General features: G+C 23.9%; 58 protein-coding genes, 1 tRNA gene and 1 riboswitch (1 of these 60 running past the window's edge). Of the genes, 2 read left to right on the top strand and 57 right to left on the bottom strand.

Annotation, left to right across the window (positions count from 1 at the left end):
* From uvrA to AYC60_RS00815, 57 genes are all read right to left on the bottom strand, one after another.
* Positions 1-1,077: the 5' end (the start) of an excinuclease ABC subunit UvrA gene (gene uvrA, locus AYC60_RS01095; RefSeq protein ID WP_067320230.1), read on the bottom strand. The gene continues 1,740 nt to the left of window position 1, outside the view; 1,077 of the gene's 2,817 nt are visible here — the first part of the coding sequence; it begins with the start codon at positions 1,075-1,077; its stop codon lies off the left edge, out of view.
* An 11-nt stretch (positions 1,078-1,088) separates the two neighbouring features.
* Positions 1,089-1,994, bottom strand: a complete 906-nt coding sequence (locus tag AYC60_RS01090) for a DMT family transporter (protein WP_067320227.1) — start codon at positions 1,992-1,994, stop codon at positions 1,089-1,091.
* 8 nt (positions 1,995-2,002) lie between these two features.
* Positions 2,003-2,605, bottom strand: a complete 603-nt coding sequence (gene ruvA / locus AYC60_RS01085) for a Holliday junction branch migration protein RuvA (protein WP_067320224.1) — start codon at positions 2,603-2,605, stop codon at positions 2,003-2,005.
* 1 nt (position 2,606) lies between these two features.
* On the bottom strand, positions 2,607-3,377 hold the full coding sequence (murI, locus tag AYC60_RS01080) for a glutamate racemase (RefSeq protein ID WP_082762529.1): 771 nt from the start codon (positions 3,375-3,377) through the stop codon (positions 2,607-2,609).
* 17 nt (positions 3,378-3,394) lie between these two features.
* Positions 3,395-4,279 (bottom strand): hypothetical protein, encoded by an 885-nt coding sequence (locus AYC60_RS01075; RefSeq protein WP_067320223.1) that lies wholly within the window; start codon positions 4,277-4,279, stop codon positions 3,395-3,397.
* A gap of 1 nt (position 4,280) precedes the next feature.
* Positions 4,281-5,324, bottom strand: a complete 1,044-nt coding sequence (gene mreB, locus AYC60_RS01070; RefSeq protein ID WP_067320221.1) for a rod shape-determining protein — start codon at positions 5,322-5,324, stop codon at positions 4,281-4,283.
* Positions 5,325-6,704 carry a cysteine--tRNA ligase gene (gene cysS, locus AYC60_RS01065; RefSeq protein WP_197416918.1) on the bottom strand — a complete coding sequence of 460 codons (1,380 nt, stop codon included), beginning with the start codon at positions 6,702-6,704 and terminating at the stop codon, positions 5,325-5,327.
* Positions 6,705-6,711: 7 nt separating this feature from the next.
* Complete coding sequence (locus AYC60_RS01060; RefSeq protein ID WP_067320216.1) at positions 6,712-9,051, bottom strand: endonuclease MutS2; 2,340 nt, start codon at positions 9,049-9,051, stop codon at positions 6,712-6,714.
* A gap of 124 nt (positions 9,052-9,175) precedes the next feature.
* Positions 9,176-10,030, bottom strand: coding sequence for a M48 family metalloprotease (locus tag AYC60_RS01055; RefSeq protein WP_067320213.1), 855 nt, complete (start codon positions 10,028-10,030; stop codon positions 9,176-9,178).
* Between the two features lie 47 nt (positions 10,031-10,077).
* Positions 10,078-10,269, bottom strand: a complete 192-nt coding sequence (gene rpmF, locus AYC60_RS01050; protein ID WP_067320210.1) for a 50S ribosomal protein L32 — start codon at positions 10,267-10,269, stop codon at positions 10,078-10,080.
* A gap of 115 nt (positions 10,270-10,384) precedes the next feature.
* Positions 10,385-12,439: an ATP-dependent zinc metalloprotease FtsH gene (gene ftsH, locus AYC60_RS01045; RefSeq protein ID WP_067320207.1), complete on the bottom strand. Its 2,055-nt coding sequence runs from the start codon at positions 12,437-12,439 to the stop codon at positions 10,385-10,387.
* Entirely contained in the window at positions 12,429-13,622 is a 1,194-nt protein-coding gene (tilS, locus tag AYC60_RS01040; protein WP_067320204.1) for a tRNA lysidine(34) synthetase TilS, read from the bottom strand. Before tilS ends, ftsH begins: the two co-directional genes overlap by 11 nt.
* A 1-nt stretch (position 13,623) precedes the next feature.
* A complete protein-coding gene (locus tag AYC60_RS01035) occupies positions 13,624-14,769 on the bottom strand; it encodes a SpoIID/LytB domain-containing protein (protein ID WP_067320201.1) in 1,146 nt (381 codons plus the stop codon).
* Positions 14,766-15,698: an endolytic transglycosylase MltG gene (gene mltG, locus AYC60_RS01030; RefSeq protein ID WP_067320198.1), complete on the bottom strand. Its 933-nt coding sequence runs from the start codon at positions 15,696-15,698 to the stop codon at positions 14,766-14,768. Before mltG ends, AYC60_RS01035 begins: the two co-directional genes overlap by 4 nt.
* A gap of 18 nt (positions 15,699-15,716) precedes the next feature.
* Positions 15,717-16,820, bottom strand: coding sequence for a sporulation integral membrane protein YtvI (gene ytvI, locus AYC60_RS01025; protein ID WP_067320196.1), 1,104 nt, complete (start codon positions 16,818-16,820; stop codon positions 15,717-15,719).
* Positions 16,821-16,929: 109 nt separating this feature from the next.
* On the bottom strand, positions 16,930-17,760 hold the full coding sequence (locus AYC60_RS01020) for an alpha/beta hydrolase family protein (RefSeq protein ID WP_067320194.1): 831 nt from the start codon (positions 17,758-17,760) through the stop codon (positions 16,930-16,932).
* Between the two features lie 47 nt (positions 17,761-17,807).
* On the bottom strand, positions 17,808-18,602 hold the full coding sequence (locus tag AYC60_RS01015) for a MetQ/NlpA family ABC transporter substrate-binding protein (protein ID WP_067320192.1): 795 nt from the start codon (positions 18,600-18,602) through the stop codon (positions 17,808-17,810).
* Positions 18,603-19,247 carry a methionine ABC transporter permease gene (locus tag AYC60_RS01010; protein WP_067320190.1) on the bottom strand — a complete coding sequence of 215 codons (645 nt, stop codon included), beginning with the start codon at positions 19,245-19,247 and terminating at the stop codon, positions 18,603-18,605.
* Positions 19,247-20,224 carry a methionine ABC transporter ATP-binding protein gene (locus tag AYC60_RS01005; RefSeq protein WP_067320187.1) on the bottom strand — a complete coding sequence of 326 codons (978 nt, stop codon included), beginning with the start codon at positions 20,222-20,224 and terminating at the stop codon, positions 19,247-19,249. The genes AYC60_RS01010 and AYC60_RS01005 overlap by 1 nt, the downstream gene beginning before the upstream one ends.
* Before the next feature lie 225 nt (positions 20,225-20,449).
* The gene (locus tag AYC60_RS01000; protein ID WP_067320184.1) at positions 20,450-21,067 is read right to left on the bottom strand and encodes a hypothetical protein; all 618 of its coding nucleotides are present in this window, start codon (positions 21,065-21,067) and stop codon (positions 20,450-20,452) included.
* Between the two features lie 53 nt (positions 21,068-21,120).
* On the bottom strand, positions 21,121-23,721 hold the full coding sequence (gene secA, locus AYC60_RS00995) for a preprotein translocase subunit SecA (protein WP_067320181.1): 2,601 nt from the start codon (positions 23,719-23,721) through the stop codon (positions 21,121-21,123).
* 42 nt (positions 23,722-23,763) lie between these two features.
* A complete protein-coding gene (locus AYC60_RS00990; RefSeq protein WP_067320179.1) occupies positions 23,764-24,057 on the bottom strand; it encodes a hypothetical protein in 294 nt (97 codons plus the stop codon).
* Position 24,058: 1 nt separating this feature from the next.
* Complete coding sequence (locus tag AYC60_RS00985) at positions 24,059-24,808, bottom strand: polyphenol oxidase family protein (RefSeq protein ID WP_067320177.1); 750 nt, start codon at positions 24,806-24,808, stop codon at positions 24,059-24,061.
* Positions 24,808-25,656: a polyprenyl synthetase family protein gene (locus AYC60_RS00980; RefSeq protein WP_067320174.1), complete on the bottom strand. Its 849-nt coding sequence runs from the start codon at positions 25,654-25,656 to the stop codon at positions 24,808-24,810. Before AYC60_RS00980 ends, AYC60_RS00985 begins: the two co-directional genes overlap by 1 nt.
* A gap of 3 nt (positions 25,657-25,659) precedes the next feature.
* Positions 25,660-25,857 carry an exodeoxyribonuclease VII small subunit gene (gene xseB / locus AYC60_RS00975; RefSeq protein WP_067320171.1) on the bottom strand — a complete coding sequence of 66 codons (198 nt, stop codon included), beginning with the start codon at positions 25,855-25,857 and terminating at the stop codon, positions 25,660-25,662.
* A gap of 8 nt (positions 25,858-25,865) precedes the next feature.
* Positions 25,866-26,417, bottom strand: coding sequence for a 16S rRNA (guanine(966)-N(2))-methyltransferase RsmD (gene rsmD, locus AYC60_RS00970; RefSeq protein WP_067320169.1), 552 nt, complete (start codon positions 26,415-26,417; stop codon positions 25,866-25,868).
* A complete protein-coding gene (queA, locus tag AYC60_RS00965; protein ID WP_067320167.1) occupies positions 26,414-27,442 on the bottom strand; it encodes a tRNA preQ1(34) S-adenosylmethionine ribosyltransferase-isomerase QueA in 1,029 nt (342 codons plus the stop codon). The genes rsmD and queA overlap by 4 nt, the downstream gene beginning before the upstream one ends.
* A 2-nt stretch (positions 27,443-27,444) precedes the next feature.
* Positions 27,445-28,521, bottom strand: coding sequence for a peptide chain release factor N(5)-glutamine methyltransferase (gene prmC, locus AYC60_RS00960; protein WP_067320165.1), 1,077 nt, complete (start codon positions 28,519-28,521; stop codon positions 27,445-27,447).
* A gap of 1 nt (position 28,522) precedes the next feature.
* Positions 28,523-29,599, bottom strand: coding sequence for a peptide chain release factor 1 (gene prfA / locus AYC60_RS00955; protein WP_067320162.1), 1,077 nt, complete (start codon positions 29,597-29,599; stop codon positions 28,523-28,525).
* Positions 29,600-29,745: 146 nt separating this feature from the next.
* The gene (locus tag AYC60_RS00950; RefSeq protein ID WP_067320159.1) at positions 29,746-30,312 is read right to left on the bottom strand and encodes a septal ring lytic transglycosylase RlpA family protein; all 567 of its coding nucleotides are present in this window, start codon (positions 30,310-30,312) and stop codon (positions 29,746-29,748) included.
* Positions 30,313-30,363: 51 nt separating this feature from the next.
* Positions 30,364-32,418: a transcriptional regulator gene (locus AYC60_RS00945; protein WP_067320156.1), complete on the bottom strand. Its 2,055-nt coding sequence runs from the start codon at positions 32,416-32,418 to the stop codon at positions 30,364-30,366.
* The gene (locus AYC60_RS00940) at positions 32,405-33,079 is read right to left on the bottom strand and encodes a protein kinase domain-containing protein (protein WP_067320154.1); all 675 of its coding nucleotides are present in this window, start codon (positions 33,077-33,079) and stop codon (positions 32,405-32,407) included. Before AYC60_RS00940 ends, AYC60_RS00945 begins: the two co-directional genes overlap by 14 nt.
* On the bottom strand, positions 33,070-34,836 hold the full coding sequence (locus AYC60_RS00935) for a ligand-binding sensor domain-containing protein (protein WP_067320151.1): 1,767 nt from the start codon (positions 34,834-34,836) through the stop codon (positions 33,070-33,072). The genes AYC60_RS00940 and AYC60_RS00935 overlap by 10 nt, the downstream gene beginning before the upstream one ends.
* A complete protein-coding gene (locus AYC60_RS00930; protein ID WP_067320149.1) occupies positions 34,836-35,345 on the bottom strand; it encodes an FHA domain-containing protein in 510 nt (169 codons plus the stop codon). Before AYC60_RS00930 ends, AYC60_RS00935 begins: the two co-directional genes overlap by 1 nt.
* Positions 35,346-35,354: 9 nt before the next feature.
* Positions 35,355-36,035 carry an FHA domain-containing protein gene (locus AYC60_RS00925; RefSeq protein WP_067320146.1) on the bottom strand — a complete coding sequence of 227 codons (681 nt, stop codon included), beginning with the start codon at positions 36,033-36,035 and terminating at the stop codon, positions 35,355-35,357.
* A gap of 1 nt (position 36,036) precedes the next feature.
* Positions 36,037-36,783, bottom strand: a complete 747-nt coding sequence (locus tag AYC60_RS00920) for a hypothetical protein (protein WP_067320143.1) — start codon at positions 36,781-36,783, stop codon at positions 36,037-36,039.
* 8 nt (positions 36,784-36,791) lie between these two features.
* Positions 36,792-37,223: a hypothetical protein gene (locus tag AYC60_RS00915; RefSeq protein WP_067320140.1), complete on the bottom strand. Its 432-nt coding sequence runs from the start codon at positions 37,221-37,223 to the stop codon at positions 36,792-36,794.
* 14 nt (positions 37,224-37,237) lie between these two features.
* Positions 37,238-39,376, bottom strand: coding sequence for a transcriptional regulator (locus AYC60_RS00910; RefSeq protein WP_067320137.1), 2,139 nt, complete (start codon positions 39,374-39,376; stop codon positions 37,238-37,240).
* Positions 39,377-39,518: 142 nt separating this feature from the next.
* Positions 39,519-40,214 (bottom strand): tRNA (guanosine(46)-N7)-methyltransferase TrmB, encoded by a 696-nt coding sequence (gene trmB, locus AYC60_RS00905; protein WP_067320135.1) that lies wholly within the window; start codon positions 40,212-40,214, stop codon positions 39,519-39,521.
* Positions 40,215-40,219: 5 nt separating this feature from the next.
* Positions 40,220-41,002: a hypothetical protein gene (locus tag AYC60_RS00900; RefSeq protein ID WP_067320132.1), complete on the bottom strand. Its 783-nt coding sequence runs from the start codon at positions 41,000-41,002 to the stop codon at positions 40,220-40,222.
* A 22-nt stretch (positions 41,003-41,024) separates the two neighbouring features.
* Positions 41,025-41,107 (bottom strand) — tRNA-Leu (locus AYC60_RS00895).
* Positions 41,108-41,164: 57 nt separating this feature from the next.
* Positions 41,165-41,890 (bottom strand): amino acid ABC transporter ATP-binding protein, encoded by a 726-nt coding sequence (locus AYC60_RS00890; RefSeq protein ID WP_156447623.1) that lies wholly within the window; start codon positions 41,888-41,890, stop codon positions 41,165-41,167.
* Between the two features lie 8 nt (positions 41,891-41,898).
* Complete coding sequence (locus AYC60_RS00885) at positions 41,899-43,431, bottom strand: ABC transporter substrate-binding protein/permease (RefSeq protein ID WP_067320127.1); 1,533 nt, start codon at positions 43,429-43,431, stop codon at positions 41,899-41,901.
* An 80-nt stretch (positions 43,432-43,511) separates the two neighbouring features.
* Positions 43,512-43,684: riboswitch (Lysine riboswitch) on the bottom strand.
* Between the two features lie 84 nt (positions 43,685-43,768).
* Complete coding sequence (locus AYC60_RS00880) at positions 43,769-45,766, bottom strand: transglycosylase domain-containing protein (protein WP_067320125.1); 1,998 nt, start codon at positions 45,764-45,766, stop codon at positions 43,769-43,771.
* On the bottom strand, positions 45,750-46,811 hold the full coding sequence (gene rlmN, locus AYC60_RS00875; RefSeq protein WP_067320122.1) for a dual-specificity RNA methyltransferase RlmN: 1,062 nt from the start codon (positions 46,809-46,811) through the stop codon (positions 45,750-45,752). The genes AYC60_RS00880 and rlmN overlap by 17 nt, the downstream gene beginning before the upstream one ends.
* Positions 46,812-46,818: 7 nt before the next feature.
* Positions 46,819-47,514, bottom strand: a complete 696-nt coding sequence (rph, locus tag AYC60_RS00870) for a ribonuclease PH (protein ID WP_067320120.1) — start codon at positions 47,512-47,514, stop codon at positions 46,819-46,821.
* A gap of 65 nt (positions 47,515-47,579) precedes the next feature.
* Positions 47,580-48,641 carry a hypothetical protein gene (locus AYC60_RS00865; protein WP_067320118.1) on the bottom strand — a complete coding sequence of 354 codons (1,062 nt, stop codon included), beginning with the start codon at positions 48,639-48,641 and terminating at the stop codon, positions 47,580-47,582.
* A 1-nt stretch (position 48,642) separates the two neighbouring features.
* Entirely contained in the window at positions 48,643-50,046 is a 1,404-nt protein-coding gene (locus tag AYC60_RS00860; RefSeq protein ID WP_067320115.1) for a hypothetical protein, read from the bottom strand.
* A 45-nt stretch (positions 50,047-50,091) separates the two neighbouring features.
* Positions 50,092-51,012 (bottom strand): phosphatidate cytidylyltransferase, encoded by a 921-nt coding sequence (locus AYC60_RS00855; RefSeq protein ID WP_067320112.1) that lies wholly within the window; start codon positions 51,010-51,012, stop codon positions 50,092-50,094.
* Entirely contained in the window at positions 51,006-51,728 is a 723-nt protein-coding gene (gene uppS, locus AYC60_RS00850) for a polyprenyl diphosphate synthase (RefSeq protein ID WP_414162572.1), read from the bottom strand. The genes AYC60_RS00855 and uppS overlap by 7 nt, the downstream gene beginning before the upstream one ends.
* Positions 51,685-52,398, bottom strand: coding sequence for a tRNA1(Val) (adenine(37)-N6)-methyltransferase (locus AYC60_RS00845; protein WP_067320110.1), 714 nt, complete (start codon positions 52,396-52,398; stop codon positions 51,685-51,687). Before AYC60_RS00845 ends, uppS begins: the two co-directional genes overlap by 44 nt.
* 47 nt (positions 52,399-52,445) lie before the next feature.
* Positions 52,446-52,883, bottom strand: coding sequence for a dUTP diphosphatase (gene dut, locus AYC60_RS00840; protein WP_067320107.1), 438 nt, complete (start codon positions 52,881-52,883; stop codon positions 52,446-52,448).
* The gene (locus AYC60_RS00835) at positions 52,855-53,262 is read right to left on the bottom strand and encodes a hypothetical protein (RefSeq protein ID WP_067320104.1); all 408 of its coding nucleotides are present in this window, start codon (positions 53,260-53,262) and stop codon (positions 52,855-52,857) included. Before AYC60_RS00835 ends, dut begins: the two co-directional genes overlap by 29 nt.
* An 8-nt stretch (positions 53,263-53,270) precedes the next feature.
* Positions 53,271-53,978 carry a class I SAM-dependent DNA methyltransferase gene (locus AYC60_RS00830; RefSeq protein ID WP_067320101.1) on the bottom strand — a complete coding sequence of 236 codons (708 nt, stop codon included), beginning with the start codon at positions 53,976-53,978 and terminating at the stop codon, positions 53,271-53,273.
* Positions 53,975-55,336, bottom strand: a complete 1,362-nt coding sequence (glmM, locus tag AYC60_RS00825; RefSeq protein ID WP_067320098.1) for a phosphoglucosamine mutase — start codon at positions 55,334-55,336, stop codon at positions 53,975-53,977. The genes AYC60_RS00830 and glmM overlap by 4 nt, the downstream gene beginning before the upstream one ends.
* Complete coding sequence (locus AYC60_RS00820) at positions 55,329-55,961, bottom strand: helix-turn-helix transcriptional regulator (protein ID WP_067320095.1); 633 nt, start codon at positions 55,959-55,961, stop codon at positions 55,329-55,331. Before AYC60_RS00820 ends, glmM begins: the two co-directional genes overlap by 8 nt.
* A 4-nt stretch (positions 55,962-55,965) precedes the next feature.
* Complete coding sequence (locus AYC60_RS00815) at positions 55,966-56,169, bottom strand: DUF1858 domain-containing protein (RefSeq protein ID WP_067320335.1); 204 nt, start codon at positions 56,167-56,169, stop codon at positions 55,966-55,968.
* Positions 56,170-56,317: 148 nt separating this feature from the next.
* Between AYC60_RS00815 and AYC60_RS00810 the strand changes: the two genes are divergently transcribed.
* Both AYC60_RS00810 and AYC60_RS00805 read left to right on the top strand, forming a co-directional pair.
* Entirely contained in the window at positions 56,318-57,043 is a 726-nt protein-coding gene (locus AYC60_RS00810) for an HAD family hydrolase (protein ID WP_067320093.1), read from the top strand.
* 15 nt (positions 57,044-57,058) lie between these two features.
* On the top strand, positions 57,059-57,544 hold the full coding sequence (locus AYC60_RS00805) for a hypothetical protein (protein WP_067320091.1): 486 nt from the start codon (positions 57,059-57,061) through the stop codon (positions 57,542-57,544).
* Positions 57,545-57,671: the final 127 nt, after the last annotated feature.

Genomic DNA, 57,671 nt, shown 5'->3' with positions numbered 1-57,671 from the left:
TATAGCAAAATGATATTCTTTATCACTACCATAAAAAATTAAATTTTTTTCGTAATCTTTAAGATTTTTAAAAGGAATATTTGGGTCTATATTATGTCCTTCTAAAAAAGCCATAAAAAGTTTCCATGTCCATGAAGTTGGAGAACTTCCTCCAACTATAGATAATGCACCTTCGTTTATCGATAATTCATCATTTATTAATATTGCATCCATATTAACTTCAAGAGATGAACCTAGTCCATTACATTCTTCACATGCTCCATAAGGTGCATTAAATGAAAAAAGTCTAGGATTAATCTCAGGGAAAGAAATTTCCGGATGATTACTACAAACAAAATTCTCACTGTATTTATGATCTACACCATTAATATTAACAATTAAATTTCCCTCAGATAATTTAGTTGCATTTACAATTGCTTCATTTATTCTTGAAATATTTTCTTCTTTAAAAACTATTCTATCTGTTATTAATTCTATACTATGTCTTTTATTTTTATCAAGTTCTATAGTATCATCTAATTCATAAATAACTCCATCAACTCTTGCTCTTAAATATCCTTGTCTAGATAGATTAATAAATAGGTTTTTAAAACTTCCTTTTTTGTCAACAACTAAAGGTGAAAGAAACATTAATTTATCTTTTTCACTACATCTTGAAAAAACTTCATTTGTAATTTCTTCTATACTTTGTTTCTTTACCAAAGTATTACATATTGGGCAATGAGCATTACCTATATGACCCCATAATAATCTCATATAGTCATAAATTTCAGTCATAGTACCTACTGTAGATCTAGGATTTTTTGATACTGATTTTTGTTCTATAGAAATAGCTGGTGATAATCCTTCTATACTATCTAACTCTGGTTTTTTCATTTGACCTATAAATTGTCTTGCATAAACAGACAAGCTCTCAACATATCTTCTTTGTCCCTCAGAATATATTGTTTCAAAAGCAAGTGAAGATTTTCCGCTTCCACTAACTCCTGTAATTACAACAAACTTATTCTTTGGTATATCTATATCAATATTTTTAAGATTATGTTCTCTAGCTCCTCTTATTTTAATATATTCCATTTTTATACTCCTTATTGATTGCTTGTATTTAAATAAACAATACTAATTAATAAAACTAAACCAGCTGTAATTCTTATTGGATCTAAATAATTTCCTAATAGAAACATATCAATAAATACTGATGTTAATGGAAAGGCTAATTCACAAATAGTTGAATAAATTGCCTTAGTTTTTTGTAGTCCTTTATAGTATAACTTTGCAGCTATCATACCCCACACTGATATTATCAATGCAAGTATTAATATTTGCTTATTTTGTGCAATATATATGATATCAGTTTTAGTTTGTGTAAAGTTTTTTAACAATAATATTAAAGTAATTATTGATGTAAACATAAATCTAATAAAAGTAGATAAATTTGCGTTAAATTTAACAGCAACCTTCCTACTAAAAGTAGTAGATAATCCAAAAGATATTGCAGCAATTAACGAATATAAAGCTGGATATATAGATTTCAGCTCTATGTTCAATGGACTATTCAGTCCAAAAGTTAAAAAATATAATGATAATAATGAAATCACAAATATTATTTTAAATTTTTTAGTTATCTTTTCTTTTAACAATATATAAGCTGATAATATCGCAAAAATTGGTTGAGATTTTTGGATTAATATTACTAAACTATATGGATTAAATTCACTTAATTGTAATGCCTTTACTATAGATAATGTACCTATAGTTCCTCCAAATAAAGCTATTAATATAAAATAAAATATATCTAATGGTTTAATTTTTTTTATATCTTGTGTATATTTTCTATTTGTAATCAACATATAGATAAAAGGCAATAAATGTGCAATAAATACTATTAATAGCACATTATATATCCCATATTGAAAATAACGTGGTGTTAATAATACTCCATCTATACCCCACATCATAGCTCCAATTATTATCAATATCCATGATAAATTCATAATTTCACCTACTTTTTCTTTTTATTAATATTCAATAATGCAAGTTTTATTAATTCTTGCATATTTAATTCTTTTATCATGCTATCTTCAATTAAATTACTTACATTTACTTTCTCATATCCTAAAGATTCTAGAGCTAATTTTAAATTCTCTTTTTTATTGTACATTTCAAGCATTTCTTGACTTGTTGCAGTTTTAGATATTCTTAAACCTTCTAATTTATCAGATAAATCCACCATAATTTTCTCAGCTTTTTTCATTCCTATACCAGGAACTTTAGCTAATTCCTTAAAGTTTTTTGAAGAAGCTATAGCTGCTAGTTCTTCAAATTCAAAATTTGATAAAATTGCTATTGCTTTTTTGGCACCTATTCCATTTATTGCAATACATTCTAGAAATATGCTTCTTTCAAGTTCATCTTTAAATCCAAAAAAAGATATATCATCTTCTTTAACTATAGTATGTATAAAAAGTTTATCTTTTTTACCTATCGAATTTAATTTATCATAAGTTTTTATTGAAGTATATATTTTATATCCTACTCCATTTATATCTATAACAACATAATTTAAGTTTTTAATTGTTATTACCCCTTCAAAATATTCATACATTTTATTCTCCTTTTATCTCAAAAATATTATCGGTCTCTATTGAAAATATTTTTTTAAGATTATTTTTAAATTGTTGCTTTTCTCCAGAAACATAATAATTAGTACTCGAATTTTCATGTTTATTTTTTATTAAATTTCTTTTTTCTATTATATTTATAATCTCAACAGAAGGATCCACAATATTTAAATTATTATAGATATTTTTTATTGAAGATTTTATTATAGAATAATGTGTGCATCCTAATATTAAAGTATCTATATTTTTACTTATATTATTCACATACTGATTTATTAATTTATCAATATTTTCCCCTTTTATTTCACCACTTTCTATCGTTGTAACAAATAAGGGGCAAGGTTGTGTATATAAAGAAATATTTTCATCAATATTTTTTAACACTTTTTCATATTTATTAGATTTTACAGTAGCTGTGGTTGCAATTAATCCAACATTTTTACTTTTTAAATTTATTACACCATTTACTCCCGCTTCTATTACACCTATAATGTTTGTATCAATTTTATTTTTTATTTCATCTAATGCTAATGAAGTTGCAGTGTTACATGCAATAACAATCAATTCAACATTTTTCTTTAATAAAAATTCTACTATTTCTTCCGAATATCTTAGTATTTCTTCTTTAGTCTTTTCTCCATAAGGTAGTCTAGCTGTATCTGCATAAAAATGTATATCAATTTCTGGATATTTTTTCCTTATTTCATTTAATACAGTTATTCCACCCATACCCGAGTCAAATATTCCTATAGACATTTTTGTCACCATTTTCTTTAAATTTTTGATAAAGTATGTATGAATAAAAACATTAATAATTTTATATTAACATTGTTATCAATAGCTAGTTTATATTCAATAAGTTTGTCAAGATATCTTGCGTTTTTTAACTTAGAATATTTGTTAATACATGTATTCATAAACATTTTTATTCTTTCTCTAGTCTTCTTGTTATCATTGTTTACTAAAAGTATTGACATAAGTCTTTCTTTAACCATCAACACATCTAATTTTTTCATAAATTTAATATTTTCTATTAAATATCTAATTGCACATTGATATGCAGTTATAGAATATATATTTTTATCATCAAATATATTTTTAATTGAACTAAAAATTTCATCTATTTCTTCTATTTCATATATATTAATATCAATTTTATCAACATTATCTAAATATAGGTTTAAATAATCTAAATTATTTTCATAAAAATCAAAAACAGACAAATTATTTTTAACTATATCAGTATTTATAGATAAATTTAAATTTAAAATAATAGATCTTGACTTTATAGTTTCAAGTATTTCAAGTCTTCTTGTCAAAAGAATAAAATATACATTTTTAGGAGGCTCTTCAATTACTTTTAGTAGTGCATTTAAAGGCTCTTTTTTAGAATTTTCTATTGAATTTATAATATATATTTTTTTATTAGAAATATATGGACTTTCAACAGAACTAATAATAATATCTCTTACATCACTTATTTTTATATCAGAATAATATGATACATCTGGATGATTTAATATATCATTACTGTTTTCAACTATTAATAAATTAGCAAATTCTTTTGCCTTATCTAATAAAGAAATTCTATTATCTGCATAAAGTAAAAAAGTAGCGCTTTTTTTTAAATTTAATATTTCATTTTCAAATACATTCATATTAATTCTCTCTCATTTGTAATGTTTTTAATAAATTTTTATTATCAAAAGCTCTTCCTCCGCCAAGTACTACAGAATCAAGTGGATGTTCTGATAAATATACTTTTACTTTAACTTCTTTTTCAACTAAAGTAGTAAAATCTTTAATCATAGATCCTCCACCTGTCATTACTATTCCATTATCCAGTATATCTGCTGCTAATTCAGGTGGTGATTTTTCTAAAACCTCTTTCGTAGCATTTATAATAGAATAAAGAGATGACTTAATAGCTTCATATACTTCATTAGAGTTAATTTCTAATGATACTGGTGTTTGTATTTCTAATTGTCTACCTTTAATAGTCATTACTCTTGGTTTTTCTTCATATAAAGCTGTACCTAATTCTTTTTTTATTAATTCAGCAGTTCTATCACCTATTAATAAATTATATTTATTTCTAACATATCTAACTATATCTTCATCAAATTTATTTCCAGCTATTCTTATTGATTTAGAAGCAATTACTTCATCTAAAGATAATATAGCAACGTCAGTAGATCCTCCACCTATATCTATAACCATATTCCCTGCAGGTTTAGAAATATCAATACCTGAACCAATAATTGCAGCTCTACCTTCTTCAATTATATATATTTTTTTTGCCCCACTTACTGAATCAAATAGTGCTTTCCTTTCAACAGGTGTAACTTCTAAAGGTACACAAATCATTACTTCTGGTTTAAAAATAGAGCTACCATAAATTTTATACATAAAATGTGATAACATTTCTCTAGTAGCATCTAAATCAGCTATAACTCCATCTTTTAAAGGTTTAATAGCTTCAATACTATCTGGTGTTTTACCAAGCATTTCTCTAGCATCTTTCCCTACAGCTATTACTTTCCCAGTTTTTTTATCTCTAGCTAATACTGAAGGTTCATTTAATACTATTTTATCTTCTTGTTTATCATAAATTAAAATATTGGCTGTACCTAAATCTATTGATATACTTTTATTTATTCTCAGTGATCTAATAATTCTTTTTATAAAATTCTTTTTAAACATTTATTTTACCTTTCTATCAGATGTTTTTATACCTAATTTTAGTAATTCATCACGTATTTTATCAGATAATGCATAATTTTTATTAAATCTTGCTTCATCTCTTATACTATTTAATAATTCTATTAATTTTTCAGTTATCTCATCATTTTTTTCTATTTCCATCTCTATTCCTAACACATTTTTTATATATTTTTCCAAAATATTAATTACATATTCTAATTCTTTAAAACTATTTTCACTTAATTTTTTATTTACTTTTCTAATTAAATCGTGTATTTGTGAAATAGCAAGTGGGGTATTTAAATCATCATCTAATGCTGAATTAAAATTATTTTCAAATTCTCTTATATAATCTTTTATATCATCATCATTTTTTGAATTAATTATGTCTATTTTTTTGTATCTAGAAATATTCTCAATAATTGACTGCAAAGTCTTTTTTGAAATTTCTAAATTTTCTATAGAATAATTAATAGGTTTTCTATAATGAGTAGATAACATAAAAAATCTAACTATATCTCCAGAATAATTTTTTAATACATCTTTTAGAGTAATAAAGTTACCTAAAGATTTACTCATTTTTTCTCCGTTAATCTCTAAAAATCCATTATGCATCCAATATCTAGCAAATGTTGATTTTTCATTACAAGAACAAATACTTTGTGCTCTTTCATTTTCATGATGAGGAAATAATAAATCTATACCCCCAGCATGTATATCAAAATTATCACCTAAAAATTCTTTGCTCATCGCTGAACATTCTATATGCCATCCCGGTCTTCCTTTTGAAAAAGGAGAATCCCAAAATGGTTCGTTGTCCTTCTTCTCTTTCCAAAGTACAAAATCTAAGGGGTTTTCTTTTTTTTCATTCTTATCTATTCTAACAGCAACACTTAAATCTTCTATTTTTTGATTAGATAATTTCCCGTAATCTGAATAATTATTTACTCTAAATAATACATCTCCACCAGAAACATAAGCATAACCATTATCTATTAAATTTTCTATCATTTTTATTATTTGAGGAATATATTCACTAACCCTTGGTCTTTTAACAATGTTTAATATATTTAATTTTTGAATATCATTCATAAATTCTTTTATGTATTTTTCAGAAACTTCTTCAAAGGATAAATTTTCTTCTATACTTCTTTTAATAATTTTATCATCAATATCTGTAAAATTTTGAACAAAATTTACTTCATACCCTTTATTAATAAAATGTCTTGCTAAAGTATCAAATACTATTACAGGACGAGAATTTCCAAAATGTATAAAGTTATAAACAGTTGGCCCACAAACATATATTCCAACTTTATTTTTTTCTATTGGTATAAACTCTTCTAATTTATTATTTAAACTATTATATATTTTCATTATTACTCCTCTATTTTAAAGTTACAATAGTTATTCCTAACCCACCCTCACTTGGATGACCATCCTTAAATTCTTTAACATAAACTGATTTTTTTAAATATTCATGGATTTTTTTTCTAAGTACCATGGTACCTTTACCATGAATAATTGCTACAGTTGTAAATCCATTTAAAATTGCTCTATTAAAGTATGTTTCTATTTCCTCTATAGATTCTTCAGCATTTTTACCTCTAACATCTATTTCACCTTTAACTAATGTTACTTTTGCATTAACAACATTAGTTTGACGTGTATTTTTTTTCTTTGGTATTTTAGCTACATCATCAACAGAAACCATTATTTTTAATATACCTGCTTGAACTTGTAATGAATTTTTTTCTGGTATTACTCTCATAACCTTACCAACTTGATTTAAAGTTTTTACTAATACTTCTTCATTAACTTCAAAATTAATATCTGACTTAGTATATTTTTTTACAACTACATTTTCTTTTTTACTATCTTCAATATATTGCTTTATCATATTCATATTCTTTTGTAAAATTTTAGCTTCTTCTTTTTTTACATTATCAGAATTAATCTTATCTACTAGAGCTTTTGCTTTATTTTGCATATCTTTAATATAGTTTTCTGCTTTATCATAAGCTTCTTTTAATACATTATTCTTTTCTTTTTCAAATTCAGCTATCTTGTATTCATAATTAGCTTTTTCATTAGCTAATTCTTCCTTAAGTTTGTTAACCTCCAAGTTCATTGCTTCTAATGTATCATTTTTTTCTTTTATAGAAGATAACATTTTTTCAACTTCTCTATTATCTTCACTAATATATGATTTTGCATTATCAATAATATCTTTACTTATTCCATATTTAGAAGCAATAATTAAAGCATTTGATTCCCCAGGTATACCTACAAGTAACCTATAAGTAGGAGATAGAGTTTCTGCATTAAATTCCATAGAAGCCGATTTAATTCCTTCATGAGTATATGCATGTGCTTTTACTTGACTATAGTGTGTTGTAATTAAAGATTTTATTTTTCTTTCTAAAATATGATCAATAATTGCCATTGCAAAAGCAGAACCTTCACTTGGATCTGTACCAGAACCTAGCTCATCTAATAGAATTAACGATTTAGAGGTAGCTTGATTTAAAATTTCTGATATAGATCTAACATGAGATGAAAAAGATGAAAGACTCTGCTCTATACTTTGTTCATCACCAATATCAGAAAGTACATTATCAAACATACCAATTATTGATTTTTCACTTGCTGGTATTGCAAGTCCTGAAAGTGCCATTAAAGTAAATAAACCTGCTACTTTTAATGAAACTGTTTTTCCTCCAGTATTAGGACCTGTAATCAACATTATTTTATCATGTTCATCTAAATCAAAACTTAAAGGTACAACCTTATCTTTAGATATAAAAGGGTGTCTTGCATCCACTAAATGTATTTTAGTATTATTTATTATTTTAGGTATATTAGATTTTGTATCTATAGCATATTCAACTTTAGCATTTAAGAAATCTATTCTTTCTAATATATCTTGAACTAATTCTAAATCTTCTAATTTACCTCTTAATATTTCAGTTATTCTTAGTAATATTTTTCTAATTTCTTCTTTTTCCCTTGCTTCATATTCTCTTAGTTTATTATTTAAAGAAACAACGTTTAAAGGTTCAATAAATGAAGTAGAACCCGTTGATGATCTATCATGTTCTATACCCCTTACCAATCCTTTAAAATCTGTTTTAATTGCAATTACATATCTTTCATTTCTTTTAGTAATAATCTTATCTTGAATAGCTCTTTGTGTATCCTTATTATTAATTAAAGCATCAAATTTCTCTTTAATATTATTAAATATAATAGTTTTTTGCTTTCTAATATCAACCAAAGTTAAACTTGCATTATCTTTAATATTACCATTATCATCTACAACCTCATCTATGAAGTTTTCTAAATCTTTTAAATCATTAACATCTTTAAATATATTCCATATTTGTTTATATTTATCTCTTACATTTTTAGCTCTAGATTTAGATACTCTATAAACTATCAAGTTTTTTCTTAGTTCATCTAAATCCTCTGATTCAAGATAATTACCAAAAATAGAAATAGGTTTTAAAAATCTTCTTATATTTGATAATTGTTCTAAGTCAAATCCACCATCATATTTATAAAAATCTAATAAATCTTGTAATATTGAAAATTCTTTATCCAATTCGCTTTTTTCTGTATATATTTTTAAGTCAATAAATTTTTCTTTTGTAATTTCTAATTTTGATTTATCTATTAAATTATTTAGTATTTTATGATATTCTAATACTTCATATTTTTTGTTCATTTTATTACCCCTTATAAAAATCTATTCTTATAAATTATATCATATTTTAGACTTTTTGTGAATAATTAAAGGTTGTATAAATATTTGTAAATACAATAAAAAAAGGTGATTAAAATCACCTAAATTATACTTCTCTTAATTTTTCTATTCTTTCTCCTGCACTAGGGTGTGATGACATTAAAGTTTGAGCCAAACTATGTTTCCCTACATTACCTTGATTTAAGATATATAATACATTTGCAAGTGTTTCACCATAGCCTAATTTTTTAGCATATCCATCTGCTACAAACTCTTGATTTCTACTTGATGATAAAACTAACATTACTCCTAATTTAGTCCAAATTTGAAATACACCTGAAATTAGTAAATCTATCATTATTCTAGAACGTGCATATGAATATCCTTTTTCTTTTGACATATTTACAGCAAATATATGAGCAAAACTTCTAGCAATTATTAAAATAAAGTTCATTATCATATTACTTACCATTATTATCAACAATAAATCTGTATCTTTATGTAATATATGAGAAAACTCATGTGCTAAAACTGCTTCTATTTGTTCATCATTTAGATTTTCATATAAACCTCTTGTAACACAAATTGTTTTACGACCAGTAGCAAAAGCATTCATATACATATCATTAGTCATAAATATCTCTATATCATCTGCTAATTCTGGATTAGATATATTAGCTTTATTATATACCTCATAAAATATTCTATCCAACCTATTTTTAACAACAGGATCAGTAATTTGCTTACAACCAAGTTGCCATCTTATTATTCTTTCACCAATAGGCGATAATGCTATATATAAAGAAAAAAGATATAATAAAATTGCATATATAAAATTAAAAGAACTTGTTCCAGCTAAACTAAATAAAAAATATATAAACATTATATTAATAAAGAAAAATATTAATATACCCGTATTTTTTTTATGAAACAAATTCCTAAAAAAATGTAATAAATACATACCATTTACCTCCTTAAAAAAAAATACATCTAAAAGATGTATTTTATCTATTCAACTATTTCTTCTGCTGATGCTTTTAGTACTTTTCTTCCTCTATATTCACCTGTTTCAAGATTTAATCTGTGAGGTCTTCTTACACTACCATTTGCTTCAACAACGAATTGCGGAGCATTTATTGAATCATGTGCTCTTCTCATATTTCTTTTCGCTTTTGACGTTCTTTTCTTAGGTACTGCCATTTTGAGCTCCTTTCTACATAATTTAATTGTAATTATGTCATTACATGTAATTTCGTATTAATACACTCTATTCTACAAAATTTTTTGGATTTTGTCAAGGTGTTATATCATATATTTAATAATATTTTTCTAAATCTTCATCATTTAAGTTTAATACTTCGTCTACAGATAAACCAGATACTATAGCTCTTATTTCAGAACCAGTTACTGTTTCTTTTTCTTTAAGTAGTTTAGCTATATTTTCTAATTTATCTTTATTATCTCTTAAAAGATTTAAAGTTTCAGAATATTTTTCCTTAAGTAATTTTCTTACTTCTAAATCAATTTCTCTGGCTGTTTCATTACTCATATCTGATGAAAGCATAAATCCATTATCAGAATGCTCATAATTAATAGGTCCTAATTCACTCATACCTACACTACTAATCAATAGTTTAGCAAGTTCTGTAGCCCTTTTAATATCAGAATATGCTCCAGTTGCAATATCATCCATCATCAATTCTTCTGCGGCTCTTCCAGCAAATAATACCTTAATTTCTGCTAAAATTTGTTCTCTTGTTTTACCTAAAGTTTCTTCTGGTAAAGGCATCATATATCCACCTGCATCACCACGAGGTATTATAGTAACTTTATGAACCTTACTTGCAAAAGGAATTAATGAAGCAACAAGAGCATGTCCACCTTCATGATATGCTAACATTTCCTTATCTCTCTTAGAAATAATTTTACTTTTTTGTCCAAGACCCATACCTACTTTATCCACTGCTTCATCTAAATCTTCCATTGTAATAACTTCATTATTTTTTCTAGCAGCTAATATAGCAGCTTCATTTAATAGATTTTCTAAATCAGCTCCTACAAATCCTGGTGTAATTTTTGCAATATCTTCTAATTTTACATCATTTGATAACTTTTTATTTCTACTATGAACTTTTAATATTTCTATTCTACCTTTAACATCAGGTCTTGAAACTTCAATTCTTCTATCAAATCTACCACCTCTTAATAAAGCCGGATCTAATACATCAGCTCTATTAGTTGCAGCCATAACTATAATTCTTTGATCAGTTTCAAATCCATCCATTTCAACTAACAATTGGTTAAGTGTTTGTTCTCTTTCTTCATTACCTCCACCACCATTTTTATTCTGTCCTCTCTTACGTCCAACAGCATCTATTTCGTCTATAAATATTATAGCAGGAGATTCTTTCTTAGCATCTTTAAATAATTCTCTAACACGAGATGCACCTACCCCCACATAAAGTTCTATAAATTCAGAACCTGAGATAGGGAAAAATGCTGCTTCTGATTCACCTGCAACAGCTTTTGCAAGTAAAGTTTTACCAGTACCTGGCTCACCTAAAAGTAAAACGCCTTTAGGAACTCTTGCTCCTGCTTTTTCAAATCTTGAAGGATTTTTAAGAAATTCAACTATTTCTCTTAACTCTTCTTTTTCTTCTGTTAAACCAGCAACATCTGAAAATTTAACATTAGGTCTTTCACTTAATTTACCTTTACCTTTACCTATATTAAATGGATTACCCATTCCACCTCCGGAACCACCCATCATCCTTTTATTAATAAAATACATTAAAAATAAAAGCATAAGTATAGGGGCAAAACTAAACAATGCACGAGTTAAAACTGTTGAAATAGGAGTCCCTAAAACTATAACATTTACATTTTTATCTCTAACTACATCCATTAAATTAGTATCTTGTCCTAATCTATTAGTTAATTTATTTGTTTCAAAAACTTCAACTTTTCCTGCAACTTTTTTTATACCAGTTAAAGTTTCATCTCCTTCTCTAATTTCAGTAATTTCACCTTGTTTAACTTTATTTACAAATTGAGTATAACTAACTTCACGTTTTTCTTCAAAAAGAGTAGCTTTATTCCCATATAAGTAATAAAGTAATGAAATCATGACCAATATTATAAAGAAAAATATTGATGGCTTAATTCTAAAAACTACATTATTATTTTTATTTTTTAAACTATCTATTCTTCTTTTTATTTCTTCTGCATTTTCATCATCAGAAATATATACCTTCTTTTTGGGTTTTTTAGGAATTTCTTCCTTTTTATCTTTCTCTTTTTCTTGATGTTCTTCTTGATTTTGATTTTCATCATCAATTAGTTCATCATCTTTAATATTTTTATCTTCCATCATTTCTCCTAATATATAAATAATATTTATTTATAGAACTTTTATTTTTAACTTTAAATAAATCACCTACCATAACTATTTCATCATTATAACTTATTATAGGCATTCTATCTCTTTCAAGTTTATCAATTTTATTATCTATAAATAATTTTTTCAATTTTTTATTACCTATTCTATCTCCATCATTTCTAGTTCTAATATCAAAAATAGAATCTTCATTAAAAGTATCTAAACTAAGTATATTATACATTTTATTTGATATTTTTTCAAGTCTAACACCACTTGTATACCCTATAACATATCCATTATAAATTACTTCATTATCAATGGTTAAAGTATCATTAATACATTTATCATCTAATTCATTTTTGGTAATAATTTTATTTACATCATACGATTTATACCAATAATATCCATTACCTAAATTTATTATTTTACTTTCTTCTTTATTTAATATTTTATATATTTGTTCTATTTTATTACTATTCAATTCAATATCAAATTCTTTTAATTTATTAATAATATAGTTATAATTTTCATCATAATTATTAGTTATATTTTTATATAATTTAGTAATATTATCAATTGATTTATTATTAATTTCATTTAGTATTGGAAAAACTAAATTTCTAATTTTATTTCTACTGTAATCATTTTCTAAATTTGTACTATCTACAATATAATCATTAAATACTTGTTTTAAAATATCTGATTTTTTAATATATAATATAGGCCTAATAATATTATCTCTTTTAACACTAATTCCTTTTAAACCATCTAGTCCACAACCCCTGATTATATTAAAAATAATAGTTTCAGCATTATCACTTTTATTGTGTCCTGTAGCTATTTTATCATAACCTATTTCTATCATTAAATCATTTAAAACTTTATATCTATATTCCCTTGCTTTTTCCTCAGAAAATCTTTCTAAATGTATATCAAGTATTTTATATCCTAAATTATATTTATCAGCAATATTTTTAACAAGAGTAATATCTTTATATACATCATCTCTAAAATTATGATTTACATAACCTAAAAATATTTCAAGATTATATTCATTTTTTATTTCAAGTAATCTTTCTAATAAATAAACTGAATCAGGACCTCCAGAAAATGCAATTAGTATTTTATCATTTTTTTCTATTAAATTATGTTCTGTAATAAAATTTCTGAACATTTTATTCACCTTTCTTTAAAACACTTACATCCTTATAGAAATATTTTATAATATCAATATAGTTCATATTATGATCTATGGCCATAGTCTTAGAACTCCATTGTGAAAAACCAACACCATGTCCATATCCCGAACCAACAACTTTCATACCTTCATCATTTAAATTTATAGTAAAAGATGTTGATTTAATTTTTGATAAAGAGAACATTTTTCTAAAACTATTGCCAGTAAAAATATATTCTTTAGTATGATCTTCGTTGTATAATATTAAACTTGTTACTCTTTTACTTTCAGAATATTTAATATCAAAATCTATAGGTATAAATCCAATTTTCTCATTCAATGTATTTTTATCAATGTTAAATTCCCATGTTAGTACTGAAGAATGTACACCTTTAGAAAAATTATCTTCTACAGCTTGTAAATACGGAACATCATTCCCCCATACTTCTTTACCACTAGCTGTATAACCACCACTATATGAATGAAATACTGCATCTATAATATTATTGTTATATACAATTACTTCACCTTTAGTTTCATTAATTGCTCTTTTTACATTATCTACACTATTATTAGGTATTCCTTGATAAACTTGAGATATAGTTCCATCATATAGATCAAAATCTTTTTTATTTCTCAAAATATTTCTATATGCATAACTTCTTGCAATTACAGTTTGTGCTTTTAATGCTTCCAAAGGAAATGATGCAGGCATTTCAAAAGGGATTACTCCTAATAAATATTTCTCCATATTTAATTTATTTATTAATATCAATTTAGAATCAAGTGCTTTTATTTCAATATCTCCATAAAAATAATATTTCCCGATTTTAATAATACTATTTTCATTAGTAATATATATTTTGTCAAAACTTTCTCCATCTATATATATAGTATTATCAACAGCTTCAACTTTAATATATAAATTATTTGGAGTTACTCCATTAATAAGCATGTTTTGATCTAAAATAATATCCAATTTATTTTTCTCCAAATTACTTAGTCTAACTCTAACATCATCTCTTAAAACTTTATTCTGATTATTGTATATTACTTGCTTTTCAATGTTTTTATTAGCTCTATTTTCAATATTAGTACATGAAAATAGTAGACTTAAAACACAAATATATTTCAAATATTTCATTTTATTGATCTTCTCTTTCTTAAATGTTCTTCATGTGTTTCTGAATAGTAAGTTTTACCACCATCCATAAAGAAAAATAAATACTTATCTTCTTCAGCATTTATAGTTTCTACAATAGTTTCTTTAGAAGGGCTACAGATAGGGGTTGGAGGTAAACCTTTATGTTTATATGTATTATATAAAGATTCACTTTCCATTAATTCTTTTTTATAAGCCATTCTACCTAATTCATATTTTAAAGTTGCATCAGATTGTAACAACATATTTATTCTTAGTCTTTTTTTAAATACTCCTGCTACCTTTGATTTGTGCTCTAATTCTCCTGTTTCAAACTCTACTATAGATGCCAATTTAATATCATCATAAAATTTCTTTTTATCATTATAATTTTCAGGTGGAAATTGTTTTGAAAATTCTCCAAGAATTATTTCAGCAATTTTTTTAGCTTCAGTCCCTCTAGGTATTAAATATGTTTCAGGGTATAAATATCCATCAAAGTTATCTTTTTCATGATAAAAAGGAAAATCTATAGAATTAAGTGCCTCTAACATTTCTTCTTCAATTGCCAACCCTAAACTTTCTATTCTTTTTAATAATTTTTTTTGTGTAAACCCTTCTGGTATTGTTAAAGTAATGTTATCTATATATGGTTCTTGTAATCCCTTTAATAATTGTATTTTAGATATTTTTCCTATATTAAATTTATACATACCTTCTTTAATATTTGCAAGTTTTGGATTAATTTTCAAAAATATTTTATCAACTATACCATATTTAAAATTAAATTTACTATATATTTTTTTTATTGTGTCTCCTTTTTCAACATATACAATTTCCTGATTAATATTTTTTTTACTAATAGACATATCCATATATGAATATGATAAAGGTAATAAAGCAATTAACAAGATTATTAATTTTCTTTTCATTTTTCTCCTTTAATTTTTTTATTCTACAAATTCTCCAGCTAATATTTTAAAGAAGCCTTTATTGATTTCTTCTTTAAATAAAATAGTCATTATTGTCAATAATATAGGACCAAATAAAAATCCTACAACACCAAATATCTTAAATCCAACAAATAATGAAAGTAATGATAAAAGTGGATTAACACTTAAATTTTTACTTAAAATACGAGGTTCTAAAGTCATACGTGTAACTGTAATGTATACATAAAGAATTAAAATTGATAGACCTAAAATATATTTACCTGTTGAGAAACAATAAATAGTCCAAGGTATTAAAATACCTCCAGCTCCTAATATTGGTAAAGCATCAAATAAAGCAATGGCAATAGAAACAATAAATACATAATTAATAGGACTTACAAAAATGTTTATTATACTTAGACCTATTACCAATTCTATAAAACATAATGAAATCAATATTAATTGAGCCTTCAAATATTTAAATGCAACATCTACAACATCAACTCTAATTTGTTTGAACTTTTCTATCCAACTTTTAGGAAATTGTTTTTCAAAAAAATTATTAACCATTTCTAAATCAGCAGCCATTAAGAATGTCGCACTAATAGTGATTACAACATATACAAATATTACAGGCAATTTCAATGTAACAGATAGTAAGTAATTGGCAATAATGAATCCTAAATTAGTTATTTTCCCTATTAAAGTTCCTAATAGATTTTTTATAGAAGTAATTGCAACTGGCGGCAATACTTTTTCAAAAATATTAAATTTCTCTGTTAAGTGTGCTGTGATATCTTTAAAAGTATCTACATTTTTAATTAACCAATTAGAAAAATTATATATTTCGTTATATGATCTAATAATTAGCAATACTAATATTATTGGTATTATTAAGTAAAATAACAATATTACTATAGCATTTGCAATTTTAACATTAAAATTTAATTTATTAACAAGATAATGCACAGGCTTTCTAGTAACTGTAACAACAATTAGTGAAATTACAAAAGGAAATAAATACATTGAAACTTTAAAAGAAATTAAAGCTATCAGAAGTACTGTTATCATATAAATTAAAGGTAAAAACCTTTTTAAACTAAATTCATTTTTATTATCCATATTTTCTCTCTTTCTACTTCTATTTATATATATTAATTATACTAAACAAAAAAGACTAAGTCAATTTAAATTGCCTTAGTCTAAACATATTTAATGCTATAAATAAATACTATTTAAGTGTTTCTATGAACCAATTGGTTGTTTTTTGAATTAATATATCTATTTTTGACTTTATAGGATCAAAAGTATAAAAAATATGATCTGCATTTTCTATTTTCTCAACACGTGATAATGTATTTTTAGATGTTTTTACAATAAAGTCTGCATCACTAGGATTTACAACATCATCATCTAAGCCCGATACTGCATAAATTGGCGCTTTTATCTCTTTTATTTCTGAAACTATATCTAGATTTTTAACTTCACTATACCATTGATGTGAAAATTTAAGTGGACTTCTCCATGAAAATTCATTAATAAAATATCCATTTTCTTTAGATTCTTCATATTCTTTAATTCTATTTTCATTAAACATATTAAGAGCACCCGCCCAAGTAGAAATTGAATTTATATTTTGGTCATCTCCACTTAATAGAGCTATAGTTCCACCTTGTGACCAACCTAATAACCCTAATTTACCTGTAGTTAATTTTTTAGAAAATTCTATAACTTTTTTTACATCACTTGTAGCTGAAGTAAGTGTATAGTGTAAATAATTTACTTTCGAATCTCCTGTACCATTAAAATCAAATCTTATACTAGATATATTATTTTTAGCTAATGAATCTGCCATTTTAATATAGGTACCATTTACTTCATCTTTATTAGATGCTGTTCCATGTATCATTATTACTAAGGGTGAATTTTTAGAATCAGTATTATATGTATATATTGCAGGTATAGTATAGTACCCATTTTTTATTTCAATTTTATCGCTTTTAATTTCAGCAAAAGTTATTGCTGAAATAATTAACGTGAATAATAAAATAATTCTTTTCATTACTTTTCCTCCTTTTAAAAAAAACTGCATCATTTGATGCAGTCTAATTAGAATCCAACTTCTACTTCTCCATTATATTTTTCAGCTATAAATTGTTTAACTTTATCGCTTTGTAATACTTTAACTAATTTTTGTACTCTTTCATCATTTTCGTTACCTTTTAATACAGTTATTATATTTACATATGGAGAGTCTTTTCCTTCAACTATTACTGCTTTTTCTTTTGTAACACCAGCTGCTAATGCATTATTAGTATTAATAACTGCTAAAGCAACTTCTGATAATCTTGGAGCTATTTGCTCAGAATTTAAACTTGTAATTACTAAGTTTTTAGAATTTTCAACTATATCAGATACATCAGCATCTAATTTATCTCTACTTGATAATTTAATTAATCCTACCTCATCTAATAATAATAAAGCTCTCCCTCTATTTGTAGGATCATTAGGTATTAATACTCCTGAACCATCTTGTATTTCGTTTATATCTTTAATAGATTCTGAATATGCTTTTAATGGCTCTAAATGTATTCCACCAGCACTTACCATTTCTATGTTATTTTCTTTACCAAATGATTCCATATATGGTACATGTTGGAAATAGTTAGCATCTATACTTCCATCTTTTAATGAGATATTTGGTTGAACATAGTCATTAAATACAACTATTTCTAAATCTATCCCTTCATCTTTTAAATCTTCTTTTACAAATTCCACGATTTCTTGATGTGGAATAGGAGAAACTCCTAATACTAATTTTTGTGTTTCTGCATCAGTACTTTTACCTCCAGTACATGAAATTGCAACAAATGTTAAAAATAAAAATAATAATTTTTTAAACATCTACCTACCTCTTTTCTTTTCAATAAATTTTACTATTTTTGTTCCAATAAATTGTATTATTTGAACAATAATTATCAATATAAATGTTGATAAATACATTAACTTATAATTACCTCTTTGGAATCCTTCTATAACAGCTAGGTTCCCTAACCCTCCTCCACCAATAATTCCTGCAATAGCTGAAAAACCAACTAAAGATATTAGTGTAAGTGTAAGACCATTAATAATAGAAGGTATTGATTCAGGTATTAATACCTTAAATACAATATCTTTATTAGTTGCTCCCATTGAAATAGCAGCTTCTATTAAACCATAACTTACTTCATTTAATGAATTTTCTATTATTCTTGCTACAAATGGAGCAGTACCAATAGAAAGTGGAATAATAAAAGCAGTAGTTCCATATGATTTTCCAACAATAAATCTAGATAATGGTATTAATAAAACTATAAGTATTACAAAAGGTATTGATCTTGTAATATTAACAATAAATAAATCAAGAATTTTATTTAATGTTTTATTTTCAGATATAGAACCTTCTTTTGTTATAGAAAGTAATATACCTAATGGTAAACCAATGATACTTGCTATAATTATAGAAATAAATATCATATATAGTGTTTCTAATATTGCTTTAATTATCATTATTTAACCACCTCAACTTTAATACCTTCTTTTTCTAACCATGAAATTACTTCTTCAATATTATCTGTTTCAATTCCAACATTTAAGTGTCCTACTTTTACTCCACTTGCTAAAGTATCTATAGATCCACCAAAAATATTAATATCTATATTAAATTCTCTTGTTAATTCAGAAACATATGGTTTATCAGCTTGGTCACCATCAAAAAATAAATTTAAAGTATTTGCTTTACCAGTTTGAACTTCAATTTTTAAATCACTAATTAATTCTTTAGAAAATTTAGTTTTAGGATTTAAGAATAAATCCTTTACAGTTGAAACTTCAATAACTTCTCCATCCTTCATTACTGCAACTCTATCACAAATTTTCTTAATTACTTCCATTTGGTGTGTAATTAAAATTATTGTAATACCCAACTTAACATTTATATCTTTTAATAATTCTAATATAGAATTTGAAGTAATGGGATCTAAACTAGAAGTTGACTCATCTGAAAGTAAAATCTCAGGGTCTGTAGAAAGTGCTCTTGCAATTGCAACTCTTTGTTTTTGACCTCCACTTAAATTATTAACATATTCATTTTTAAATTTATCAAGACCAACTAAAGATAAAAGTTGATTTACTTTTTCATTTATTTCACTTTTTGATACTTTAGAAATTTCTAAAGGTAAAGATACATTTTCAAAAACCGTTCTTGAAGATAATAAATTAAAGCTTTGAAAAATCATTGATGTTTTCTTTCTATATTCTCTAGTTTCCTTATCATTTAATAGAAAAATATCCTTATCTTCATGTTTAATTGTACCAGTTGTTGGTTTATCTAATTTATTAATCATTCTTATTAAAGTAGACTTTCCAGCACCTGATAAACCTATAATACCAAATATTTCACCTTTTGATATTTCTAAATTTACAGAATTTACTGCAATTTTTTCATCAAATTTTTTGGTCAATTTTTCTATACTTAAGTATGGCATATTTCCTCCTTAAAATAAAAAGCCAGGCTTTAGTGCCTGACTTATGTAGTTACATTAGAGGCACAAACACAAATTGCTTGTACCCAAAGATACAAGCTTTTAATACATGTGCATCATCTTTTTTTTTAATATAACTACAATATTTATCATTTTTTTCCTCCAAAAATATTTATTAAGTTATAATAACATAATTTAAGATAAATTACAAGTAATTTTTACATTTTTCTAATTATTTGTAACTATTCTTATGATATTATTTTTATCAATAACTTCAAAATAATATTTTATTTTTGTAGTAGCACTTTCATCATTTTCAACATTTTCAAGTTCAACATTAATGGCAAAAATTTTATCAGACATTACATAAGAAATATACTCATTTTTTTCATTTATCGTTATATCGTTATTAATTATTATCTTCATTCTTAATTCTTCTTCTACTTTAGATGAATTTAATGGACAACCTTTTTCACATATTAAGTGATTTTGTAAATTTGATAATACATCAGAATGTATAATAATATTTTTATAATCAAACATGTTTTCTTTATTTAATTCATTTGTTGCCTTTGTAATTTCTAATCTAGATAATGTATCTACATTATACGTCATGTTTTTATTTTCATTATCAAAGCTTTTTTTAATTTTTATAAACTGTAAATTATAAAAATATTTTTTCATTTCAAATTTTATTTTTGCTAATTTCTTTAATTTTAAAGATTTGTCTTCAAATATTGTATTAAATATTTTTTCATTATTTAAAATCAATTCTTCGTTTTTTATATATAGATTATCATAAAGTACTTCAAATATATCCTCTATTTTTACTATTTTATTTAACATAATTCACATCCTTAAGTAAAAAGAGAATTTATAAAAAATTCTCTTTTTAATTTTTATTCATTTTCTTCCATTCTTTCTCTTCTACTTACAAATTCAGTTTCTTCATCAACTGTCTCAATAACTTCTTCATTTACAGTAGTTAATTCTTCAGGAACATTTAATTTTAATTTCATTAAGAAAGATGTAGTTTCTCTGTTTATTCCATCTATCATATCATTATAAACATCTGTACTTGCAATTTTATATTCATTTACTGGATTTTTTTGCCCATATGATTGTAAATTTATACCTTCTCTTAATTCAGTTAAATCTTTAAGATTTTGTCTCCATTTTTGATCTAGAACTTCAAGCATAATATATCTTTCAATTTTAGAAAATTGTTCTTCTCCTATTTCTAAAACTTTATCATCATATTTTTCTTTAACACTGTTGTATAAGATATCATAAATTTCTTCAATTTTATTAGCACTTTTTACTGATTCTGGTAATTCTACACCATAAATTTCATAAATTTTAGAACTTAAATTTTCAAAATCCCATTCATTTTTATTTGGAGATAAAGTTTCGTTTACAGTTGAAACTACAGTATTATCTATCATATCATATATTAACTCTCTTAATTCCTCATTGTATAAAACTTGGTCTCTTTGTTTATATATAACTTCTCTTTGTTTATTATTTACATCATCATATTCTATTAAACTTTTTCTTATAGAGAAGTTTCTACTTTCTATTCTCTTTTGTGCATTTTCAACAGCTTTAGATATTCTCTTATGTCTAATGTCTTCTTCTTCAGGTATATTTAAAGCCTTCATCATTGATTTTAATCTATCTCCACCAAATAATCTCATAAGATCATCTTCTAATGAAAGATAAAATTCTGATACTCCTGGATCTCCTTGACGACCAGCTCTTCCTCTTAACTGATTATCAATTCTACGGCTTTCATGTCTTTCAGTACCTAAGATAAATAATCCTCCAGCTTCAAGAACTTTCTTTTTATTTTCTAAACATTCTTTTTCATATGTTTTGAATGCTTCATAATATTCTGGTGTACCACGTTCAGCAACTTTAACAGCTAATGAATCTGGATCTCCTCCTAATTTAATATCTGTTCCACGTCCTGCCATATTAGTAGCTATCGTAACTGTTTTATATCTTCCAGCTTGTGCAACAATATCCGCTTCTCTTTCATGATATTTAGCATTTAAAACTTCATGAGGTATTCTAGCTTTAGTTAAATAAGAAGATAATAATTCAGAATGTTCTATTGATGCAGTACCAACAAGAACTGGTTGACCTTTTTCAAATAATTCAATAATTTTATTAACTATTGCTCTATATTTAGCTCTAGTAGTTTGATATATAACATCTGGTAAATCTTTTCTTTGTACAGGTCTATTTGTAGGTACTACTACTACACCTAATTTATAAATTTGTTTAAATTCTTCTTCTTCTGTTTTTGCTGTACCAGTCATCCCTGATAATTTTTCATACATTCTAAAGTAATTTTGTAATGTTATAGTTGCAAGAGTTTGATTTTCACCAGCAACTTTTAAATGTTCTTTAGCTTCTATAGCTTGATGTAATCCATCAGAATATCTTCTTCCATCCATTAATCTTCCTGTAAATTCATCAACTATAATTACTTCATCTTTTTCATTTATAATATAATCTCTATCTTTCTTGAATAACTCTTTAGCTTTTAAAGCCTGTGATAAATAATGTGTTAATTCAACGTATTGAGGTGAATAAAGATTATCTATTTTTAGTATTTTTTCAACATTTTTTATACCTTTATCAGTAATTGTAACTGTTTTAGCTTTTTCATCTACTTCATAATCTTCCCAATTTTCATCAGGTATTACAGTATTCTTTTTATCTTTAATTTCTTCAGTTTTAAAACTTCTTTTTAATTGTAAAACAACATTTGCAAATACATCATATAAATGTGTAGTTTCTTCTGCAGGACCTGAAATAATTAAAGGTGTTCTTGCTTCATCTATTAAAATTGAATCTATTTCATCAACTATAGCATAATTATGTTCTCTTTGAACTTTTTCACTAGGATCATGTACCATGTTATCTCTTAAATAATCAAATCCAAACTCATTATTAGTACCATATGTAATATCACAGTTATATTGAGCTCTTCTTGTTTCATTATCTAAATTTGCAATTATAACACCTGATGTAAGACCTAAAAAGTCATATATGTGTGCCATAGTGTCTCTATCCCTTTTTGCAAGATAATCATTAACTGTAACAACGTGAACTCCTTTTCCTGTAAGTGCATTCAAATAAATTGCAAGAGTTGACATCAGTGTTTTACCTTCTCCAGTTTTCATTTCTGCTATTCTACCACTATGTATTATCATAGAACCTATTAATTGAACATCATATACTCTCATTCCTGTTAACCTTTTTGCTGTTTCCCTAACTACTGCAAAAGCTTCGACCAATAGGTCATCTAATGTTTCTCCGTTTGCTAATCTGTCTTTAAATTCTTGAGTTTTTGCACTCAATTGTTCATTAGTTAGTGCCTCCATAGATGGCTCTAATGCATTTATTTTCTCTACTTGTTTTCTCATTTTTTTGATAACTTTTTCGTCTGAAGTTCCAAAAATTTTATTAATTAAATCTACTATTTTCATATTCTCTCCTTATTTTTTTTATTTACTTAAATAAGAAAAATTTTATTCTAGATATTTCAAATTATTCCTTCCATTTAACTTATCAAAAGTAAAAATTAATTTACAAAAAAATAATTTGATTTCTTGTCTTCTCTCTTTTTTAAAATAAAGAAAAAACTTATTTTTATTATTTTCTATATTTACATCTTCATTTTTTTCTTTTTCTATTTTTATGACGCTTGTAATTATTTTATTAAATTGAAATGAATTGCTAGTATTATTAACTATTTTATTATTCATCATAATTAATAAAAATGAAAGCATAAAAATAGAAACTAATTTATTTCTTTGTTGCATTTTACTCCTTCATTGATATTATAGCAGCAGATCTACCAACATTTTCTTTGTCTAAACGATGTGAAAATGTATTTGCTTTTTTAACACCTCTATTATCTACAATAATATTTGTTTTTAAAATACCATAATCTAATGCTAATAACTCGTTTAAATATGTATTATTAAAATATATCTTTCCATTATTTTTTTCAAAACATTTTTCATAATATTTTGGGAATAATTTTTGAAAATTTTCATAGAATTCCAATCCAACTTCATAATCTTGAGCATCTATACCTATTCCCAAGCCTATTAATAAATTTTCTTTTTTAGAAGAAAATTTATTTATCATTTCATCTATAAGCTTATATATTATTAATTTTGTTGTCCCTACCCAACCAGAATGAGCAGATCCAAAAGCACCATTTTCTTTATCTAAAATGAAAATAGGTAAACAATCCGCATAAAAAGTAAAAATTGCAACATCTTTTCTCTTAGTAACAAATCCATCAACATTATCAATATTAACAAATTTAGATATATCATCATTTTGATCAATATATATAATATTGTTTGTATGTTTTTGCATAGCAAATACTATTTTTTTATTTTCTAAACCCAATTCTAATAAACTATTTTCTCTATTTATTTTAGAATTTTCGTTAGAAATATAGTCTGCCATATTACCTAAACTTTTTTTCGTAAATGCAGCTACACAATTAAATTGTAAGAACTCATCAATTATATATAGATTTTTCTCTTCTCTAAACATTAATACTCCCTATATAATAAATAGTCTGCAAAATCAATAAGCATTTGATTACCAGCAACTATTTCTTTAGCAATACTTGTAAATTTTTCTAAATATTTTTTTGATTCTTCTAACCCAAGAATTTTTGGAAAAGTTGATTTATCATTATTTAAATCAGTATTCTTCTTACCAATTTTTTCAAAATCTGATTCATATTCTAAAATATCATCTTGTATTTGATATGCTATACCTAAATAAAGAATAAATTTACGTAGAGCATTCCTTACTTCATTGTTTAATGACAAACTAATAGAAGCAATCTCAACTGTTGCCATAAGTAGCATAGCTGTTTTATTTAAATGAATTTCAAATAATTCTCTCAAACTAATATCATCATTTTCTACATTTAATATATCCAAATATTGACCTAATATCATACCTTTATGTCCAGAATAGTACGAAAGTGCAATAATACTATTTTTATTTGAATATTCAGATTCAGCCAATACTGAAAAAGCAAGAGTAAGAAGTGCATCACCAATTAATACTGCATTAGCTTCTCCAAATTTTTTATGAACTGTTAAGCTCCCTCTTCTATATTCATCATTATCCATACACGGTAAATCATCATGAACTAAAGAATATGCATGTATTAATTCAATTGCTACAGCTTCATTTTCAATCATTTTATAATCTTTTTTATATATTTCAGCTAAAATATACATGATAGATGGTCTTATTCTTTTTCCACCCAATAAAACTGAATACTCTAACATCTCATCTATTTCTTTGATTGACTTATGTTTTTTTAATATTTTTCTTATACTTTTATCAACTTTTTTTCTTATTTTTAATAAATATTTTTCCATATTTTATTCTTTCTCAACATTTATTTTTATAACTTCTAATTTACCCTCTACTTCTCTTAATTTTTTTTCAGCTTCTTTGATTAATTTTACAGCATTTTCATATTCTGATATTGACTCTTCTAATGTAATATCAAAACTTTCTAATTTTGAAATACTATCTTTAATTTCATCTAAAATCTGTTCAAAATTCTTCTTAGCCATAAACACTCCTATTTCTTTTTATAAAAAGTTACAATTTTTTTATTATATTCTCTTTCATCAAATTTGATGAAATTTCCTATTTCGTTATTTAATTTTTCATATCTACCATGCTCACAAATTATTATTCCATCATTTGAAAGTATATCATGTTGTGATAATTTAATTAATGTTTTTTCAGTTAAATTTTCTTTATATGGAGGGTCCATAAATATTATATCAAAAGTTTCATTCTTATTTTCTAATATTTCTATAGCTCTAAGAACATCATTTTTATATGCTCTACAACTATTTTCAAGATTAAGATTATTAACATTTTCTATAATAACTCTCAATGCTTCTTTATCAGCCTCTATCATAACTGCTCTTTTAGCACCTCTACTCATTGCCTCAAATGACATATTTCCTGTACCTGAAAAAAGGTCTAAAAATATTGCATCTTCAACTTTATCAGATATAATGCTGTATATTGCTTCTTTAACTCTTTCTAATGTAGGTCTTGTTTCTTTACCTACTCTACTTAAAATAACTCTATTTTTTAAATATCCAGATGTAATTCTCATAATTCTCCTTGTATAAACATTGAATCACCAAAACTAAAAAATCTATAATTATTTTCAATTGCATGTCTATATGCATTCATAACGTAATCTTTGCCCGCAAAAGATGATACTAACATAATTAGTGTTGATTTAGGTAAGTGAAAATTTGTAATTAATGCATCAACCATTTTAAACTTATATTCACCATATATAAATATACTTGTTTCTGATTTTTGTGGAATTAAATTACCACTTTCATCAATGGATGATTCTAAAGTTCTAACTGAAGTTGTACCTACAGCAACTATTCTTTTCCCATTTTTTTTACCTTCATTTATGATTTTGGCTGTTTCTTGAGGTATTTCAAATTCTTCACTATGCATAATATGATCTTTAACATCATCTACTTGAACAGGTCTAAAAGTACCTAATCCTACAGTTAGAAATACCTCAGCTATAGTAACACCTTTTTTTTGAATTTTTTCCAATAATTCATTAGTAAAATGTAACCCTGCTGTAGGTGCTGCTACAGATTCTCCAGATTTAGCATATACTGTTTGATATCTATTTTTATCTTCTAACTTTTCTGTAATATATGGAGGAAGTGGCATTTCAGCAAGTTCATCTAAAATTTCTTCAAATACTCCATCAAACTCAAATTCAACTATTCTATTTCCATCATCTTTAATTTTTAATAATTTTGCAGATAATTTATCAGAAAATATCAATTTATCATTAATTTTTAATTTTTTAGCAGGTCTTAATAATACTTCCCATTTTTTTAAATCTATTCTTTTAAGTAAAAAGCATTCCATTACTACTCCATTTATTTTTTTACCAAATAATCTTGCAGGAATAACTTTAGTTCTATTAATTACAAGAATATCATTAGGAGTTAGATAATCAATAATATTATAAAACATTTTATCTTCAATTCTACCATTATTTTTATTTAATACCAATAATTTTGAATGATCTCTTGGATCTACTGCATGTTGTGCAATTGATTCTAAAGGTAAATCAAAATCAAAATCTTCAACTCTCATTATTATCCTTTCTTTTTACCATAAACAAATCTATCATTTCCAGTTAAGTCTTTCCCTATACAAACATCTTGATAATTAAAGCTTTCTAAAATTTCTTTTACCTTTTTACCTTGCATATATCCAATTTCAAAAAGTAAATATCCTCCATCTTTTAAATAGTTAAGAGCATTTTTAGAAATTTCATAATAGAAATATAATCCACCTAAATCTGCAAATAAAGCATTCTCAGGTTCATGTAATAAAACGTCTTCTCCCATTACACCTACTTCATCTTTTGAAATGTAAGGTGGATTTGAAACTATTAAATCAAAATCTCTATATGTTACATTTAAAAATAAATCTGAGTGTAGGAATTTAACATTTGATACTTTTAATATTTCTGAATTTTTTTTTGCAACTTTTAAAGCATTTTCAGAAATGTCCACAGCTAATATTTTTGAACTTGGATTTTCAAGACCTATAGTTAATGCAATTGCTCCACTACCAGTACCCATATCCAAAACTTTTGGATTATTTATTTTATCAATTAATTCTAAAGATTTTTCAACAACTACTTCAGTATCAATTCTAGGTATTAAAACATTTTTATCAACATAAAAAGAATAACCATAAAATACTTGTTCATTAAAAATATACTGTATAGGTATTTTTTTATCTACAAATTTCTTTAATATTTCTCTTAATTTAGATTTTTTTTCTTCATCTAAAATAGTACTATACTTTGTAAAAAGTAAGCTTAAATCAGTATTTAATAAATTAGAAAAAATAATATTTGTAATAATATTACTTTCAGATATTCCTTTTTTATCAAGATATAACTTTGTTTTTTCATAATAATCTCTTACTGTATCTAATACTATTTCTTCTTTTTTATTTTCATTATAACTCAATAACTTCTGTTTTAATAATTCTTTTTCTTCATTACTAACTATTCTTTCAAAATTTGAGTATAAAGAAATTCTATCAAGCACTAAAATTTCTGACATTATTTTTTCAACTACAAATCTTGCTTTTGGGAAACCTTTATTTTCTAAATACTTAACTGATTTATTTAGTAAAGTTAATAAAGTGTCATCCATACTAATTTTCACCTGAATTTTTTAATAATTCAGCTTGATTAAATGCTATTAAAGCATCAATAATTTCATCTAAAGCTCCATCTAATATTGCATCTAATCTATGTAAAGTTAACTTAATTCTATGATCAGTTACTCTTCCTTGAGGATAATTATATGTTCTTATTTTTTCAGATCTATCTCCTGTACCTACTTGGCTTCTTCTTTCAGCTTCAACAGAACTTCTTTGTTTTTCAACTTCTATTTCATATAACTTAGAGGCCAATACTTTCATTGCAGCTTCTTTATTTTTTATTTGTGATCTACCATCTTGAGATGTAACAACTATACCTGTAGGTTTATGTGTAATTCTTACAGCAGAATCCGTAGTATTTACATGCTGTCCTCCAGCTCCACTTGATCTATAAGTATCAATTTGTAAATCCGATGGATTTATTTCAACTTGTTCAACATCATCAATTTCTGGTAATACAGCAACAGTTATAGTTGATGTATGTATTCTTCCTGATGCCTCAGTGTCAGGAACTCTTTGTACCCTATGTACTCCACTTTCAAATTTTAATCTTGAATATGCACCTTTACCACTAATTAAGAAAGTTATTTCTTTTAGCCCACCTACTCCTATCTCATTTTTATCTATAATTTCAGTTTTCCATCTATTTCTTTCAGCATATCTTGTAAACATACGGAATATATCAGAAACAAATAATGCAGCTTCGTCTCCTCCAGCACCAGCTCTTAATTCAACAATAACATTCTTTTCATCATTTGGATCTTTAGGTAATAATAATATTTTTAATTCTTCTTCTAATTGTGGAATTGATTCTTCTATAGAATCTATTTCCATATTTAACATTTCTATCATTTCTTCATCTTTTTCAGTTTTTAAATCTGATTTATATTGATCCAACGCCTCTTTTTTTGATTTATATGCTAGATATTTTTCAACTATTTCAGACATTTGACTTAAACTTTTATTATATTCCATTAATTTTTTAGGATCTGATAAGACTTCCGGTGTCATCAGCAATCTATTAATTTCATCATATTTTTCAACTACTTCATCTAATTTTTGAAACATTTTTTCCCCTTTCGATTTTTTTATATTTTTACTATTCATTATATCATAAAAGTTATATTTTATCAAATAATAGAAAAAGTTCAGAATAATCTGAACTTATATTTTTAATTAAATTTATAGTCATTTTAAACAAAGTCAACAAAACATTATTTAACAATTTCCAATTTAACTTTGGTAATACCTTTATTTAAATCTTCAATTTGTTTAAAAGCAGCTTTACTTAAATCTATAACTCTACCTTTAACAAAAGGTCCTCTATCATTTATTCTAACAATTACAGATTTCCCATTTTTTATGTTTGTTACTTTTACTTTTGTACCAAAAGGTAATTTTTTATGTGCTGCAGAAATTTTCCAAGTATCAAATATTTCTCCACTGGCAGTTTTTCTACCGTTCCATCTTTCACCATAATATGAAGCAATACCTGTTTCATATACTTTAGTTTCTACAACCTCTTGTGTTTCATTTTCTTCTTTATTTTCTTTCTTTTTATCTGTTTCTTCTTCTACTGGACTTTGTTCTTTAATTTCAATGTTTAGGTCATAAGCTTTATCTTTATTTTCTTCTTGCTCTCCTTTTAATTCTGATATTAATTCTTTAATGTCAGAGTTATTGACTTCAACATTTTCGATATGACTACTATTAATATTTTCATTAGCATTAACTGATGAAAAAGTTAAACCTAATAAAAGTATAACTAGTAATTTTCTCATTCTACCTCCGTTTCTGAATCAATATAGTATATCATAATTTATTTATATTTGTCAATTTTCACATAATTTTAATTCATCAAAACTACAATATAGCTGATCTTCATTACGTTTTACATAGCATAATCTAATAATATTTTTTTTACTAAATGAAAAAAATATTCTAACTATATCATTTATTACCTCATCTAACTCAATATCTTTAATACCTAACTCATCTGTGCGTAGTAATTCATTTTCATCAAGTTCTATATATTTTTCAGGTAAATATATTTTCACATTATTATATACATTTTCTTTGAATTGGTATATTTTTTCAACATTAAGTTCAACAAAAATTGTATTTTTATCTTTATCTATAAAATTTGTAATATTTTCATAAAAAGAAATTATTTTTATTTTTTCACTTAAATAATTATTATAGGATAGTATTATATCATATTTTAAAGGAATGTATTTATATTCTAAACTAATATTCCCCTTACTTTTTTTCTTCTCAAAATCATCTATAATTTCAAAAATTTCTGATTCATTTACCTCTTTTTTATAATCTATTATTTTTCCAGGTATAAATTCTTTTAAAACCTCAATAAATGAACTTGTATGAACTAGCTTACCAGCTAATTTAATATTAGAAAATTTCTTTAATATATCTATTATTTTAAAATTATCAAAAAAACTATATATAGATTTAAAAGAAAGATAGACTATTATATCATCCAAATCACGACTTTCCTTCATTTCTATATTTTTAAAATAATTTTTTACCAGTAATTTTGCTTCTTCTCTAATCTTTATGTCATATTCTTTTGAAACACTAATTTCTATATCTTTATTTTCTTTCAAATACTTAAACATATTTATACTATTTTCAAAAATTGATTCTTTGTTATTTTTTAAATACTCAATTACAAGATTTAAAAAATTAAATTCTGTCAAAAAATTATTTTCATGAATTACTTGAGCTGTTATATTTAATTTATATGTAACTTTATTATTTTTTACATTGTGTTTAACATAAATTATCTTAAAATATTCAAGGTCCGATAATATATATGTGTACTCTCTATCTTTACCATTAAAATATTTCAAATTATTAATACATTCTAAACTATAATAATTATTTGTACTATCTTCTTCATTTTTAAGTATAATCACATTTTCTATTTTTTGTTTTATTTTATATTCAATTTTATTTACATAATATTTAATAAATTTTATGTATAAATCATAAAATTTAACTATTCTACTATTTAGATTTTCATCTTTAATTACTATTTCTTCATCATACATATTTAATACATATTCTATTTTTGTAAAAAAACTTCTATTTACCTTATAATTATTTTCAACTAAAATGTTTTTTACTATAGATCCAAAATTAAGCGATATATTATTTTCTAAATTAGAAATTTCAAAGAAAAAATTCTCTTTTAAAAATTTTGATTCTATATAGTCTATACCTAATTTAACATATAGATTAGGTATTTTAATTATATTACTCATTATTTTATATCTAATAATTGGTACTATATATGTATATAGGCTATCATTTAAAACATCTTTTTTATATTTGTCATAATATATATCATATAAATCTTTTGAGTCTTGAATAAAAGCATAAAATATTTTTTCATTATTAAAATTCGAAGTAATTCTATTTAATTCAGGTATTAATGTTAATTCACATTTATAGTACTCATCGTAAATTTCTATTATATTAACTGTAAATATACCATAAATATATCTATACTCATTTACAAGTAGCACTATATTCTTATCAACTATTTTACTTTTTTTTATTTTTACAAAAGTTTTAGTTACTATTTCCTTATATATTATCAATTCTTCTAAATAAAAATCATATTTTTCGTATTCTATCAATCTTAAATTATTTTCAAAATAATTTTGTAAATAGCTATATCCCTCTTCTGAATATTCATCTATATAAATATTATTTATATACTCATTGTTTTTTAATATATTCATAATAAGTTTATCTCTCTTTATCTCGAAATCATACTTTGAAATAATATTTTCTTTTTTTGCTATTTCATATAGTTCATAATTATTTTTTAATAGCAAATCATTTTTATTATAATTCTTCAATTATATCACCTATCAAATTTATCATTTGTGAGATATTAGAAAATCTATTTTCTTTATTAAAAGATAATCCTTTTTTAAGAAATTTTTCAATTTTTTTATTATCATGATTTATTTCTAGATATTTTATTTCACTAATATCTGGAAATATCTTATTAAATAGGAAAAAATATAGTATAGAAGTTAAAGAATATGTATCATTTTCTTTAAAATTTTTTTCTATTAATGAATATTTTTCTATAGATGAAAATCCTTTAGTATACGATATATACTTTTTTTCATAATATGTATCTATAAACCTTGATTCTGTAAAGTCTATAATATATACTTTATCTTCATTCAAAATAATATTTCCAAGATTAATGTCATTATGTACTATACCTAAATCGTGTATATCTTTTACTGAAACTAAAATTTTAATAAATAAAATAAGTTTTGATTTTATATTATATTCTTCAAAATCTATTTCATTTAAAGTTTTACCATGTAATTTTTCAAAAAATATTTCCTTGTATTCTCTTTTAAAATTAACCTTTAATATTTTAGGTATACAGGAAATTTTATTTTTTAGCATAAAAATCATTATATTTAACTCTTGTATGAACATATATTTATTTTCAGGAAAATCAAGATCAAATATTTTTTTATAATAATTTATTTCCATAATTCCCACCATTTTTTATCCTTTTTTTTGTTTATGTACTGTAATTTTTTTTCTACTTCCTTTCTAATATTCTTAGAATAATTTACTTTACCCATTAATTCTAATGCTCTTTTGTATTCAATAAAAGCTTTTTCATATTCATCATTTTTTAGGTAATCATCACCCTTTTCTATAGATAGTTTTATACTTTTTTTTATTTCAAATTCTAATTTTTCTTTATCTAAAGTTTTTTCATTTTTCTTTATATTCTCATTCTCGATATTTTTCTTTTTTTTGTATATAAGTCTAATTTTTCCTTCGATTTCTTTTTTCTTTTCTTCGTTATTTAATAGATTTGCAAAATACAATGATTTTTCTAAATATGAAATTGCAGTAGTATATTCTTTATTATTATAATAACTATTGTGCTGTGAAAAATTATTTTTCATTTTTTCTTCTAAAATGTTTATTTTTTCATCAACTTCTTTTTCAAACCTATTTAAATATTCAACTTCGTTTTTTAAACCTAATTTTAAATATTCATCCCTTAAAAATTTTATTTCTTCTAAAGATTTAATAATATCATCATTTATCAATTTTTCTATATTTACATATCTATTATCTAGTTTAAGTTTGATTTCATCTATATTTTTTTTATACCTTTCTTTATATATTTCTAAATCTTTAATATTAATATTAAAAAATGATTTTTCATATTCTTTTAGTATATTTTCTAAAATATCATTACTCTTTATTACGTCATCATTATTTAAAAATAATTCATTATTTTGTATTATTAATAATCTGTTCAATTCATCTATTTCTTTATTAATTAGATTTTCCCAATCATTGGATAAAAAATTTATATTATTTTGAATATTTGAATAAATTTCTTTTGATTTAATAAATTCTCTATCATAGATATGTTTTTTAGCATCATTTCTTTTATTAAAAAGTTCTTTTAATAATTCATTTTTATTTTTAAATTCAATTATTTCATTAATTATTTTCTCTCTTTTTTTTATTTTATTTGTTGTATAATATAGAAACTTATTTTCTATTTTCTTTATTTTTATACTTGCATTTTCAATCTTAATAGAATTATTTTTATAATCAAAATCAGTATTAAAATTAATACTTTTTACAATATACTCTAATTCTTCAATTTTCTTATTTAAATATATATTACAAAAAATAAAATAAGATATTAATAATAGTAATAAACTAATAAAAAAATAAAATTTTATGCTACTATTCACTGTAAATTTTGTTAATTGATTTACTTTATTTACCTTTATTGATAAAATATTTTCATCATATAGAAATATATTAATAATATCGTTATCTTTTAAGGGAAATATTTCTGTTATACCAACAAAATCATCTCTATCTATAATTTCATTTTTGTAATATACTTCTTCTAATCTTATGATATTAAAGATATAATTTTTCATATATACATAAACCACATTAGAGTAATCTGTTAATATACATGACAAAAATATTTTACTATTCTCTATATCATTTTCAACTTTTCTATCTTCATATTCATCAAGCATTTTTAAAAGTATTTTTTTTAAATATTCTCCAGTAAATTTTTCATTTTCACTGAATCTATATATATACTCTTCTATTATATTATCTAAAATATCATCATTTCTTTCCCCTTCAATAAAAACAGATACCCATATTGTATATTCATCATTTTCATAGAATACAAAATGGGTATCTTTATTATTAATATCACAGGGTAAAATCTCAATTTTTTTATTTTCCATCAATAATTCCAGTCAAAATTCATACCACATAATTCTATGAATATAAACTTGTTTTCCCCCATCTCTATAATGTCCATATTAAATATTTGTTTACTATCATATAAAGCTTTACCTTGTAAGTATACCAGACCACTACTTTCACCTGGGGAAATTACAAAGTTACGTTGTTTAGGATTATATGTTATAGAACAATGATTTTTTCTTGCTATAGTATGATCATTTTCAATACAAACATGCATCTCTGACGATCTACCAATAAAATTTCTCTCATTTATTAGTCTAAAATCTTTACCTTTTTCAGCACCAGAAATACAGACCAACCATCCAACTACTGGAGAAATATTAGTTTCTTTTATCCAGTAAACAGATGTTTTTACTTCACCTTCTAATATAATAGGTTTTTTATCATTTTCTTCTAAAATATTAATTTTATTTCCATCGCAATATGGACAATTAGAATATTTAGCTGAATTAAACATATGTCCATTACTACATTTCAATAACTTCATTAAACCACCTTAATTAACTAATAACTTTATTACACCTATATATATGATATCTCCAACTTCAATTAAATATGATTTTGTTGGAATAAGTTTCTCCTTTTTTTTATTATTTCTTTCTACACCACTACCATTTTTAGAACCTAAATCTTCATAATACCATTTACCATCTACATTATTTAAAACTCCATGTATTCTACTTACTAAATGAGAATACTCATGTTTTGATAGATCTATATCAATTTCTTGATTTCTTTCATTTTTTTTACCTATTACTATAGATTTCTTTTCTAATAAATTCCATGTATAAATATCATAATCAAAATCATCTTTTAGAGTAAGTGTAGTAATATTATTTAAATCAATTTTAGTTTTTTCATTTTCTAATTCCTTTATATATTCTTCTTTTTTTTCTTTTAAAATCTTATTAATATATCTTATATTTCTTTTTCTTTCGTGAGGATAATAGAATAAAAAAAAATAAAGTAAATATATATTTAGAATTGAATTTGTAATAACTAAAGATTTAATTGTAAATTTAAAAAAAATATATATAGTAAAAATAATAAGAAGAATAACTAATATAGATATATAATTAGTGTAAGTATTTATTTTTTGTAATTTATTCTTTCTCTTAAATAGTGAAAAAAAATACCTAAAAAATTCCCCTTTAAATCTAGTAAACAATCTTTTCATACTATTCTACTTCAACTTTTTTATTAAAATCTTCGTCTATTTTTTCATCTATTAAAATATCAAGAATTTCATATAACTTAATTAAAATTTCAGTATTACTCAATTTTTCTTTTACATAGTCTAACTTAGTGCTAATATATTTTTTTAAAACATCTATATTAATAGCCTCTATACTACATAATGATGAAATCCATAAATCCATACTATCAGATAATTTTAGTTCCATCATTTTTTTTGACCAATTTTTAAGTAATTTTGGATTAATACCTGTTTTAGAATATTTTACTTCATTTATATTTAACGAATTATATTCCATAGAAAATTTCTTAAGTTCATAGTTATAATTTTTAAGTGTAGCTCCTTTTCTTAAATTAAATCTAACTACCTCAAAGTCATCTTTAGATTCTATTTTAGTAATAACTAAATAAATTCTTTTATTTTTTGTATATTCCTCCTCATAATCTTCTGTCTTTAAATATACAAAAAATTCTCCTTCCTCATCAGGTAATTCTATAGATATCTTTTTATCTAAAAATATTATTTCATCATTATATTTATAAATACCTTTATCTATAAAAACTGCTTTACCATCTGTAGTAGCATTTAAACCTACTATAATTCCATTTTCATAATCCATATATTTTAAGAAACTTGCACTATTTATATTTTTATTTATTGTGAACAAATCAACACTTCTTAATACAGTTTTACTTAAAAATTTTGGAACAATATATTCATTTTCTATCATTTAACCCCCTATTTTTGATACCCACCTTCAATTACTATATCTTTTATTTTTTCTTTTTTTTGTTTTATTTTTAAAAAGAATAATCCATTACCATTTTTTTCATCAAAATACTCATTATAATCTACTAAAAAAGCATTTGATAATAAAAATTTACGAACTACATTTCCTGCAAGTACAACCTCTAACGTTATACTTTTATATGCTTCTAGATCCTCTGCACTTACTAATGACCATAATAGTAATTTCCTTGTATTATCCTCTATATCATTTTGACCAATTGATGGTATAATTTTCCCCTCTATTTCTAATCCTATACTTAAATCTGTTGATCTAGCATTAGAACTATCCTGAGTATCTGAAATAAATTTAACGCTGATAATATTTTCTTGCTCAACATTAAATTCGTCATTACTACCCTTTATATTTAATTTAAAACCCATTAACTCCCTCTCCTTTAATTAGTTTTATTTATTTCTATCTTAAGATTTTTTACCTCTCCTAGAAATACTAAATTTAATTGACATGTATTATTTTCATTATCTATTATATGTGAAATATCATCACCATGTCTTATAATAGCGTTTACAGTTGATGATTCCTTAGTCCATATACTTTTTTGACTATTTGGACTATTACTGAAAAAATAGTTTAATTTGTCAGATTTGTAGTCATTGCTCATAAATCTTAGTAATCTTTCTATATATGTAGTAGTTAAGGTTTTGTATATATTTTCATATGAATTATTACTAGATTTAAAAAGACTTCTAGCTTTATATACTGTAACGTTCTTTATTTTTTCATTCTTATATTGTGATTGTTCAGATGAAAAAATAAAACCATAATTAACGTTATTTATTTCTTCTTTTATATCAACTGTAAATCCGCTAATTTCTCGTGCCATTACTGTTTTTACTATTAACGAATTATCTTCCGCTTCTATATTAAATCTAACACCTGGATTATTTGAAACATTCTTATATCTTTCTTTTAAAAAAGAAGGACATTGATATGCTGCAACTATACCTGCAGCAACATATGCTGCATCAACATATATACCATCTAAAAAGAATTCTAGTTCTTCACCGTCATTAAAGAATACTCCGTCTTTATTAAATATTGCTTTTTTATCAATTTTAATACCTGATTTATCTTTTGGAATTAAAGTAAGATTAGGTAAAGCTGGTATAATATATTCTGAAAAATTTGTATTTTCTAAAGACTTAGTTAATTCAATATATTTATTTATCCCATGTATAGCAAGATTTTCAAATGTATTTTCATTATTTCTTTCAAAACTAATAAAAGTTTGTATTTTATGATTAGATAGTATTTCCATTAAATTTGATAAATCTTGAATACTATTAATATTTTTTGATTTATAAGTTGCATTACCACTAAATATATTTTTACTACTCTTTTTATTTTCATTTTTTAAAGAAATATTTGGAAAAATTGAAAACCAAATAGTATTTTCAAATTCATTTTTGTCATTTACTGTTCTAAGATACTTCTCTAATTTTTCCTTATTTTTGGGTTGTACTAACAATCCAACATCAACATTTGTAATTAGTAATTTTGGCAGCATACTTTTATTATTTACATTATATTGATCAAAGAATAGTTTCACACCCATTACTTTCTCGATTAGCTCTTTAGCAATTTTGATAAAATCCTCTTGTGAATTTTTATATAATTCGAGATATTGATTATAGTTATTTACCTCTTTTTCGAAATCTATCTTAAGATTATTAGTGGTTATAGGAACATATGTTCTTTTTATTAAATTTGCAACATAATTATTTGGTTTTTCAATACTTTCATAATAATCATTTTCAAAAATTTCTAATAATTTTTGGCTATTATCTGGTAATAACATTTTTTCTTCTAACTCATATTGATTTTCAATAAACTCTATTTCCCCCCCATCATTAAATTCTAAATAGCCTAGTTTTATCTCCTCAATATTTTGATTTTCCCTGTTTTCACCAATTTCTAATCTAGTTTTAATATCTTCTATAGCCAATGGTAGCATAGCTAATATATTATTATAATTTTTAGATGCTTCTTGAAATTTATTGTTTAATATATCTCCTATATCAAGTTTTTTTGGATTTTTATCATTTAAAGCTTCATACTTACCAAATAAATAATTGATTTCTTTTCTTTGTTGTTTAATATTTTGAATTATTTTTCTAGGAGAAATTAATTCTAAAATATCTTCAAACTGAAAATCTACATTTTTTTTATCTAAATTTTTTCTATTATCTATTAATGTAGATAACATTTTGATAAATGTATTTTCATTATTAATGTATATAGTTGTATACATTGAATCAGGTATATTTTGATTTTTTTCAAGAGTATAACCGATTCTTTTATTCTCAACATCCATATAAGAATAAATTTTAGGTTCAAATTTTTGTAAAAATTCATTAAAATTTGAAACCAATAAATGTTTGTTTATTTCCTCAATTTTTTCATCTTCAAGACTATTAATATTTTCAACATCTCCAATCAAAGTTAAAATATCATAGGCTTCATCGTTAAAATTTTCAAACAATAAGCTTCGATTTGTCTGAGTAATTACCTCCAATAATTTTTCCCCCCCTTATAATATTTCTCAACTAACCTCCTTTCCTCAAGTTATAACCTATTATATTATTTTTTTAATTTTATGTCAAGTATATTTTAATTTTAATTTAATAAAGGAATAAAAAAGTAGCATTAAAAAAATGCTACTCTTTTACTATTTCTATATATTTAATATTCATATTATGTTTAGATAAAAATAAATGTTCAAATTCAGTTTTAATATTATCAATTATTTTTTCACTATTATATAAGTCATCTGTACTATATACAACAGTATATCCATCTCTACTATTGATTAAATCTAAAATATCTAAATAATATTGTAAATGATCTGTTTTAAAATAAATTTTAGAACCAGATTTTAAAACAAAATCTAAGTCATTCAATAATTTTTCTCCAAAAATTCTTTTATGCTCTTCATTTTCCCAAGGATCTGGGAAATTAATATATAATCCTGAAAGTTCATTTTCACCTATAAATTCTTTAAGAGAATCTACTCTTTTTTTTAGAAATATCAAATTGTTTAGATTATTTTTTTCAGCTTTTCTAGCTGCTTGAACTAATCTTTTTAATCTTAATTCTACACCTAAAAAATTTATATCAGGATGTTTTATTGCTTTATTATTAGTGAAATTTGCACTTCCACTACCTATTTCTAAATGTAAGTCATTATTATTTTTAAAATAAATTTCACTCCATTTACCTTTAGCATCTAATATTTCTTCATTATCAAATATTAAATGATTAGGATAATTAGGCATTTCATACATATACATATTGTAATGTTTTTTGGGTTTATCAAAGAAATATTCCCAAAGTTCTTTATTTTTATATTTCATATTTATTATTTAATATATTCCTTTACAAGATTTTCTATGTTGTATTCTTTTATTACTCTATTAACAATTTCAGCTTTAACTTCAGCAACTTTTGAAGTAAGTAATGAATCTCCAACGTATTTAAATAATTGATCTTGTGAATAATTTTTTACTGAATCAAAATTTTCTTTAGAAAATCTTTGCATTTCATCTAATACAGTTTGGTTTGAAACTACCGCTTTTTCTTCTATTAATTTATTTAAATAATAATTAAGTCTTGCATCTTTTTTAATTAATTCAATCTCTTCTTTATTTTCTTCAAAGAAATTATCTTTTTTCGCGTTTTCTTTTAAAACATTAATTAATAAAATAGATTTAATTAAATTTTCATTTCCTCTTGTAAATAAAACATCTTCTTTAGATAAAGTAACATTTTCATTCATTTCATTCATTAATTTTTTTACTAAATCTTCAAATAAACTGTAGTTTAATTGTTCAATTAATTGATTTTTTATCATTTCTCTAGCATCATTAAAAGCAATTTTATTTTGTTCAAAATATTCTTTGTTATTGTTATATACTTCTATTATAGAATTTTCATTTACCATAACTCTTGGTTCAACTTTTTTTCTCATGTATAATTCTAATACTAAATTCTCTTCACTGAACCAAATATTTTTTTTATCTTCTTCAGTAAATTCGTAATTTAAACTTTCATTATAAATTGCTTTAGAAACTAAATTCATTTTAATTGCTTCTTCATTTTTTTCAAATATTTCTATTTCTTTTTCTGTTAATTTTAATTCCATACTTTTATCCTTTCAAAAAAAATGGTGACTAGGAAGGGACTCGAACCCTTATGATTTCTCGGCAGATTTTGAGTCTGCTGCGTCTACCGATTTCGCCACCCAGCCATCATTAATAGTTTAACATAATTAATTTAAAAAAACAAGATAGAAGTAAATTCTATCTTATTTTAGTACTCTATGTAAGAACTCTTTAGTCCTTTCATTTTTAGGGTTAGTAAACATTTCTTCTGGATGTCCTTCTTCAAGTATTATTCCATTATCCATAAAAATAACTTTATCAGAAACTTCTCTTGCAAAATCCATCTCATGAGTTACTACTATCATAGTTAAACCTTCTTTTGCTAAATCTTTCATTACTTTTAATACTTCGCCAACCATTTCCGGGTCTAATGCAGATGTTGGTTCATCAAATAGTAATACTTCAGGATTCATTGATAAAGCTCTTGCAATAGCAACCCTTTGTTTTTGTCCACCTGAAAGTTGACTAGGTCTTGCATTAACGAATTTATTCATTCCAACTTTTTCTAAATATTTTAATGAAATATCTATTGCTGTTTCCTTACTTCTACCCAAAACATTAATTTGTGCTAGCATACAATTTTCTAATACATTTAAATTATTAAATAAATTAAATTGTTGAAATACCATCCCTACTCTACTTCTATATTCATTTAATTTTATATCTGTATCTTTAATATTTTTTCCATGGTAAAGTATTTTACCCTCATCATATTGTTCAAGTAAGTTTAAACATCTCAATAATGTTGATTTACCTGAACCTGAAGAACCAATTATTGATATAACTTGGTTTTCATTAACTTCAAAATTAACACCTTTTAATATATTTCTTTTACCATAATTTTTCTTTAATTCTTCTACTTTTATTATACTCATATTTATCCCTCTATCTCGTATTCTTTATTTCCATCCATTCTTTTTTCTAAATATCTAAATAATTTAGATAAAGAATAAGTAAGTACAAAATATATAGCACATGTTATAACGAATACTTCATAATATCTTACATGTGACCCAACTATAGATTTTGATGTAGTAAATAATTCAGTAACCCCTATAGAAAATAATACTGAAGTATCTTTTATATTAATAATAAATTCATTTGCAACAGATGGCATCACATTTCTTATTGCTTGAGGTAGTATTACTTTTCTCATTATATTAAAATGACTCATTCCTAGAGCCTCTGCAGCTTCATATTGGCCCTTATCTATAGAATCAATTCCACCTCTAACAATTTCAGTAATATAGGCACCAGTATTATATGAAACTATAATTAATGCTGAGGTCAATGCCGGTATATTAATACCAGTAATTTGTGAAAAATCATAATAGAAAATTATTGCTTGTACTATCATAGGTGTTCCTCTTATAAACGTAACATATATACTTACAAAATACTTAAATAGTTTATGAAATATAACTGAAAACATTGAGTTATTATTAATATTTCTATCATCTCTAATCAATGATAATATAAGTCCAATAATAAATCCAAAAAATGTTCCTATTAATGATAAATTAATTGTTGTAAAAGTACCATATAAAAAATCTTTCCAATAATTAACTATAAAAAACTTAATCCAACCAAAAAAATTTGTTGGTAAAGATTCTGAATCTTGATTAGGTTGAGTTTCAATAGCTTTTTTCATTATTTCTTCTCTTTGTTCTCTTGAAATTTCAGCTAATACTCTGTTTATCTTATCCCTTAATTCTAAATTACCTTTTTTTAATGCTATTGCAATGTTTACGTCATCCCTATCATATACAAATCCTTTATCTTTATCAAATTCTACAAAACTTATATTTGGATTTGATATTGTAGCTGATATTGCACCTGGTTTTTCAGAAACATAACCATCTATTTTACCTGACTCTAAAGCCACTAACATATTTGAAAAATTCTCACTAGCACTTTCTTTTTTTATACCATTTATTTGACTTAATACAGTATAATGAAATGTATTTAATTGTGCAGTTAATTTGCTATCTCTAAAATTTTGTATACTTTTTGAGTTTAAATATTTTGAATCATTTTTAACAACAATAACTAAGTCAGATTCATAATATGGATCTGTAAATTCCAAATTCTTTCTTCTTTCTTTAGTAGGTGACATCCCAGCAATTACAACATCTATTTTGTCAGAATTTAATGCTGGTCCTAATAACGAATCCCAATCACTTTGTACTATTTCTAAATCCATATCAAGCTTCTCTGATATAATTTTTGCTATTTCTACATCATATCCACCAACATATCCATTTTTAATCTTTACTGCTCCATTTCTTTCATCGTTTTGAAACCAATTAAATGGCGCATATCCTGCTTCCATACCTACCCTAAGCTTACCTTCACTAAATGTAAAACTTGAAAGTATTAATAACATAAATAAAATAAACTTCTTTTTCATATTTTTCCCTTTCTAAATAAAAAAACTGATAGTAAACTATCAGTAAGTATAAAAATATATAAAAATAATATAAAATATACTTAACCAATAGCACAACATTATAATTAATAATGACAGTATTACAAATATTATTTGTAATCCCACCTATGTATTTGTCAATTACATAAGTTCGGCAATTTCCCCTTTCAAATTTAATCATAGACTTGACTGTCTCATAAATTTTAATCTTGAATCTTGCACCTCTATCTCGTTAGTATATATATATTAACATACATTTATATAAATGTAAAGAATAAAAAATATGTACTAATATCCATTATTAGTACATATCTTTTTATTAATATCCTTCGTATATTACACTTTCTAATTCTACAGGTTCAGTACCAGAAATAAATAATGCTTCTCTTGAATTTACACCATCAGTATCTAATAAACCTGTTCTTAAATCTATTACTCTTTTAACAAGTCTTTCAGAACTTAATCCTTCTTTTATAAATTCAAATCTACCTATATCAAAGTTTCCTAAGTTTACTACAGCTTGCATATAATTTTTCCATATAGGAAGTGCTGCACTAGCTCCACTCATTCCACGACCCATAGATTTATTATCATCATTTCCAACATATACTACAGTTACTAATGTAGGGGTATATCCAGTAAACCATGCAGAAACATAATCACTAGTTGTACCTGTTTTACCAGCTACAGGAACAGTAGTTCCCTTAGCATAAAGTTGTGCACCTTTACTTCCTCCATTTTTTACTACCGATTCCATCATGTGAGTAACAAGTGCTGCATATTCAGAATCTAATACTTTCTGTCTTGTTGTATCTGCTTCATATACAACATCTCCAAATCTATTCTCTATTTTATAAATAAATTGTGGTTCAACCTTACTTCCACCATTAGCAATAATTGAATAAGCTTTAGCCATATCAATAGGTGAAAGTGTTATAGATCCTAATGCAGTAGTTAAATCTTGTGGTATATTTTCTTTAGTAAATCCAAAAGATTCCCAAAGTTCATTGAATTTTTTTATCCCAACTAAATCTAAAGCTTTAACAGCAACAACGTTGTCCGATAATTCTAATGCTTTTAAAGTTGTAAGATTATTTCTAAATTTCCAGTCATAGTTCTTAGGTGACCATTTACCAAATGTACTTGGTGAATCTTCTAAAGTAGTTGCCATAGTATAATTATCTAAGAATGTAGCTAGATAAATAAAAGGTTTAAATGATGACCCAGGTTGTCTTTTAGCATTTATTGCTCTATTAAAATCACCTTTTTGATATTTTTTACCTCCAACCATTGCTTTAACAAATCCATTTGAAGGATCTATAGAAATTAATGCTGCTTCTAAATCTTTCCTATTTCTTAAATTACTGTTACTTGCAAAAGCTTTATATGCTGCTTTTTGCATATTAATATCTACTGTAGCATATATCTTATAACCATTAAATAATAATTTTTCATCTTCTTCAGTATTTATTTGTAATATTTTCTTTACTTCATTAATTACTGTAGTTGTAAATTCAGGCGATATATTAGATTTAGATATTTTTTCATCATCAGATAAATTTTTATTATCTAAATCTACAAATACTATTTTTTCTTCTTTCGCTTTTTCATATTCTTCTTTAGTAATAGCACCATTTTTATACATTAAATTTAATACAATTTTTTGTCTTTCTAATGCATTTTCTATTTTTGAATATTTAGCAGGTGATTTAGGCATAGAAGCTAATATTGCAGCTTCACCTACAGTTAATTCAGATGGTAACTTACCAAAGTAATTTTTGGCTGCGTTTTTAATACCATATGAACTTCTACCAAAATTGATAGTATTTAAGTATAGCTCTAAAATTTCATCTTTAGTATATTTTCTTTCCATTCTTGTTGCTAATACAGCTTCAACAATTTTTCTTTTTAATGATCTATCGGGTGTTAAAAAGATAGTTTTTATTAATTGTTGTGTAATAGTAGAACCACCTTCACGCCCTGTTTTTGTAACATTTAGTATTAATGCTTTTGTAAGTCTAATATAGTCTAGACCATTATGTTCTCTAAATCTTTTATCTTCAACAGAAATAAAGGCATCTTGAACCATCTTAGGTATTTCATTAATACTTATAGGATCTCTTCTTTCTATTGTTATTAAATCAATTTGGTTACCATTTATATCATAAATAGTTGAAGGTATTAACGGTTTATAATTTTCTATTAATTCAGGCGGATAACTTTTGTTTACTTCATATACAACATAAGATACACCTAAAAAACCTAATATAAATAAACTTGCTATTAACATAGCTAAATACTTAATTAGTTTCTTCATCTTTAATCTCCTCTTTCTTTACTTTCAATTGTCCACATGCTGCTTGAATATCATCACCCTTAGTTTCTCTAAGAGTAACATTTAATTTATGTGAAAGTAAGTAATTATAGAAATTTTTTTGTTTTTGTATTGATGGTGTTTTATATGGTTTACCAACAACTTTATTATAAGGAATCAAATTAACTAAATGATTAAATGATTTCATAAACTTAACCAATTCTACTCCATCATTTTTTTCACAATTAAAATCATCAATTAAAATATATTCAAATGTTATTCTGTTCTTAGTTTTTTTCTGATAATTTAATAATGATTCCTTTAGTTTTTCGAGTGGATTAATTTTATTTATAGGCATTAATTCACTTCTTTTTTCATCTATCACGCTATGCAAAGATATTGCTAATCCAACTTGTTTTTGATCTTCACTAAATTTATCTATTTCTTTAATTAATCCTGAAGTTGATATTGTAAAATTTCTTTTTGAAAAATCCTGTCCCTCTTTAGAATTCAACATATTTATTGATTTATTAACAGCATCATAATTTAAAAATGGTTCTCCCATTCCCATATATACAACATTTGAAATTTTATCATTTTTTTCTTTAAGATAGTTTTGTAAATAATAAAATTGCATTAATATTTCAGATGCTTTTAAGTTTTTTTCAAACTTCATCATTCCTGTTGCACAAAAATCACATTTTAATGGACAACCAACTTGAGATGATACACAAATACTATAACGATTTTTGTATTTAAGTAAAACAGATTCTATTAATCTTTTCCCGGGTAATGAAAAAAGAAATTTTACAGTTTTTTTATCTTTGGATACTTGATGAGTAACATATTTCAAAGTTCCTATTTCAAATTTTGACTTCAAAATTTCTCTAGTTTCTTTAGATATATTTGTAAATTCATCAAAATCAAACACTAATTTTTTATGTAACCATTGATAAACCTGTAAAGCATTAAACTTTTTTAAACCCAAATTTAAAAATTCTTTTTCTAATTCTTCTAGAGATAAGTCTAGAATATCTATCTTCTCCATTTTTCTCCTATAAATTAAATAATTTTTCAAAACCTAAATTTGATAATTCAAGAAATTTATCAAATTCTTCTTTAGTAAATGTAGAATCTTCACCAGTTCCTTGAACTTCAATGTATTCTCCTTTACTATTCATAACAATATTCATATCTACTTCAGCTTTAGAATCTTCAGAGTACTCTAAATCTAATAATAGTTCGTTTGATACTTTACCAACACTAATTGCTGCAACTTTTGCTTTAATAGGATTTTCTGTAATTAAGCCTGATGTCATTAATTTATTAATAGCTAATTCCATAGCTAGATATCCACCAGTAATTGATGCTGTTCTAGTACCTCCATCAGCTTGAATTACATCACAGTCTACAATAATAGTTCTTTCTCCTAATTTTTTCATATCTAATGCCGCCCTAAGAGATCTACCAATTAATCTTTGTATCTCCATAGTTCTACCGCTTAATTTACCTTGACTAGCTTCTCTTTTATTTCTTGTATTTGTAGCACGAGGTAACATAGAATATTCAGCAGTTACCCAACCTTGACCTAAATTTTTAAGAAATGGTGGGACTTTTTCTTCTACAGTTACATTACATATTACTTTAGTATTTCCAAATTCTATCAATACAGAACCTTCAGGATAACTAATGTAATTTTTAGTTATTTTAATTTCTCTTAATTCATTATTTTTTCTATTATTATTTCTCATTATATACCTCTTTTTTTATATTATTATATCATAAAGATGCCTAAAATACAATTTAATACACAGCTTTAAACTGTGTATATTCCGTTTTCTATATTATAATTTTCTTTTAAATATTCTAAAAATTGTTTACCTATAAAATCAACTTTTTTATTGTAAATAATATCAACTATTTTTTTATCTAAAATTGTAATTGATATTATTTTTCTAATTTTATCAACATTTTCTACATTTATACCATTAATTGCAATACCTTTTGTTTCCCTATTATTAATATTTTTTGATAATACAAAATAAATTTTATCATTGTTAATTCTCTTAATTATATTTAATATTTCCAATTGATTCTTAGCATATACATATACATCGTACATATTTTCATAAGGTATAATATCAAGTAATATTTCTTTTTTAAATATTTCAGATATCTCTTTTAAAGATTTTTCATCTAATTCATCTAGGAAAAGTTTAATATTATATATATTTTTATCATTCTCTAATTTATGAAAATTCAATTTAAGTATACCTTCATCATCTTTTTTAATCTCTTCAAGTAAAGAAAATACATCTATATTATTCTCAATCTTAAAATCTAAAATAAAATACGAATATCTATCATCATCTAAAGATAAAGGAATATAGTTATATGCTTTACCAAATTCTCTTAATCTAGAAAGAATATTTCTTCTAGAAAGATAAAAATAAGGTACAGATTTATCCAAAGTAAAATTGATATAGTAATAATCCTTATTTTTGTTTATAAACTCAAATTCATTTTTCATTTTTTCTATATTAAGATTAATTTTTTCTCTTAATTCATTTATTTTTTTAACATCATTATTTAAATATGAATTATACAACATTTCAAAATTTAATAATGTTTCAAATATTAAATATTTAAAAACAAAAAATTGGTAAGGATATCTTTCTATATATAATATTACTTTTTTTAAAGTTGATATTATAAAAACATCTTCAGTATTTCCTAAGTAATAAATGTTATTTTCTATTTCATTTATTATTTTTGTCAAATAAACAAACTCTTCCTCTCTTGGTGTTTGAATTTGTAATAATATTTTTTCAATATGATTTATTTTTTCTAAACTTTCCTTAATATATTTAATTTCCATATTAACCTTTCAACATATTAATTATACTTTCTATATTTAATATTTTTGCTTTTTTTACAGATTTTAACAATACTTCTCCCATGTATATTTTTGAATCAATATTTTTATTAAAGAATAAATCTTCAAAATAATGTTTTTTATTTACATCTATAATAGTAAATTTATTATTAGTCTTTACTAATAAACCTATTCTTGATTCTTCATCAACATCAATAGGTAATTTAATATATTCAATATTATTACCCTTGTATTTATAATAATTATATCCATTTAAATTACTAATATTTTCTTTATTAAATTCAAATGTATCTACTATATATTCAGTATTAATAACATAAGTTTTATTTTGTTCTGTAAATACTAATCCATAAATAAATAAAATCTTAAATGGTATGTTAATCAAATAGCTTATTACCTTCTCTTGAGTATCTATAGAAATTTTACCATTTAATTCACCTATAATATTATTTAGTTTTATGAAATTCATTATTTTTTCTTTTTCCTCTAGATCATCTAATGCATTAATGTAATTCTTATTTAACATTGTTAACAGTATATCTTTTTCAGTATAAGTTTCATTAACATTTAAAATTTTAGCTTTTAAAGCATTATTATATATCTTATTAATATCAACATTATTACCTTTCTCATTTATTTCAATAATTAGATTATATTTTTCCTGTTTAACAATTAATTCTAATAAAAAACTTATTTCATCATTTATATTTAACTTTTTAGATTCAAAAAAAGATAAAACTGAATTATGAAGTACATCTATAAGAGTTTCTTTTATTTTATAAAATAAAGTTTTATCAATTTTTATATCATTATAGTTAATTATGAATTTAACATTTAAACCTAATAAAGAAATATATTCTTTAATAGTTTTCTCTATATTAAATAATTCTTTCTTTATATCAATTATTCTCAAAGAAAATGTTTCACGTTTTAAATCATACTTTAAAGTTGAAAGTTGTTTTAATTCTTTTAAAAATTCATTTCTTTTTGTGTTATTATCTATATATTTAGTAAATTTATTCAAATTCTTTCTAATATAGTACATATCATCAATTTTTTCAATAATATGAGTTATTTGATCAATTGATACATTAATATTATTAGATTCTTGGTTATTTAATTTACTTTTATACTTTATCATTTTAATTTCTTCAAATAATTCTATTTGTGAACTAAGATATTTATCAAAATACTCCACTTCATATCTAATATATGAATATAGTTTAAATGGATTATAATGTTCTAATGAAATATTCTCATTAAAAATATAGTCCCTTTTTAAAATTCTACAATTTTCAGATATAAATTTATCAATATCTTGATATCTTATATCATTTAATCCAATATTATCTTTAAAATACAGTTCAACAATATAATTTTCATTCATAACTTTTTGTATAATAAACTAAAATAGCCTAATATACATTTCCTCCTATATAAAGTATTTTACAAAATAATAAACTATAGGTAGTACAAATAATGCACTATCAAATCTATCTAAAAACCCTCCATGTCCCATTAATATCGTACCACTATCTTTAACTCCAAATTCCCTTTTGAATTTTGATTCAAATAAATCTCCAAGAACCGAAAAAATAGCAATTAAAATAGAAAGTATGAATAATTTAACAATATTTTGAGAAATTATTATAGTGTCAATTTTTTCAACATAAGTTAATATTTTAAAGTATGATAATAAATTTACTAAAAAATTATAAATATTTTCAAAAAACAAACTTATAATGAAAACTCCCAATATACCACCAAAAAAACCTTCTATTGATTTTTTAGGACTTATTTTTTCTGAAAGTTTCTTTTTAAATATTTTACCACCTATTAACATTCCAACTATATATGCAAATGTATCTGCAGCCCAAATACTAAAAAATGTATATAATAAAAGTATTCTTCCGTTATGTAATCCTTCTCTTATAGATATCATATATGAGCTAAATAAAGGTATATATATAATCCCAAATAAAGTCAACATTAATTCATTAGTTGAATTTTTTATTTTAGAAGAAAGTATTTGCATTGTTGCTATAATTAATGTTGAAAATACAATAAAACCACCAACATCAAAAGTTATATTGTCTTTATTCATTAACTTTAAATATCTAAAGAAAAAACTAATGTCTTCTCTATAATAAATAAAAATTGGTAAGAAAATACCTAATAAAAGCCCTGTTTTATAATAGACTATATTACCTTTATTTTTCAATATAGTATAAAATTCATGTAAAGCAATTAATATAACTACCATATTAAATATAAGAAAGGTTACTTCACCAGAAAGTAAAATATATATCAATAGCGGTACCGCTAAAATTATTACTAACAATCTACTTAACATTTTATGCCTCCAAATCTTCTATCTATTTTTATAAAAGAAAGTATAGAATTATGTAATTCATCTTTTGTGAAATCTGGCCACATTAATTTACTAAAATAAATTTCTGAATATGCCATTTGCCACAATAAAAAGTTACTTATTCTAAATTCATTTCCTGTTCTAATTATTAAATCAACATTAGGTATAAAACTATTATATAAATTTTTAGAAATATTTTCTTCAGTAATTTCTAATTTCTTATCTATTATTTTTTTTACTGAATCTACTATTTCAAGTCTTCCACCGTAATTAAATGCAATACTTAAAACTAATTTAGCATTATTTTTTGTTATATTTTCTATATATTCAATCTTTTTTATTAATTTATCAGATAAATTATTTCTGCTACCAGTAATACATACTCTTATATTTTGTTTCATAAATTTTTCTTCATTATCTATCAAATATTTTTCAAATAATTTCATTAAAGTATTTACTTCTAATTTAGGTCTTTTCCAATTTTCTGTTGAGAAGGCATAAACTGTAAGATACTTTATATTTAATTCTAAAATATATTCTATAACTTCTTCTAGTTTTTTAGCCCCAACTTTATGACCTTCTGTTCTCATTAAATTTCTTTTTTCTGCCCATCTACCATTACCATCCATAATGATTCCAATGTGTTTTGGGAATTTATCTATATAATTTTTTAATATATTCACTTTTTTCACCATCATTTCCATATATATATATTGGATTTTCTAATACAAAACCACTTTTAGCACTTTTAACTATTTCTACCATACTTATTAATGCTTTATTATCACCAATTTTTGTATATACAGGTTTTAATTTTTTTATTTCTAGACATGTATCTTTTAAATACCCTATTATTTCAATCAATCTCTCTGTCCTAAAAATAAGATACAAACTACCTTTATTTTTTAATAAATAAATTGAAAGATTAATGATATCTTTTATACTTAATGTTTTTTCTACCCTTGCATTCACTAAGTCTATTTCTTTTTTTAATTGATTTTCATCCTTATGATTAAAATATGGTGGATTAGAAACAATTATATCAAAAGACTGTTCTTCTAAAAATTCTCTATATTTCAAAATATCCTTATTAATAAATTCAACTTTGTCTATATTATTATTTATCAAATTTTCAAGTGATATTTCATATGCTTTTTTATTAATTTCAACACCAACAATTTCTGCTTGTGTTCTTTTATTTATTAGCATAGAAATAATACCAAATCCAGAACCAATATCTAATATTTTTTTAGTTTTTCTATTAATATTAACAAAATCTGATATCAATACTGAATCTAAGGTTACAGACTGTAAACCTTTAACTTGAGTTATTTTCATATTAGCAATATCTACTACATATTTTTCCACAATATAACTCCTTACATATACAAAAAACTATACCTAAGTATAGTTTATTATTTTTTACCTGTACTACCAAATCCACCTTGATCTCTTACAGTATCATTTAATGTATCAGTTTCTATAAAATTAGCCTTAATATATGGTGCAATAACTAATTGTGCTATTCTTTCAAATTTTTCGATCACATAGTCTTCCTTACTATGATTATGTAGTGCAACCATTATTTCTCCACGATAATCACTATCAATAACTCCAACTTTATTTGAAGGCGCTATTCCCTTTTTAAACGCTAATCCACTACGTGCATAAACAAGTCCGACTAAACCTGTAGGTATTTCAAGTGATATTCCTGTTTTTATCATAACTGTTTCACCTGATTTAATTAATATATTTTCCTCAATACAAGCATATAAATCTGCTCCTGCTGAAAATTCAGTACCATATGTCGGAATAATAGCATTATCATTTAATTTTTTTATTTTCACTTCCATTTTTATTCTCCTTCTTATCTGTAAGCTTCTTAATATCTTTGTATAAAGTCCAATAACCAGTTAATATTCCAAGTAATATTAATATTATTATTACAAACTCTTTTCTTTCAAATCCTAACATATTTTCCAGTATAAAATATATACTAAGAAGTAATATAATAGGGGCTAGTATAGTGTAAGCAAAACCAGTTGCAAATGATATATATTTTCTTAATTTAGAAGTATTTTGAACATTTTCTGTTTCTATAAATTCTTCTCTAATTTCATCTCCATCTTCATCTATACCCTTATTCAACTTTTCATTATTTGTATCATTAAATTTAGTATTTGATAATAGTTCACTAAATTCAAATTCTTTCATTTCTTCAATATTTTTCATAATAATCCCTACTTTTTACATACTAAAAATAATCTTGATTCTCCGTATTCTGAATTTCTTGCTGTATCATAAAGTATAAATCCTTCATTTTTAAGATTATCTAATATTAATTCAGTATCGTAAATTATTTTTTTATGAGTTTCTGTATATTTTCTATATAAATTTTCATTTTCTTTTACAAATATAGTCATTTCAACTAAATGTTTAAACTTTTTATATTTTTCATGTCTCATTATACATAAATATTTATCAGTTTCATCAATAAACAAATCATTTAAGAATATTTCTTCAAATATTCCTTCTTCAACTATATCAAATATAAAAAATCCATCTTTTTTTAATGATTTATGTGCATTTTTTAGAAAAAATTGGAATTCTTTTAAATTTTCAAAATAATTTACTGTATCAAAATTACACATTATTAAATCATATTCTTCACCAAATGTATCTTTTGTAATATCACCTTTTAAAAATTCTATATCTAATTCAGAATATTTATTTTTAGCTATTTCTATCATATCATCTGAAATATCTACTGCCGTAACACTGTGCCCATCTTTTGAAAACATTGATGCAAGAGTTCCAGTTCCACATCCTAAATCAAGAACTTTTAATTTTTTATTCTTAAAAAAAGATTTTAAAAATTTATACCAAGATTTATAATCCACAAAATTCATAAATTCATCGTATATATGCGCAAATTTTTTATGTGTCATGTTAATTCTACCTTTACTTTTTCTACTACTTCATGTAATATTTTTTCCATTGTTTCTTTAGATTTTGCCTCAACCATTACTCTTACAAGACTTTCTGTACCAGATGGTCTAACTAATATTCTTCCTTCTCCTAAGATTTCTTCTTCTTTTTCATTTATAAAATTCATTAGATTAGTGTTCTTATCCCAATCTTTTTTCTTCTCTTTAGAAACTTGAACATTAATCATTGATTGTGGCCATAATTTTATCTCTTTTTTTAATTCACTTAATTTTCTCCCCGATTCTATAAATGCTTGCATTAATTGTATACTACTTAATACTCCATCACCTGTAGTATTATGATCTAACATTATTACGTGACCAGATTGTTCTCCACCTAAGTTTAAACCTAGTTCTCTCATTTTTTCTAAAACATATCTATCGCCAACATTTGCTCTTATCATTCTAATTCCGTGTTCTTCTAAATATTTTTCAACACCCATATTAGATAGAACTGTCATAACCACTTTATTTGAATTTAACATATCTTTTCTTTGTAGATTTAAAGCAAGAATAGAAACTATAATATCACCATCTAATATTTCTCCTTCTTCATCTACAACTATTAATCTATCTGCATCTCCATCATAAGCTATTCCAATATTAGCGTTAAAAAGTTTTACAGCTTCGCATAATTTTTCAGGATGTGTTGATCCACATTCAACATTAATATTTTTCCCTGTAGGAATATTGTTAATTACCTGAACTTCTGCTCCTAAATTTTGTAATACTTTTGCTGCTACCCTATATGCTGCACCATTTGCAGTATCTATTACAACTTTATATCCCTTAAAATTTCTTTTAACTGTAGTTTGTAAAAATTTTCTATACATTCTTAAGTAATCTTCAACAAATATGAATCTACCTAGTTTTTCACCATAGACTAAATTTTTCATCAATTCTTCTCTATTATCCATTAATGCTTCAATCTCTAGTTCATCTTCATCATTTAATTTAAATCCAGTATGTGAAAATATTTTTATTCCATTATCTTTAATAGGATTATGTGATGCAGAAATCATAATACCAGCATCCGTATTCAATGTTCTTGTTAAAAAACTTACTCCTGGAGTAGGTAATACTCCTACAAAATCAACATTTACACCCATTGCAGTTAATCCTGCTGAAAGAGCTGATCTTATCATATATCCAGAAATTCTAGTATCAGTTCCTAATATTACTTTAGTTTTTTCATTTTCATCCTTACCTTTTCTAAGGTAATAACCTAATGCCAGTCCTAAATTAGTTACCAAATCTATACTTAAATCCTTGTTTGCTTCTCCTCTAATACCGTCTGTACCAAAATACTTTCTACTCATATTCATCCTTCCATAAACTATATTTCCCAATTATAGTTCCGATAATATTTATTTTTTTATTGTTTTTAAAAATTTTTTTTGACTTATTTTTATCTAAATATGTTACCAAAAATTTTTCATCTATTTTTTCTATTTTGCAAAAATCTATCACATCATCTATATTAATTAAAAGATATTTGTTATATTGATTTAAAAAATTTTCATTTATTTCTTTAATTATTAACATATCTCCATAAGAAAAATTTTTTAAATTATATGATAAAACTTCAACTATAAATGTATTCAAATATTTTTCACCTAAATTATCTAGTGATATTATACCTTCTTTTATTTCATGTATATATCCATTTTCAGTATATAATCCTTTAATTTTAATTTCCAAACTATTATTTTTTATTAATCCAGTCTTTTTAAATATTTCATATTTTTTTATTAATTCAATATCATTACTTGTAATCCTTAAAAATTTAGCTATCTTGTTAAGAACATTTTCAGAAATACTTCTTTTATTTCTAACTATACCATTTACATACTGTGGAGTAACCTCAATCGCTCTTGCAAGAAAATATTGATTAATATTCTTTTCATTTAAATATTTTGTAATTATTTCACCTGTTGTAATCATATTTTTAATTTCCCTTATTTTCTTCTTCTTCCATTTCTAAAATCATATTGATTTCTTCAAGAATAATATCAGCATCTAAACCATGTAATTCTATACCTTCACCTATAGTTTCTGCAGTAGAAATAACACAACCTGAACAACCTAGTCCATAACGCATTAATATGTGCGCAACTATAGGATATTTTTCTACTACTTCATCTATATTCATGTCCTCATGAACTCTAATTTTCACTATTCTCACCTCATATATAAATTATACTATAATTTAGTAATTATTTCAATTTTTGTTTTACATAAAATTTGCTTTTAGTATAAACATATGTTATACTTTTAAAAAATAAATAAAGGTGATATTCATGAAAAATATAGCTGCATTTTTTGATGTTGATGGTACTATTTTTAGAAATTCACTATTAATAGAACATTTTAAAATGCTAATAAAATTTGAGTTTATAGACAAATCTAGTTTTGTTGGTGATATAAAAAATAAATTTAAACTATGGGAAGAAAGAAAAGGAAGTTATGATGATTACCTAGATGAACTAGTAGAAATTTATGTAAAATGTATTAAACAAATAGATCAAATAGATATTGATTATGTTGCGCAAAGGGTAATAGAAAATAGAGCACAAAAAATTTATACTTATTCTAGAAACAAGATTAAAGAACATTTAGAAAAAGGTCATTTAGTAATTATAATTTCTGGATCTCCATCATTTCTAGTTGACAAAATGGCTAAAAAATTAAATGCAACTGATTACATTGCTACCGAATATCTATTGGATGAAAATAATAGATATAGTGGCAACAATATTCCTATGTGGGATAGTCAAAGTAAGATTAATGCAATAAAATCTTTTGAAAAAAAATATAATCTTGATTTAGAAAAATCATATGCTTATGGTGATACTACAGGAGATTATGGTATGTTTGAAATGGTAGGAAACCCATTTGCTATTAACCCGGCTAAGAGATTATTTGAAAAAATATTAAATAATAAGGATGTTAGAGATAAAATAAAAATCATTGTTGAAAGAAAAGATATGGTATATATTTTAGATTCTAATGTATCATTTTTATAATTTGAAAGGAGTATTATGAAAAATATCAAGAAAATTTTAGGAATTACTACTGCATTTGGAGCTTTATTACCACTATTAAAAGTTACTGTGAGTCCATCAGGTTTTGAAGCTAAAACTATCACTTTAGGACTAGTAAACTTAGGAATTAAACCAACAATAGCAGCTTTTGTTATAATTACATTATCTTTATATGTATTTTATTTATCAGATTTCTTACAACAAAAATTATCTTTAGTTTTTACAACAGCAAATACTATTTTAGTTGTACTTATTTCTGTAATATTTAGAATGCAAGTTAGACAAATTTTTAATCAAAATCTTACAGTTAAATTATTAAATGTTAACTACTCTTATTCATGGGGATGGATAATTTTATTTGCTGGAACTTTAGCTTCATTAGCTATTTCTGTTTATGAATTTAAAAAACCTAAAGCAATAACTGAAGAAAACAAAAAAAATAATGAAGAAACAGTAGTAGAAGATAACGAAATAGAACTTTAAAAAAAAAGGGGCTGTTCCGAAATAAACAGTCTAAATAAACAAAAAAAGCCAGAAATAAAGCTGGCTTTTTTTGAACTAAAAACACGCATAAACATTGATAAAATCACTGTTTTATGGTATAATTAGT

The organism is Streptobacillus felis (assembly GCF_001559775.1).
Taxonomy (GTDB): Bacteria; Fusobacteriota; Fusobacteriia; order Fusobacteriales; family Leptotrichiaceae; genus Streptobacillus; species Streptobacillus felis.
The sequence above is the reverse complement of the archived record's forward strand: the minus strand, read 5'-3'. Positions and strand labels throughout refer to the sequence as shown.

Excerpts from the sequence above, each read along its gene's own strand:
- AYC60_RS01090 (WP_067320227.1), bottom strand. The coding sequence starts at position 1,994 with ATGAATTTATCATGGATATTGATAATAATTGGAGCTATGATGTGGGGT.
- ruvA (WP_067320224.1), bottom strand. The coding sequence starts at position 2,605 with ATGTATGAATATTTTGAAGGGGTAATAACAATTAAAAACTTAAATTAT.
- murI (WP_082762529.1), bottom strand. The coding sequence starts at position 3,377 with ATGTCTATAGGAATATTTGACTCGGGTATGGGTGGAATAACTGTATTA.
- AYC60_RS01075 (WP_067320223.1), bottom strand. The coding sequence starts at position 4,279 with ATGAATGTATTTGAAAATGAAATATTAAATTTAAAAAAAAGCGCTACT.
- mreB (WP_067320221.1), bottom strand. The coding sequence starts at position 5,324 with ATGTTTAAAAAGAATTTTATAAAAAGAATTATTAGATCACTGAGAATA.
- AYC60_RS01060 (WP_067320216.1), bottom strand. The coding sequence starts at position 9,051 with ATGAACAAAAAATATGAAGTATTAGAATATCATAAAATACTAAATAAT.
- AYC60_RS01055 (WP_067320213.1), bottom strand. The coding sequence starts at position 10,030 with ATGTATTTATTACATTTTTTTAGGAATTTGTTTCATAAAAAAAATACG.
- rpmF (WP_067320210.1), bottom strand. The coding sequence starts at position 10,269 with ATGGCAGTACCTAAGAAAAGAACGTCAAAAGCGAAAAGAAATATGAGA.
- ftsH (WP_067320207.1), bottom strand. The coding sequence starts at position 12,439 with ATGGAAGATAAAAATATTAAAGATGATGAACTAATTGATGATGAAAAT.
- tilS (WP_067320204.1), bottom strand. The coding sequence starts at position 13,622 with ATGTTCAGAAATTTTATTACAGAACATAATTTAATAGAAAAAAATGAT.
- AYC60_RS01035 (WP_067320201.1), bottom strand. The coding sequence starts at position 14,769 with ATGAAATATTTGAAATATATTTGTGTTTTAAGTCTACTATTTTCATGT.
- mltG (WP_067320198.1), bottom strand. The coding sequence starts at position 15,698 with ATGAAAAGAAAATTAATAATCTTGTTAATTGCTTTATTACCTTTATCA.
- ytvI (WP_067320196.1), bottom strand. The coding sequence starts at position 16,820 with ATGGATAATAAAAATGAATTTAGTTTAAAAAGGTTTTTACCTTTAATT.
- AYC60_RS01020 (WP_067320194.1), bottom strand. The coding sequence starts at position 17,760 with ATGAAAAGAATTATTTTATTATTCACGTTAATTATTTCAGCAATAACT.
- AYC60_RS01015 (WP_067320192.1), bottom strand. The coding sequence starts at position 18,602 with ATGTTTAAAAAATTATTATTTTTATTTTTAACATTTGTTGCAATTTCA.
- AYC60_RS01010 (WP_067320190.1), bottom strand. The coding sequence starts at position 19,247 with ATGATAATTAAAGCAATATTAGAAACACTATATATGATATTTATTTCT.
- AYC60_RS01005 (WP_067320187.1), bottom strand. The coding sequence starts at position 20,224 with ATGCCATACTTAAGTATAGAAAAATTGACCAAAAAATTTGATGAAAAA.
- AYC60_RS01000 (WP_067320184.1), bottom strand. The coding sequence starts at position 21,067 with ATGTTAAATAAAATAGTAAAAATAGAGGATATATTTGAAGTACTTTAT.
- secA (WP_067320181.1), bottom strand. The coding sequence starts at position 23,721 with ATGAAAATAGTAGATTTAATTAATAAAATTTTTGGAACTTCAGACGAA.
- AYC60_RS00990 (WP_067320179.1), bottom strand. The coding sequence starts at position 24,057 with ATGCAACAAAGAAATAAATTAGTTTCTATTTTTATGCTTTCATTTTTA.
- AYC60_RS00985 (WP_067320177.1), bottom strand. The coding sequence starts at position 24,808 with ATGTTTAGAGAAGAGAAAAATCTATATATAATTGATGAGTTCTTACAA.
- AYC60_RS00980 (WP_067320174.1), bottom strand. The coding sequence starts at position 25,656 with ATGGAAAAATATTTATTAAAAATAAGAAAAAAAGTTGATAAAAGTATA.
- xseB (WP_067320171.1), bottom strand. The coding sequence starts at position 25,857 with ATGGCTAAGAAGAATTTTGAACAGATTTTAGATGAAATTAAAGATAGT.
- rsmD (WP_067320169.1), bottom strand. The coding sequence starts at position 26,417 with ATGAGAATTACATCTGGATATTTAAAAAATAGAGTTATTTTAAGTAGA.
- queA (WP_067320167.1), bottom strand. The coding sequence starts at position 27,442 with ATGAGAGTTGAAGATTTTGATTTTGATTTACCTTTAGAATCAATTGCA.
- prmC (WP_067320165.1), bottom strand. The coding sequence starts at position 28,521 with ATGGATGACACTTTATTAACTTTACTAAATAAATCAGTTAAGTATTTA.
- prfA (WP_067320162.1), bottom strand. The coding sequence starts at position 29,599 with ATGTTTCAAAAATTAGATGAAGTAGTTGAAAAATATGATGAAATTAAT.
- AYC60_RS00950 (WP_067320159.1), bottom strand. The coding sequence starts at position 30,312 with ATGAGAAAATTACTAGTTATACTTTTATTAGGTTTAACTTTTTCATCA.
- AYC60_RS00940 (WP_067320154.1), bottom strand. The coding sequence starts at position 33,079 with ATGGAAATAAATTATTATAAAAAAATATTTGATCTTGATTTTCCTGAA.
- AYC60_RS00935 (WP_067320151.1), bottom strand. The coding sequence starts at position 34,836 with ATGGAAAATAAAAAAATTGAGATTTTACCCTGTGATATTAATAATAAA.
- AYC60_RS00930 (WP_067320149.1), bottom strand. The coding sequence starts at position 35,345 with ATGAAGTTATTGAAATGTAGTAATGGACATATGTTTAATTCAGCTAAA.
- AYC60_RS00925 (WP_067320146.1), bottom strand. The coding sequence starts at position 36,035 with ATGAAAAGATTGTTTACTAGATTTAAAGGGGAATTTTTTAGGTATTTT.
- AYC60_RS00920 (WP_067320143.1), bottom strand. The coding sequence starts at position 36,783 with ATGATAGAAAATGAATATATTGTTCCAAAATTTTTAAGTAAAACTGTA.
- AYC60_RS00915 (WP_067320140.1), bottom strand. The coding sequence starts at position 37,223 with ATGGGTTTTAAATTAAATATAAAGGGTAGTAATGACGAATTTAATGTT.
- trmB (WP_067320135.1), bottom strand. The coding sequence starts at position 40,214 with ATGAAATATAAAAATAAAGAACTTTGGGAATATTTCTTTGATAAACCC.
- AYC60_RS00900 (WP_067320132.1), bottom strand. The coding sequence starts at position 41,002 with ATGGAATTAAAATTAACAGAAAAAGAAATAGAAATATTTGAAAAAAAT.
- AYC60_RS00885 (WP_067320127.1), bottom strand. The coding sequence starts at position 43,431 with ATGAAAAAGAAGTTTATTTTATTTATGTTATTAATACTTTCAAGTTTT.
- AYC60_RS00880 (WP_067320125.1), bottom strand. The coding sequence starts at position 45,766 with ATGAAGAAACTAATTAAGTATTTAGCTATGTTAATAGCAAGTTTATTT.
- rlmN (WP_067320122.1), bottom strand. The coding sequence starts at position 46,811 with ATGGAGAAGATAGATATTCTAGACTTATCTCTAGAAGAATTAGAAAAA.
- rph (WP_067320120.1), bottom strand. The coding sequence starts at position 47,514 with ATGAGAAATAATAATAGAAAAAATAATGAATTAAGAGAAATTAAAATA.
- AYC60_RS00865 (WP_067320118.1), bottom strand. The coding sequence starts at position 48,641 with ATGGAAATTAAATATATTAAGGAAAGTTTAGAAAAAATAAATCATATT.
- AYC60_RS00860 (WP_067320115.1), bottom strand. The coding sequence starts at position 50,046 with ATGAATGAAAATTATATTGTTGAACTGTATTTTAAAGATAATATTGGA.
- AYC60_RS00855 (WP_067320112.1), bottom strand. The coding sequence starts at position 51,012 with ATGTTAAGTAGATTGTTAGTAATAATTTTAGCGGTACCGCTATTGATA.
- uppS (WP_414162572.1), bottom strand. The coding sequence starts at position 51,728 with ATGATGGTGAAAAAAGTGAATATATTAAAAAATTATATAGATAAATTC.
- dut (WP_067320107.1), bottom strand. The coding sequence starts at position 52,883 with ATGGAAGTGAAAATAAAAAAATTAAATGATAATGCTATTATTCCGACA.
- AYC60_RS00835 (WP_067320104.1), bottom strand. The coding sequence starts at position 53,262 with ATGAAAAATATTGAAGAAATGAAAGAATTTGAATTTAGTGAACTATTA.
- AYC60_RS00830 (WP_067320101.1), bottom strand. The coding sequence starts at position 53,978 with ATGACACATAAAAAATTTGCGCATATATACGATGAATTTATGAATTTT.
- glmM (WP_067320098.1), bottom strand. The coding sequence starts at position 55,336 with ATGAGTAGAAAGTATTTTGGTACAGACGGTATTAGAGGAGAAGCAAAC.
- AYC60_RS00820 (WP_067320095.1), bottom strand. The coding sequence starts at position 55,961 with ATGATTACAACAGGTGAAATAATTACAAAATATTTAAATGAAAAGAAT.
- AYC60_RS00815 (WP_067320335.1), bottom strand. The coding sequence starts at position 56,169 with ATGAATATAGATGAAGTAGTAGAAAAATATCCTATAGTTGCGCACATA.
- AYC60_RS00810 (WP_067320093.1), top strand. The coding sequence starts at position 56,318 with ATGAAAAATATAGCTGCATTTTTTGATGTTGATGGTACTATTTTTAGA.
- AYC60_RS00805 (WP_067320091.1), top strand. The coding sequence starts at position 57,059 with ATGAAAAATATCAAGAAAATTTTAGGAATTACTACTGCATTTGGAGCT.